This is a genomic window from Sphingobium sp. DC-2, from assembly GCF_000722555.1.
In the GTDB taxonomy this organism is placed as follows: domain Bacteria; phylum Pseudomonadota; class Alphaproteobacteria; order Sphingomonadales; family Sphingomonadaceae; genus Sphingobium; species Sphingobium quisquiliarum.
Genome location: NZ_JNAC01000122.1, coordinates 54,281 through 111,951 on the forward strand (window position 1 = coordinate 54,281; position 57,671 = coordinate 111,951).

Annotated in this window: 50 protein-coding genes and 1 pseudogene (2 of these 51 running past the window's edge); 33 read left to right on the forward strand and 18 right to left on the reverse strand. The window is 64.9% G+C overall.

Annotated features, from left to right (window positions below; translation table 11 throughout):
* A pseudogene (locus tag ET21_RS0121370) lies at window positions 1-398 on the forward strand (IS5 family transposase); its annotated part reaches 91 nt to the left of the window's first position; the annotation flags it as partial.
* 15 nt (window positions 399-413) lie between these two features.
* Here ET21_RS0121370 and ET21_RS27895 read toward each other — a convergent pair.
* The 3 genes from ET21_RS27895 to ET21_RS0121385 are packed head-to-tail and all read right to left on the reverse strand — an operon-like array spanning window position 414 to window position 3,344.
* The gene (locus ET21_RS27895) at window positions 414-578 is read right to left on the reverse strand and encodes a hypothetical protein (protein ID WP_156029322.1); all 165 of its coding nucleotides are present in this window, start codon (window positions 576-578) and stop codon (window positions 414-416) included.
* Window positions 578-1,774: a Fic family protein gene (locus ET21_RS0121380; protein WP_156029323.1), complete on the reverse strand. Its 1,197-nt coding sequence runs from the start codon at window positions 1,772-1,774 to the stop codon at window positions 578-580. The genes ET21_RS27895 and ET21_RS0121380 overlap by 1 nt, the downstream gene beginning before the upstream one ends.
* A 13-nt stretch (window positions 1,775-1,787) precedes the next feature.
* The gene (locus ET21_RS0121385) at window positions 1,788-3,344 is read right to left on the reverse strand and encodes a class I SAM-dependent DNA methyltransferase (RefSeq protein WP_030541279.1); all 1,557 of its coding nucleotides are present in this window, start codon (window positions 3,342-3,344) and stop codon (window positions 1,788-1,790) included.
* Window positions 3,345-3,532: 188 nt separating this feature from the next.
* Between ET21_RS0121385 and ET21_RS0121390 the strand changes: the two genes are divergently transcribed.
* From ET21_RS0121390 to ET21_RS26140, 6 genes are all read left to right on the forward strand, one after another.
* Window positions 3,533-3,865 carry a HigA family addiction module antitoxin gene (locus ET21_RS0121390; RefSeq protein ID WP_030541280.1) on the forward strand — a complete coding sequence of 111 codons (333 nt, stop codon included), beginning with the start codon at window positions 3,533-3,535 and terminating at the stop codon, window positions 3,863-3,865.
* Window positions 3,866-4,551: 686 nt separating this feature from the next.
* The gene (locus tag ET21_RS0121400) at window positions 4,552-4,839 is read left to right on the forward strand and encodes a hypothetical protein (RefSeq protein WP_030541282.1); all 288 of its coding nucleotides are present in this window, start codon (window positions 4,552-4,554) and stop codon (window positions 4,837-4,839) included.
* Window positions 4,829-7,135, forward strand: a complete 2,307-nt coding sequence (locus tag ET21_RS0121405; RefSeq protein WP_030541283.1) for a type IV secretion system DNA-binding domain-containing protein — start codon at window positions 4,829-4,831, stop codon at window positions 7,133-7,135. The genes ET21_RS0121400 and ET21_RS0121405 overlap by 11 nt, the downstream gene beginning before the upstream one ends.
* A 3-nt stretch (window positions 7,136-7,138) precedes the next feature.
* Complete coding sequence (gene mobF, locus ET21_RS0121410) at window positions 7,139-10,186, forward strand: MobF family relaxase (protein WP_030541284.1); 3,048 nt, start codon at window positions 7,139-7,141, stop codon at window positions 10,184-10,186.
* 31 nt (window positions 10,187-10,217) lie between these two features.
* Entirely contained in the window at window positions 10,218-10,433 is a 216-nt protein-coding gene (locus tag ET21_RS0121415) for a hypothetical protein (protein ID WP_226998467.1), read from the forward strand.
* A 7-nt stretch (window positions 10,434-10,440) separates the two neighbouring features.
* The gene (locus ET21_RS26140) at window positions 10,441-11,268 is read left to right on the forward strand and encodes a hypothetical protein (protein ID WP_193378986.1); all 828 of its coding nucleotides are present in this window, start codon (window positions 10,441-10,443) and stop codon (window positions 11,266-11,268) included.
* A gap of 19 nt (window positions 11,269-11,287) precedes the next feature.
* On the opposite strand, the gene ET21_RS0121425 is transcribed toward ET21_RS26140, so the two are convergent.
* From ET21_RS0121425 to ET21_RS0121435, 3 genes are all read right to left on the reverse strand, one after another.
* Window positions 11,288-11,581: a hypothetical protein gene (locus ET21_RS0121425; RefSeq protein ID WP_223308181.1), complete on the reverse strand. Its 294-nt coding sequence runs from the start codon at window positions 11,579-11,581 to the stop codon at window positions 11,288-11,290.
* A gap of 74 nt (window positions 11,582-11,655) precedes the next feature.
* Complete coding sequence (locus tag ET21_RS0121430) at window positions 11,656-11,889, reverse strand: hypothetical protein (protein ID WP_030541288.1); 234 nt, start codon at window positions 11,887-11,889, stop codon at window positions 11,656-11,658.
* A gap of 203 nt (window positions 11,890-12,092) precedes the next feature.
* A complete protein-coding gene (locus tag ET21_RS0121435; RefSeq protein WP_030541289.1) occupies window positions 12,093-12,611 on the reverse strand; it encodes an SOS response-associated peptidase family protein in 519 nt (172 codons plus the stop codon).
* 52 nt (window positions 12,612-12,663) lie between these two features.
* On the opposite strand from ET21_RS0121435, the gene ET21_RS0121440 reads away from it, so the two are divergent.
* The 10 genes from ET21_RS0121440 (at window position 12,664) to zwf (ending at window position 28,604) form a co-directional block, all read left to right on the forward strand.
* Window positions 12,664-13,275 (forward strand): SOS response-associated peptidase, encoded by a 612-nt coding sequence (locus ET21_RS0121440; RefSeq protein ID WP_030541290.1) that lies wholly within the window; start codon window positions 12,664-12,666, stop codon window positions 13,273-13,275.
* A 2-nt stretch (window positions 13,276-13,277) separates the two neighbouring features.
* Window positions 13,278-13,703: a DUF1810 domain-containing protein gene (locus ET21_RS0121445; protein ID WP_030541291.1), complete on the forward strand. Its 426-nt coding sequence runs from the start codon at window positions 13,278-13,280 to the stop codon at window positions 13,701-13,703.
* A 66-nt stretch (window positions 13,704-13,769) separates the two neighbouring features.
* On the forward strand, window positions 13,770-14,546 hold the full coding sequence (locus ET21_RS26145) for an ImuA family protein (RefSeq protein WP_030541292.1): 777 nt from the start codon (window positions 13,770-13,772) through the stop codon (window positions 14,544-14,546).
* Between the two features lie 211 nt (window positions 14,547-14,757).
* A complete protein-coding gene (locus ET21_RS26150) occupies window positions 14,758-16,305 on the forward strand; it encodes a DUF6504 family protein (protein ID WP_051768293.1) in 1,548 nt (515 codons plus the stop codon).
* Window positions 16,305-19,565: an error-prone DNA polymerase gene (locus ET21_RS0121460; protein WP_030541294.1), complete on the forward strand. Its 3,261-nt coding sequence runs from the start codon at window positions 16,305-16,307 to the stop codon at window positions 19,563-19,565. Before ET21_RS26150 ends, ET21_RS0121460 begins: the two co-directional genes overlap by 1 nt.
* A 671-nt stretch (window positions 19,566-20,236) precedes the next feature.
* Window positions 20,237-21,169 (forward strand): YfdX family protein, encoded by a 933-nt coding sequence (locus tag ET21_RS26155; RefSeq protein WP_051768283.1) that lies wholly within the window; start codon window positions 20,237-20,239, stop codon window positions 21,167-21,169.
* A gap of 95 nt (window positions 21,170-21,264) precedes the next feature.
* The gene (gene tkt / locus ET21_RS0121470; RefSeq protein WP_030541296.1) at window positions 21,265-23,337 is read left to right on the forward strand and encodes a transketolase; all 2,073 of its coding nucleotides are present in this window, start codon (window positions 21,265-21,267) and stop codon (window positions 23,335-23,337) included.
* Between the two features lie 2 nt (window positions 23,338-23,339).
* The gene (locus ET21_RS0121475) at window positions 23,340-26,144 is read left to right on the forward strand and encodes a bifunctional transaldolase/phosoglucose isomerase (protein ID WP_030541297.1); all 2,805 of its coding nucleotides are present in this window, start codon (window positions 23,340-23,342) and stop codon (window positions 26,142-26,144) included.
* Between the two features lie 16 nt (window positions 26,145-26,160).
* A complete protein-coding gene (gene gnd, locus ET21_RS0121480) occupies window positions 26,161-27,147 on the forward strand; it encodes a phosphogluconate dehydrogenase (NAD(+)-dependent, decarboxylating) (protein ID WP_030541298.1) in 987 nt (328 codons plus the stop codon).
* Window positions 27,148-27,158: 11 nt separating this feature from the next.
* Window positions 27,159-28,604 (forward strand): glucose-6-phosphate dehydrogenase, encoded by a 1,446-nt coding sequence (gene zwf, locus ET21_RS0121485; protein ID WP_202807153.1) that lies wholly within the window; start codon window positions 27,159-27,161, stop codon window positions 28,602-28,604.
* Window positions 28,605-28,763: 159 nt separating this feature from the next.
* Here the strand turns inward: zwf and gpmA are convergent, their stop codons facing one another.
* From gpmA to ET21_RS0121510, 5 genes are all read right to left on the reverse strand, one after another.
* Complete coding sequence (gene gpmA / locus ET21_RS0121490) at window positions 28,764-29,450, reverse strand: 2,3-diphosphoglycerate-dependent phosphoglycerate mutase (protein ID WP_030541300.1); 687 nt, start codon at window positions 29,448-29,450, stop codon at window positions 28,764-28,766.
* Window positions 29,451-29,520: 70 nt separating this feature from the next.
* The gene (locus ET21_RS26160; protein ID WP_051768284.1) at window positions 29,521-30,642 is read right to left on the reverse strand and encodes a putative zinc-binding metallopeptidase; all 1,122 of its coding nucleotides are present in this window, start codon (window positions 30,640-30,642) and stop codon (window positions 29,521-29,523) included.
* Between the two features lie 39 nt (window positions 30,643-30,681).
* Complete coding sequence (locus ET21_RS26765; RefSeq protein ID WP_051768285.1) at window positions 30,682-31,215, reverse strand: NADH dehydrogenase ubiquinone Fe-S protein 4; 534 nt, start codon at window positions 31,213-31,215, stop codon at window positions 30,682-30,684.
* Entirely contained in the window at window positions 31,199-31,723 is a 525-nt protein-coding gene (locus ET21_RS0121505) for an Hsp20/alpha crystallin family protein (RefSeq protein ID WP_030541303.1), read from the reverse strand. The genes ET21_RS26765 and ET21_RS0121505 overlap by 17 nt, the downstream gene beginning before the upstream one ends.
* Before the next feature lie 93 nt (window positions 31,724-31,816).
* Complete coding sequence (locus ET21_RS0121510; RefSeq protein WP_030541304.1) at window positions 31,817-32,290, reverse strand: Hsp20 family protein; 474 nt, start codon at window positions 32,288-32,290, stop codon at window positions 31,817-31,819.
* A 347-nt stretch (window positions 32,291-32,637) separates the two neighbouring features.
* Here ET21_RS0121510 and ET21_RS0121515 point away from each other — a divergent pair, with 347 nt between their 5' ends.
* Complete coding sequence (locus ET21_RS0121515) at window positions 32,638-33,369, forward strand: Bax inhibitor-1/YccA family protein (protein WP_030541305.1); 732 nt, start codon at window positions 32,638-32,640, stop codon at window positions 33,367-33,369.
* Between the two features lie 242 nt (window positions 33,370-33,611).
* On the opposite strand, the gene ET21_RS0121520 is transcribed toward ET21_RS0121515, so the two are convergent.
* Complete coding sequence (locus tag ET21_RS0121520; RefSeq protein WP_030541306.1) at window positions 33,612-33,836, reverse strand: hypothetical protein; 225 nt, start codon at window positions 33,834-33,836, stop codon at window positions 33,612-33,614.
* A 257-nt stretch (window positions 33,837-34,093) separates the two neighbouring features.
* Between ET21_RS0121520 and ET21_RS0121525 the strand changes: the two genes are divergently transcribed.
* From ET21_RS0121525 to ET21_RS28945, 8 genes are all read left to right on the forward strand, one after another.
* Entirely contained in the window at window positions 34,094-35,419 is a 1,326-nt protein-coding gene (locus ET21_RS0121525) for a glycoside hydrolase family 130 protein (protein WP_081856819.1), read from the forward strand.
* A gap of 193 nt (window positions 35,420-35,612) precedes the next feature.
* A complete protein-coding gene (locus ET21_RS26770; RefSeq protein ID WP_051768286.1) occupies window positions 35,613-36,278 on the forward strand; it encodes a TetR/AcrR family transcriptional regulator in 666 nt (221 codons plus the stop codon).
* A 251-nt stretch (window positions 36,279-36,529) separates the two neighbouring features.
* On the forward strand, window positions 36,530-37,627 hold the full coding sequence (locus ET21_RS0121535) for an ABC transporter permease (protein WP_030541309.1): 1,098 nt from the start codon (window positions 36,530-36,532) through the stop codon (window positions 37,625-37,627).
* A gap of 56 nt (window positions 37,628-37,683) precedes the next feature.
* The gene (locus tag ET21_RS0121540) at window positions 37,684-38,388 is read left to right on the forward strand and encodes an ABC transporter ATP-binding protein (RefSeq protein WP_237751634.1); all 705 of its coding nucleotides are present in this window, start codon (window positions 37,684-37,686) and stop codon (window positions 38,386-38,388) included.
* A complete protein-coding gene (locus ET21_RS0121545) occupies window positions 38,388-39,302 on the forward strand; it encodes an MlaD family protein (RefSeq protein WP_030541311.1) in 915 nt (304 codons plus the stop codon). The genes ET21_RS0121540 and ET21_RS0121545 overlap by 1 nt, the downstream gene beginning before the upstream one ends.
* A complete protein-coding gene (locus ET21_RS0121550) occupies window positions 39,299-39,937 on the forward strand; it encodes an ABC-type transport auxiliary lipoprotein family protein (RefSeq protein WP_030541312.1) in 639 nt (212 codons plus the stop codon). Before ET21_RS0121545 ends, ET21_RS0121550 begins: the two co-directional genes overlap by 4 nt.
* 19 nt (window positions 39,938-39,956) lie before the next feature.
* Window positions 39,957-40,559, forward strand: a complete 603-nt coding sequence (locus tag ET21_RS0121555) for a sensor histidine kinase (protein WP_051768287.1) — start codon at window positions 39,957-39,959, stop codon at window positions 40,557-40,559.
* Window positions 40,560-40,636: 77 nt separating this feature from the next.
* A complete protein-coding gene (locus ET21_RS28945; protein WP_156029324.1) occupies window positions 40,637-40,894 on the forward strand; it encodes an LEPR-XLL domain-containing protein in 258 nt (85 codons plus the stop codon).
* Window positions 40,895-41,475: 581 nt separating this feature from the next.
* Here ET21_RS28945 and ET21_RS0121560 read toward each other — a convergent pair.
* The 5 genes from ET21_RS0121560 to ET21_RS0121580 form a co-directional block, all read right to left on the reverse strand.
* A complete protein-coding gene (locus ET21_RS0121560; protein ID WP_030541314.1) occupies window positions 41,476-42,699 on the reverse strand; it encodes a phospholipase A in 1,224 nt (407 codons plus the stop codon).
* Complete coding sequence (fabI, locus tag ET21_RS0121565) at window positions 42,696-43,469, reverse strand: enoyl-ACP reductase FabI (protein ID WP_030541315.1); 774 nt, start codon at window positions 43,467-43,469, stop codon at window positions 42,696-42,698. Before fabI ends, ET21_RS0121560 begins: the two co-directional genes overlap by 4 nt.
* Window positions 43,466-44,650 carry an acetate/propionate family kinase gene (locus ET21_RS0121570; protein ID WP_030541316.1) on the reverse strand — a complete coding sequence of 395 codons (1,185 nt, stop codon included), beginning with the start codon at window positions 44,648-44,650 and terminating at the stop codon, window positions 43,466-43,468. The genes fabI and ET21_RS0121570 overlap by 4 nt, the downstream gene beginning before the upstream one ends.
* Entirely contained in the window at window positions 44,647-46,056 is a 1,410-nt protein-coding gene (locus ET21_RS0121575; RefSeq protein ID WP_030541317.1) for a bifunctional enoyl-CoA hydratase/phosphate acetyltransferase, read from the reverse strand. Before ET21_RS0121575 ends, ET21_RS0121570 begins: the two co-directional genes overlap by 4 nt.
* Window positions 46,057-46,667: 611 nt before the next feature.
* Complete coding sequence (locus tag ET21_RS0121580) at window positions 46,668-47,372, reverse strand: TetR/AcrR family transcriptional regulator (RefSeq protein WP_081856821.1); 705 nt, start codon at window positions 47,370-47,372, stop codon at window positions 46,668-46,670.
* A gap of 122 nt (window positions 47,373-47,494) precedes the next feature.
* Here ET21_RS0121580 and ET21_RS0121585 point away from each other — a divergent pair, with 122 nt between their 5' ends.
* The 7 genes from ET21_RS0121585 to ET21_RS0121615 all read left to right on the forward strand — a co-directional run bounded on the left by ET21_RS0121585 (window position 47,495) and on the right by ET21_RS0121615 (window position 57,249).
* Window positions 47,495-48,952, forward strand: coding sequence for an efflux transporter outer membrane subunit (locus ET21_RS0121585; RefSeq protein WP_081856822.1), 1,458 nt, complete (start codon window positions 47,495-47,497; stop codon window positions 48,950-48,952).
* Window positions 48,949-50,022: an HlyD family secretion protein gene (locus ET21_RS0121590; RefSeq protein ID WP_030541320.1), complete on the forward strand. Its 1,074-nt coding sequence runs from the start codon at window positions 48,949-48,951 to the stop codon at window positions 50,020-50,022. Before ET21_RS0121585 ends, ET21_RS0121590 begins: the two co-directional genes overlap by 4 nt.
* A gap of 8 nt (window positions 50,023-50,030) precedes the next feature.
* Complete coding sequence (gene rbbA / locus ET21_RS0121595) at window positions 50,031-52,793, forward strand: ribosome-associated ATPase/putative transporter RbbA (protein WP_051768294.1); 2,763 nt, start codon at window positions 50,031-50,033, stop codon at window positions 52,791-52,793.
* A 2-nt stretch (window positions 52,794-52,795) separates the two neighbouring features.
* Window positions 52,796-53,920 (forward strand): ABC transporter permease, encoded by a 1,125-nt coding sequence (locus tag ET21_RS0121600; RefSeq protein ID WP_030541322.1) that lies wholly within the window; start codon window positions 52,796-52,798, stop codon window positions 53,918-53,920.
* A 161-nt stretch (window positions 53,921-54,081) separates the two neighbouring features.
* Window positions 54,082-54,549: a DUF308 domain-containing protein gene (locus ET21_RS0121605; protein ID WP_081856826.1), complete on the forward strand. Its 468-nt coding sequence runs from the start codon at window positions 54,082-54,084 to the stop codon at window positions 54,547-54,549.
* 30 nt (window positions 54,550-54,579) lie between these two features.
* Complete coding sequence (locus ET21_RS0121610; RefSeq protein WP_030541324.1) at window positions 54,580-56,172, forward strand: phospholipase D family protein; 1,593 nt, start codon at window positions 54,580-54,582, stop codon at window positions 56,170-56,172.
* Between the two features lie 288 nt (window positions 56,173-56,460).
* Window positions 56,461-57,249, forward strand: a complete 789-nt coding sequence (locus ET21_RS0121615) for a MipA/OmpV family protein (protein ID WP_030541325.1) — start codon at window positions 56,461-56,463, stop codon at window positions 57,247-57,249.
* Between the two features lie 81 nt (window positions 57,250-57,330).
* On the opposite strand, the gene ET21_RS27320 is transcribed toward ET21_RS0121615, so the two are convergent.
* Window positions 57,331-57,671, reverse strand: a protein-coding gene (locus ET21_RS27320; protein ID WP_202807154.1) for an IS5 family transposase; it runs 441 nt beyond the window's last position. Within the gene, window positions 57,331-57,671 belong to an annotated coding region that runs on past the window's edge; the region does not span the whole gene.

Sequence of the window (57,671 nt, forward strand, 5' to 3'; positions counted from 1 at the left end):
TTGGCCGCAAGCGGCAGGCGATGGTCGATACCGACGGCCGGTTGCTCGGGCTGCAGGTCGACCCTGCCGATGTGCAGGATCGCGACGGCGCGGTGCCGCTGCTCAAGGCATCGCGTGCCCGACATCCGTTCGTCGCCAAGGCGTTCGCCGACAGCGCCTACAATGCCGACCGGGTTGCCAGCGCCACCAGCATCGATGTGCAGATCGTCCGCAAGATCGCCGACCAGACCGGCTTCGTCGTCCATCCCCGCCGCTGGGTTGTCGAGCGCACCTTCGCCTGGCTCGGCCGCAACCGCCGCCTCGCCAAGGACTTCGAGGCGACCGTCGCATCTGCAACAGCCTTCATCTACGCCGCTTCAGCCATGCTCCTCACCCGCCGACTGGCGCGGCCGAAGTGACTTTCGACACAGACTCTAAGACTTCACTTTGCCGAGCTGAAATCCTCCGCCGATTGCGAAATTCCCAGGAGTAACCAGCACGTCGCTGGTCACATAATCGACAAAATATTCTCCCTTGAAGGCAAAGCCATGCTGGACGGTGATAAGATCATCGAGGCGAACCTGAGCCCAGTTATCCATCACGCCGCCCCACCCACAAACAGCGCAACCAGTCGCTGGTTCATATAGTAGTTACTCCGCCCGAACCGCTGCTTGTCCAAGAACCCCGCCTCTGCCAACATGTCGAGATACTTGGTCGCGGTTGGTCGCGATACGCCCAGCTCCCTCTCGACGTAGTCGATCCGCGTATAGGGATGGCGGAACATGTTGTTGAGCAGGTCCTGCGAGTAGATCTTCGGATGCTCGGCGCGGATGCGTTGCTTGTACTCGGCCATCAGCACGCGCATTCCCTCGATCAGCGCCAGCGTGCCCTTCGCCGTATCGGCGACACCGCGGATCATGTACAGCAGCCATGCCTCCCATGCCTCCGCCGCGCCCTCGCTGTCGCGCACGGCTTGGAGCAGCCGGTAATATTCGCCTTTCCGCCCGGTGATCCATCGGCTGAGATACAGCACCGGCACGTCAAGCAGCCCGGAATGCGTCAGATACAGCACGTTGATGATCCGCCCCAGTCGGCCGTTGCCGTCGCTGAAGGGGTGGATGCTTTCGAACTGGTGGTGGACGATCGCCATCTTCACCAGCGGGTCAAGGTCGCTCGTCTCGTCCTCGTTGATGAACCGCTCCAGCGCCGCCATGTGCGCGCGCACGGCGCTGCCTTCCTGCGGCGGGACATAGACCATCTCGCCGGTCTGGTCGTTCTTCAGCGCGGTGCCTGGTGTGTTGCGGAACTCCTCGTCGGTTCGCTTCAACATCTGGAACATGGCGATGATCATGTTGTTGGTCAGCAGCCCGCCCAGCCGCCGCTGTTCGACAAAGCCATGGCGCAGCGCGTCGGCATAGCGCGCCACCTCCTTCGCCGCGGGGGAGGCGGGGTTCTCCGGAAAGGCATTGGCCTGGAACAGCTCATCCTGGGTGGTGACGATGTTCTCGATCTCCGAACTCGCCTTCGCCTCCTGCAAGGCAAGCGTGTCGATCAGGATGCCTTGATTGGGTATCGAGGCAGCTCGGCCCTTCAGCTCGGCGAGGTGCCGGTGCGCCTGCGCCAGTGCGCGCAGCACCGCTGGCGTCTCCTCCACGCCGGGCGGCGGCAGGTTCGGGATGGCGTAGCTAGCCTTCAGCACCGGTCGGCGGTTCCTTGAAACGACATGCAGAATTTTTTGCACATCGCGTGGGACGTGTAAAGAAAACGGCGTTTCCTTTTCACGTCGTGCATACATGCAAAGACGCTGACTATTCCGCTGGCACGATCACGCTGGCGAGCCGCTGGCGGATGACATCGGTCAGCCGGGCACTCTCGGCGAACTGTTCCTCCAACGTCGCCTGCAGCTCGCCGAAGCGCTCGGCAAAGGGAACCGCATCCGCCTCTACGGCCTCGGCACCGACATAGCGGCCAGGCGTGAGGACGTAGCCATGGCCGGCAATGGTGTCGTGACTGGCCGCGCAGGCGAAGCCGGGAACGTCGGCATAGCCGTCGCCCTCACGCCAGGCGTGATACGTGCCGGCGATCTTGGCGATGTCGGCACCGCTGAACTCGCGCCGGGTGCGGTCAATCATGTGGCCGAGCTTGCGCGCATCAATAAACAGGATCTCGCCACGACGGTCACGCAGCTTCTTGTCGCGGCCAACGCCGTTCGACTTGTCCTTCGCCAGGAACCAGACGCACACGGGGATTTGGGTCGAGTAGAAGAGTTGGCCGGGCATGGCGATCATGCAGTCGATCACGTCTCCGTCTACCATCGCCCGGCGGATGTCGCCCTCGCCATTCTGGGTCGAGGACATTGATCCGTTGGCGAGGATCACGCCGGCAGTGCCCGTGGGCGCTAGGTGATGCAGCATGTGCTGGAGCCAGGCGAAGTTGGCGTTGCCCGCCGGTGGTGCGCCGAACTGCCAGCGCGCATCCTCCTTGATCCGGTCGCCGCCCCAATCGGAGATGTTGAACGGCGGATTGGCGAGCACATAATCGGCGCGCAGGTCCGGCATTTCATCTTTGTGGAAGCTGCCCTCGCTGTTCCAGCGGATGTCGGCGTCAATGCCGCGCACCGCCAGGTTCATCATCGCCAGCCGCCACGTCGTGTGGTTCGACTCCTGGCCATAGATGGCTATGTCGCCGATCCGGCCGCCGTGGCTCTCGACGAACTTCTCGGACTGGACAAACATGCCGCCGGAGCCGCAGCACGGATCGTACACGCGCCCCTTATAAGGTTCGAGCATCTCCACCATCGTCCGGACGACGGAGCGCGGCGTGTAGAACTCGCCACCGCGCTTGCCCTCGCTGCCGGCGAACTGGCCCAGGAAATATTCGTAAACCCGGCCGAGCAGGTCGCGCGACGCATTGCCGGCGTCCTTGAAGCCGATACCGGATATCAGGTCGATCAGCTCGCCCAGCATCACGGCATTCAGCCCGGGCCGGGCATAGTCCTTCGGCAGCACGCCTTTGAGCCCTGGATTGACCTTCTCGATCTCCAGCATGGCGTCGTCGATGATCTTGCCAATGCCGGGCTGCTTGGCGCTCGCCTGCAAGTGTGACCAGCGCGCGCCTTTAGGCACCCAGAAGATGTTCTCGGCGCGATACTCATCCTCATCCTCGGCGCCTTCCGGATACTCGGCGAGCAGCTGCGTATGCTTCTCCTCAAACCCCTCGGAGATGTGCTTGAGGAAGATCAGGCCGAGCGCGACATGCTTGTAGTCCGACGGCTCCATGTTGCCGCGCAGCTTGTCCGCCGCTCTGAACAGCTCTGCCTCGAACCCGAGATCCCCGCCTGCCGTCGTCTTAGATACCCGTGCCATGCTCGTCCTGATTGATGCCTTACCGCTTGATAGCCATTGCGCACTGCAGCGGCCAGCATCAACCAGCTGGTCACCAAGCCGGAGCCTTTGCCGGTGACGCGGAACTGGCGCCTGACTCTTCCGTGTCAATGGTTATAGAATTGAGACCACTAAAGTCGACACTAAGGGCTACAAACAGGAGCTTTGCCGTGAACGCTCATACCGGTTTTCGCATGAAGAATCCTGCCCATCCGGGTGGCTTCATCAAGTACGACATTATTGAGCCGCTGGACCTGACGGTGACCGCCGCGGCCGAGGTGCTGGGGGTTACCCGCGCAGCATTGTCGGCGCTCCTCAACGAGCGGGCAAACCTGTCGCCGGAAATGGCCCTCAGGGTGGAGAAGGCGTTCGGTGTTTCAATGGACACTTTGATGCGCATGCAGAGCAGCTTCGACATCGCCCAGACGAGGCGGCGGGAAGGCGAAATCAAGGTGACCCCGTTCCAGGGTAAGCCGCGGGATCAGGGCGTCTCTGCAACGTGATTTGAACAGGAAGCCACCGCGATTTGCTCGTCTGCTTCAGCCCACCGCGGGGACGCATAGCGCAGCGTCGCCGGTGACGAAATCAGACGTCAGGAATGCCGCAGCATTCGCCCTCGCGGCTCATGTTTGAAGGCAGTACCTGCTGGCGCGACCGGTCGCGCCATCCGTACCGCGCGCCCAGCTTGAACTCCCTCATCTGCAATCCGCGAAGGTTAGCCTCGTCCGGGGCAGTCCGACTTAGGCGCAGCGCGGCACCTCCCGTGCCGTTGATGGCTATTTGGTCCCCAAACCGGAACATTCACGGAACTCAGCTCGGTTTGGGCTTAGCAGTCTCACGGCCGACGGCCTCGCCGCACCGACCGGAAGCTAATATAATCAGCAGGTTAGCGCCTCTGCAGCGGCCACGGCAAATCAGCCGATCAGTCCCTAATTGACAAGCACACCCTACGCACCTGGCGGTGCAAGTTTCCTGGGTATGTCAATGGCTTACGAGCAAACTGGTGAGTGCCACGCCGTGGGACAGTTCGGCGCTTAGGGCCGATCCCAGCTATTCCAATGGCTTAGGCGTCCCACGCGGTCACACGCAGTCCGTGCGACGGCAATACCCTTTGCACCGAGTGCGGCGATCGACTATAAGGCCCGTCGCCTCTTTCGATCCCCACCAGCCTCTCTGCTAGGAGGCTGGTTTGTCCACTACCAGGCATTGCACGGTTCGGCTGAACCGCCAGCAGCACGATCGCATCCTCGCGCTCGCTACCGAGCAGAATTGCAATCCGTCGGAGGTGATCCGGGCGGCCGTTGATGCCTATCTCGGCACGGCCACGCTCCTTACGTCAAGCCATCGCCGGCTCGCGCGCATCAGCGAGTTCATGCAGCTCGCGCTCGACGTCATCATCAGCGAGCAATATCCCGAGTTCCGCGACCGGATCATCGCCAACGCCGACAAGCGCCTGGAGCAATACCATGGCGCGTAACGACATCCGCACCGACGGCCGGCCGATCCCGCTCACCCACCATTCCGCACGCGGAAAAGTCCAACGCAACTCGGGCAATTTCACCCGCGGCAGCCAGCTCCTGACCCACGAGCTGCTGATGTGGTTCGCCGGCGCAAAACTTCCCTTCGTCGTCTGGTTCTTTGTGTTCCTCGCGGCCTGGTTCGTGATCATGTCGCTCAAACTGGACGAGCACGGCTTCCAACTCGTCTGCATGAAGCTCTACGCCATGCTCTGGGACTGGGTCGGCTTCGACCCGACGAAGCGCGTCAACGTCAGGCTTCCGAGCGGCGAACTCCACCGCACGATCATGGCCGTGGTCCCGTTGATGCCCGAGGTCCAGCGGGCCTGGAGCATCGCCATGCGCGGCCTTCTCGGCGCACTGCTTTTCTCGGTGTTCCTCACCATTCCCCTGTCGATCTGGTTCGTCGATCTCTCGCGTCGCCGTGGCAAGACGATCCTGCAGGAGCGGCACGAGCGCGGCGCTATGCTGGTCGATCGCGAGGTCCTCGTTGCCGAGGTCTCGCAGCATAACGCGGCCGCCTTCGCGACGGACGTGCGCAAATGCTTCCCGGGCCAGTCGCCCAAGCAGGTGCTCGCGCTTCCCTTCACGGCGCGCAAGCGTGCCGGAATCCACCATCCCTACACGCTCGCCGGCATCCCCTTTCCGCACCGGATGGAGCAGTCGCACACCATGCTGATCGGTACGACCGGCTCGGGCAAGACCACCGAGCTCCGGAGCCTCGTCCGGCAGATGCGCGAGCGTCAGGACAGCGCCGTGATCTTCGACCTGACCGGTGCCTATGTGGAGGCCTTCTACGACCCGGCGCGTGACACGATCCTCAATCCGATGGACCGTCGCTGCCCTGCATGGTCGATCTTCTCGGACTGCCGCACGCACAGCGAGTTCACCGCCGCCGCCGCCGCTCTCATCCCTGCCGATGGCGGCTCGTCCGAGCCGTTCTGGGCGCTCGCAGCGCGGACCCTGTTCATCGAGATGTGCATCCGCCTGGTCGAGCGGGGCCAGACGACCAACCTGGCGCTCTCCGAGAACCTGATGACCGCCGATCTGAAGCGGGTCCATCGCTTCCTCCAGAACACGATCGCCGACCCGCTGACCGCGCCCGAAGCGGCGCGCATGGCGGAGTCGATCCGCGCCGTCTTCAACACCAATGCGCAGGTCCTGCGCTTCCTTCCCGACACGGGCGAGCCGTTCTCGATCCGGGACTGGATCACCGGCGAGAAGCAGCCCGGGTCGATCCTCTTCATCACCTCTAACTACGTCGATCTGCCGATGAACCGGGCGCTGCTGACGCTTTGGATGGACCTCGCGATCAACCGCCTCATGACAATGCCGCGCACGCGCGAGTTGCGGACCTGGTTCATGTTCGACGAGCTCGGCGCGCTGCACAAGCTGCCGGCAATCGAGAACGGCCTCCAGACCGCGCGCGCGTTCGGCGGCGCCATGATCCTCGGCATCCACAGCTTCGAGAAACTGATCGAGGTTTATGGCGAGCAAGGCGCCCGCAACCTCGCCTCGCTTGCGCGTTCCAAGCTGATCCTTGCGACGGCCGATCTCGACACCGCCGAGCAGTGCGCGCGTTACATCGGCAATCGCGAAGTGCGGCAGATGGATGAAGCCTATAGCTATGGCTACAACAACACCCGCGACGCCTCGACACTGACTCCCAGGAAACAGGTCGAGCCGCTCGTGATCGCGGACGACATCACGAACCTGCCGTCGATGCACGGCTTCGTGAAGTTCCCCGACGGCTTCCCCGCCGCGCGCATCCAACTCCTCTGGAAGGATTATCCGCAGGTCGCCGAGGGCTTCCTGCCGCGACCCGACCTTCAGCCGGTCCGGTCAAGGCGCGGAGAGGAGGTGTTCGACGATGGCGCGGAGGGCGACGCGGGCGGGCGGGATGGCGCCGGCCAGGTCGTGGAAGAGGCCGTCGAGCCGGTCAACATCGCCAAGGAAATGGCCGCGCGGATCCTTTCCGCGGAGGCAACGGAGGAGCACAACCAAGTGAGCCGCCCGCCAGCCGAGCGCACCGAGGATCGCGGCGAGGAGCAAGCTCCGCGCGCGCACGCCGCCGATCGGGCGCAGGCGGTCCGCAATGCGCCCGATCAGGCGCAGGCGCCAACGGAAGGCCGTGACGATCGCCGCGAGAGTCGCGCGGCCCGAACGGCGCCCACGCCCGAGGATCAGACGCTCGCCGAATTGCGGCAGGACTTCTCCGCGAGCCGCGATCATGACGGCGCAGACATGGGGATCTGACCCATGCTCTCGGTCGCATCGGTCCGTTCCGCGTCCGGCGCTGCCAGCTACTTCGCGAAGGACGACTATTACACGGTCGAAGGCTCGTCGGAGATCAGCGCCTGGGGCGGGGAAGGTTCCGCCGCGCTCGGCCTTTCGGGCGAGGTGTCGAAGGAGGCATTCGAGGGCGTTCTCAACGGCATCTTGCCGGGCGGCGAGGCCGTCGCCCAGGTCGAGAACCGGCGGGCCGGAGTCGATCTCACCTTTTCGGCCCCGAAATCCGTTTCGGTGCTCGCCTATGTCGCCGGCGACAAGCGCATCCTCGGTCCCGACGGCGCCAACATGAAAGCCGTGACCCGCGCAATGGCCTGGGTAGAGAGCAACCTCGCCGAGGGGCGCAAGGACATCGAAGGCCGCAAGGTTCCGATGCGGAGCGGGAACCTCGTTTACGCGCTCTTCCAACACGACACGAGCCGCGCCCTCGACCCGCAGGCCCATGTCCACGCCGTCATCGCCAACCTGACCAAAATGCCCGACGGCAAGTGGCAGGCGCTCCACGCAGACAAGATCTGGTCTAATAACTCCGTGATCGGCTCGATCTACCATGCCTTCCTGCGCGAGGAGCTCGAGAAGCTCGGCTACCAGGTGGAGCTCAAGGGCAAGCACGGCACGTTCGAGATCGCCGGCGTGCCCAAGCCGGTGCTCGACGCGTTCAGTCAGCGCCGCGAGGCGATACTCGAAAAGGCGGCCGAGCTCGGCATTGTATCGGCCAAGGGGCGGGACGGCGTCACCACCAACACGCGCGATCCCAAGCTCAACGTCGAGGATCGCGAGGCGCTGCGGCAGGCATGGATCGACAAGGCGGCAGCGCTCGGTTTCGACGGCAAGTCGCTCCTCCACGCAGCCCTCGCCCGGGCGGCGCAACGCGATCCCGGCAGCGCGCTCGAGCGCGGCTACCGCGCCGTATCGGAAGCGGTGTCGACGGCATGGGACAAGCTCGGGTCGGCCTTGCGCGCGCACGATCCTCTCGTCGATCGCGGCCTTGCGCGAGTGACCACCTCGCCGGCCGAAGCACGCGCGCAACTGGCGGTCGCCTCCGCCGTCCGGATGCTGTCCGAACGCGAAGCCGCCTTCAGTGTCCACCAGCTTGGCAAGACCGCGCTCGACCTCGGGCTGAAGGGAGTGACAGTCGACCATGTCGAGCGGCGGATCGAGCAGCTTGTCGGGCGTGGCCAGCTCATCGCGGGCGAGGCGCGGATCGGCGACACGCACCCGCGGATGGTCACGACCCGGGAAGCCCTTCTGACCGAGGAACGGATCCTCGGGGCAGTCGAGGAGGGCAGGGGGCTCGCCTCGCCCATCCTCGCCGCGCAGGACGCTCCAGGGCGGCTCCAGGCGGTCGCAGACAGGGAGCTCAACGCCGGCCAGCTCGGCGCGGCCGCGCTGATCCTTTCCTCTGAGGACAGGACCGTCGCGATCCAGGGCATCGCCGGCGCCGGCAAGTCGACCATGCTGCAGGCGGTTGCGCGTGTCGCGGAAGCCGAGGGCCGCGCCGTCATGGGCCTGGCCTTCCAGAACAAGATGGTCGCCGATCTCGCGGAAGGGGCAGGGATCAGATCCCAGACGATCGCCTCGTTCATCCTCGCCAACGAGTGCCACGTTCAGGCCGGGGCCCCCGCATACGACGAAGCCCGCGCCGCGCTCGCCGGCTCGATGCTCATCGTCGACGAAACCTCGATGGTCTCGTCCGACGACATGCTCAAGCTCCACCAGATCGCCGCCGCGCTCGGCGTCGACAAGCTCGTCCTCGTGGGCGACCGCCAGCAGCTCTCTTCAATCGACGCCGGCAAGTCGTTCGCGCTCATCCAGGCGGGTGGAGGCACGATGGCGCGAATGGACGAGAATATCCGGCAGCGCACGGATCAGCTCCGCACCGTCGCGGCGCTCGCCAACCTCGGCGAAGCGTCCAAAGCGATGAAGGTGCTGGGCGAAAGCGTCGTCGAGCATCAGAGTCCGGCGCTCCATGCGGCCGAGATGTGGCTCGGCCTTTCCGCCGCCGATCGCGAGGCGACGGCCGTGTTCGCGTCGGGGCGCGCGGCGCGAGCGGTCATCAACCAGCGGATCCAGGACGGCCTCGCCACCGAAGGCAGCGTGCGAGGGGAGGGCATCCACCTCACGGTGTACGAGCGCGTCAACACCACGCGCGAGGAGCTGCGCTATGCGGCCACCTATCAGGCCGGGCAGACGCTCGAGGTCGGCCGCGGCGGCGGCCAGGACGTCGGCCTGGCCGCTGGCCGCTATGACGTCGCCAAGGTCCACCCGAACGGCAAGGTCGACCTGAAGCTCGGCAACCGCTCCATACGCTTTGATCCGCAGAAGCTGTCGCCGACCGAAAAGCGCGACCGGCTGCAGCTCAGCGAGAAAAAGGATCTCCACCTGCGTGAGGGCGACCGCATCCGCTGGACCGCCAACGACAAGGAACGCGGGCTCCACAACTCGGCGCTGGCGCGGGTGCTCGCGGTCGACCCCGGCGGCGTGACCGTCGAGACCGCCGGCAAGGAGCGGCTGACGCTCGATCTCGGCGACCCGATGCTGTCGCGGCTCGACCTTGCCTACTCGCTCAACATGCACATGGCGCAGGGCATCACGACCGACAAGGCGATCACCGTCATGTCGAGCCAGGAGCGCAATCTCTCCAACCAGCGCCTGTTCAATGTCGGAGTCACGCGCGTGCGCGATGAGCTCACGATGGTGGTCGACGACAAGGAGAAGCTCGAGCGCCAGCTCGACAACAATCCGGGCAACAAGACGTCGGCACTCGAAACCGTCGGTCGCCTCGACGTTGATCACGAACGCACACGCGGCAAGAGCAGCGGACCCCGCGAGAAGCTTCATGTCGGCCCGGTCGACCTGGCGGACCTGCCGCCGTTGCCGGGTGAGCTGCCGTCCCCGGCCCACACGCAAGGCGCCGCCGCCGCTGCCGGCGCTTCCAAGTCACCGCCCGACCTCAAGCCGGACCGTGGCGACGCTCTGCCGCCGCTGCCGGAACGGAGCCTGGGGCTCGACCTGTGAAGACCGGCCGGCCGGACGCCGGAGCTTGATGATGGAGACGACGATGAGTGGATGGGATTTCGACGAGGTGGGCAAGTTCGGCAGCGCCAAGGCCGCCGAGGATTTTGCCAAGCGCAACGATGTCGATCCGCGGGACATCCGGACGCGCGACACCCGGGACGGTGTCGAACTGGAGATCCGGCGCTCGAGCCTCGATCGGCGCGGGCTCAAGGACAGCGGCGAGGGCCGCCGAGACGGCTGGAGCTGATGAAATCATGCCGGCGCGATCCGCCACGTGGGCCGCGCCGGTGAAGGGGGAGACCTACGTCATGGGCATCGATGATCGTGACTACATGAAGGAACGCTATCGGCAGCGCCAAGGTCTTGCGCCGGGGAGGCGCTTTTGGGGCTTCGGCAAAGCTGCGCGCGAGGCTCGAGCGGAGAGGGCTCGAAAGGAACAGGCCGTACCCCTAGGGAGCGCCTCGTGGATCGACGCCAAGGGGAGGGGCGCGAACGGCGGGCTCTGGTTCGATGCGAAGAACCGGGGGTTCGACTATCAGAAGGGCCGCAAGGTGCGGTTCGGTCCCCACCCCATGCAGAAGTGGATCATTCTGCTCTCCGCCGCCTCCTTCCTTTATCCGATGTACCGGGAAGCGAGGCGCAGTGGCTGGCTCCCCGATCGGGAAGCAGCCTTGCCTTTTCCGCCCTCTGGAAGCGTCACGGTGAACGCGGCCATAGACCCGCACGATGCCACATCGCGCATGCGGGTGGTGACGGCATCGGCCAATGCTGTCGTCCAACTGTTCGACCCCGGATCCGACCACCACGTCATCTCAGTCTACGTTCATGGCGACGATGACGTCACTGTCCCGGTTCCGCCTGGCACCTATCGGATGCGTGTCATCGAGGGCGACAAATGGCATGGGCCCGTGAAGTTCTTCGGACCATCGACGACTTATGAAAGCGTCGTGAAGCTCATGACATTCACCCGACGGCATTTCGGAGGGATAGACCTGCATCGACGCCCCGATGGAACGTTGAAGACCCGGGTCAAGATAGGCGACCCGCCGCCTTTGCTTGCCGCCGAGGGGAAGGGGAGGTGACCCGCCGAGCCGGCGCGGTTCAGCGCTCCCCACCGATGGCGGCATCGAGCGCCGCTTCAAGTCGATCGATCACTGCGGCCCGGCTCGCCATTTTGGGGAGTTCGCGGCGCGCAAAATCCTGGAGCCGCCGCACATCCCGCACTGGCAGGCGCAACGTCAGGATCGTCCGGTCCAGCGCGGACGGATCAATCGCATCCGCCTCTTTGCCGGCTACGAGAAAGTGCTCGAGCAGACGCTTGCGGGCGGCGAAGCTCCAGCCCAGCGCGGCAAGCTCATCCGGCGTGAGTGCGAGGAGCGCGAGCGCGACATCCATGATATCTTCGAAGGGCAGCAGGAGGCGTACGACCCGTCCGCCCCGCTCGCGCCAGCGCCTAAGCGGACCGCGCTTCACTGCAAGGTCGGCCTTGCATCCTCACCGTCCAACGATCGTAGGGCCGCCAGTATCTCGTCGACGGACACGGGCTGTCGGGCCCCTGGCGGCCGGCGGAGCGCCGGCTGGCCCTCGACCGCGACGCGATCGGATGCCCAGGACGCGAGGATGGCGCGCTTCACCTCCGGTTCGAGCGTCGGGTGCCCCGCAACCTCGAACGGATGGAGATATCGGGAAACAGGCTGCGACATGAATACCTCCTTTCGCTTCGTCGCGGCTAGCTTCAGGCTCAGCTTATCGCCGAGATTTGGAAGCGATTTGAACCAGATCAAGAGGCGAGGGCAGGGGAAAGACACGGCTGCGATCCTCTCGGCGCAGGCGCTTGTAACGCCGCTGCCTTGAACGCTGAACCGATGCCTCGGGATGGGAGCCGCGCGCAGCCGATCAACCACGCTTACAGCGCCAGCATCTCCTGGACCGGTCCCGCTCCGATCTCTTCGATGAGGAACGTCCGCGCCGCGGGCGTCTCAAGCAGATCGATCTCCGGCACGCTATGGTCGAGCCACTGCATCACCTGGCGGCGATGGATGATCGCGCCGTGCCGTTCCTGGTAGCGCGCTACCTCAGGGTTCGCGGCGACGGTCACGACACGATAGCAGAGCGGCCAATCACCCATCGGCGGCTCCCAAACCGCAGCGAGATAGAAGTGGTTGCCGCCGTCGAGCATGACGCGATAGCGCTTCCGTCCGACGGTCATATGGAACTCGCTTGCCGGAATCAGACAGCGATGGGCCGGAAACGTCCGCCCTTCCGCCCGCACGAAGCGGTAGCTGTCGCCGTCGCTGAACCGCGGGTTTGATCCCCAGGTCGCCTCGACCATCTCGATTTCGCTGGCATCGTTCGGATTTCGCCGGATGATGGCGCGGCGAGCGCCCAGCGGCGCGTCCGAATCGAAAGGTATTGGCGGTTCCATGCCAAAGAACATAATGGGAACGATAAAGCGTCGCAAGGAAGGCTGACGAACGGTGTGCAACGATTATCGCCTGGAGGTGGATATCGCCTCGATCGCCGAGGATTTCGACAATCTGAAGATCAAGATCAGTATGCCCGAAGGCACGCCGAACGTGCCGGCACGCGAGGATATCAAGATCAGCGATACCGCGCCGATTGTGCGCAGCGTCGAAGACGAGCGCGGCGCTGGCGAACTGGTCAACCGCAAGTGGAGCTGGCCAGGCCAAGGCGGCAGGCCGGTTTATAATTTCCGCTCGGAGGGCCGCGAGTTCACCAGCGGTCGCTGCCTCATATTGGCCGATGGCTTTTATGAATTCACCGATCCCCAGCCGGGCCAGAAGCGGAAAACCAAGTGGCTATTCACGATGAACGATCATGACTGGTTCTGCATAGCCGGCATCTGGCGCTCGCACCCTCAGGCCGGCGAAGCCTTCACCATGCTGACGATGGAGCCGGGCGAGGACGTGAGGCCGTATCATCATCGCCAGATCATCCCGTTGAAGCGCGATCAATGGGCGGATTGGTTGGACCCGTCGGTGCCGGCATCGGATGTGCTGACCGCGCTTCCGAAAGGCACCCTGACGGTCACGCGCGTATTCCCGCCCAGCGAGCCGGCACTGCTCTAACGATGCCCGACGCGACCTCCCTCGACCGTTTCGTCGAAGCACAGACACTGGCCTATGCCGGCGCGCTTGCCGAGATCCGTCGCGGCGCCAAGCGTTCGCATTGGATCTGGTACATCTTCCCGCAGCTCGCCGACCTCGGTCGAAGCTCAACAGCAAAGCATTTCGGCATCCGCTCGGCCGATGAAGCGGCGGCATATCTCGATCATCCGGTGCTCGGAGCGCGCTATCTCGACTGCGTGGCCGCGCTACAGGATTTGCCGACCAGTGACCCCGTAGCGGTGTTCGGCGAAGTCGACGCGATGAAGCTGCGCTCGTCGCTGACCTTGTTCGAGGCAGCCCGGCCGGCGGCATTGCTGGCGGCGGCACTCGACCGCTGGTTCGGCGGCAAGCGTGACGAGATGACGCTACGGCTGCTTGGCGGCGTCTGACTCTGCTTGACGAAGATCGGATAGAGGGGGAACATAGGGCGAACAAATGAGTCGTTAGCTTGCCCGATGTTTGCCCAACCGCCACCTCTCGATCGGCCGCGCGCCGATCAAATCGCTGCGCTTCGCGCACAGCTTGCGCACGCCCAGAGCCGGCACGGGCCGGCGCTGGCGTTCGGGCTGGCGGCGCTCGACGACCGATTAGCCGATCACGGCCTCGATGGTGCAGGCCTCCACGAGATCGCGCCGGCGCGGCCGTCGCTGAGTGACGACGCTGCCGCGACGCTGTTCGCAGCGGGTATCGCCGCCCGCTTCGCATCGCAATCCGGCTTCACCGTGCTGTGGGCGCTCTCGAAATTTGACTTGTACGCGCCCGGCCTCGAACAGGTCGGGCTCGGCCCCGATCGCATCCTCTATGCCCAAGGCCGCAAGGATGCCGAGGTGCTGGCGATGGCAGAGGACGCTCTGCGCGATGGCTCGGTCGCCTGCGTGATCGCCGAAGTCAGGGCGGCGGATCAGACCGCCACACGCCGCCTCCAGCTTGCGGCATCGGACGGCAAGACGCCGATGCTGCTCTACCGCCGACACCGCACTCGCGACCGATGCCCGCTCGATCAGCCCTCGTCGGCGATGACGCGCTGGCGGATCGGCTGTGCGTCGTCGGCGCGGCTGCCCTATCCCGGTGTCGGCCGCGCCCGCTGGTTCGTCGAGCTGGTCCGCCAGCGGAACGGCAATCCTTTTTCCCTCGAACTCGACGCATGTGATGATCAGGGTCGCCTCGCTCTACCTGCCGCAACTGCCCATAGAGCGACTGCGACGGCTGGAGCGGCCAGCCAAGCCGCCTGAGGCGCTGCCGGCTCCATCAAAGCCCATACCTCGAGCGCCGGTCGACGACGATCCCGGCGCCTGCTCGGTGCCGCGCGGCGGCGGCTGGCGGCCGGGCGCGCGATGGGCGCTCGCCAGTCACGGCGGCGCAACCTGGCCGCGCGTTGGCGCGCTGCCTGACAAGCCTAGCCAGGGCGAGAGCGGTGCACTCCCGGCGCACAAGCGGCCGACCATGCGCGAGATGGGACGACGCAGCGAGGCCGCCGACAATCCGTTCAAGGCAATGCCGCCCGACGAAGGCGCGCGCGGCGATGCGCCCGTCGCTGCCGCCCTCATCGGGACATGGGCGCGGCCGACCATCCTGGTCGAACGTGTCGGCCAGCGCGATGTCGTCACCGCCGCCTGTCCGCAAGCGCTGGACCTCGGCTTACGCCCCGGCATGGCAGCCGCGCACGCCCGCGCGCTCGTCGCCGAGCTCGATGTGCGCGACGCTGAGCCCAAGAACGATCGCGGCGTGCTCGACCGCCTCGCGCTGCATGCGGTCGGGCACTGGACACCGACCGCCAGTGTCGCCGGAGCCGATGGCCTGTGGCTCGACCTCACGGGCACGACCCACCTGTTCGGTGGTGAGCAGCGCTTCTGCCGACGGCTGCTCCGCTTCCTGCACCGGCTCGGATTTACAGCGACCATCGCAATCGCCGGCTCGCCTGGCGCGGCGCATGCGCTCGCACGCTACGGCGGCGAACGCGTCACTATCCTCCCGCCCAGCACCGAGACCCAGGCGATTGCCGACCTGCCGCTGGCGGCGCTGCGGCTTGAGCCCGACACCCTGGCTTCTGCGGCACGCTTCGGGCTGGAGCGGGTGGCCGATCTCTATCCGATCGCGCGCGGACCACTTGCCCGGCGGCTGGGCATGAAGACCGTCGCCCGACTCGACCAAGCCCGCGGGCTGGTGGCCGAGCCGATCGTGCCGGTGATGCCGTTTGAGGTGCCGCGCGTCGAGCGCCGCTTACTCGAACCGATCGGCACGGCCGAAACGCTCACGCAGGTCATCGGTGACCTCGTCGACGATCTGGTCTGCGTGCTGCAGGCGCGGGGGCTCGGTCTGAGGGCTGCGGTTCTCACCTGCGTTGGCGTCGATGGAGTCGAACAGCGGATCGGGCTCGGCGCCGCCAAGGCGACGCGGGAGGCCAAGCATCTCAAGCGGATGCTCGCCATGCGGGTCGAGCGGATCGAACCCGATCTCGGTATCGAGGTGATGTCGCTCTCGGCACCGCGGGTCGAGGATTTGATGCCCGTGTCGCTCGGCGCTGGGCTTGCCGAGCCCCGCGTTCCCGATCTGGCGCCGCTGGTCGACCAGCTCACCGTCCGCGCTGGTGATGGAGCGCTGTTCCGCATCGGGGCGCAGGAAAGCGACGTACCCGAGCGCGCCACGCTGCGCGCCGCCGCGCTGGCGTGCCCGGCGGGCTGGCCAAAGTGGAAGCGGCCGGCGCGACTGCTGCGCCGCCCTGAGCTGCTGTCCAGCGTCGTGGCGCTGCTCCCTGATCATCCGCCGCGCCGGTTCGTCTGGCGCGGCCAGCCCTATCGCGTGGTCGCCGGCGATGGCCCCGAGCGCATCCACGGCGAATGGTGGCGAACCGAGCGCGAAATGTGGGCGGTCCGCGACTATTTCCGGGTCGAGGTTGAGGGCGGCGAACGCTTTTGGCTGTTCCGTCGCGGCGATGGCGTCGAAGGCAGCACCGGCGATCTGAGCTGGTACATGCACGGGCTGTTCGGCTGATGGCGACCTACGTCGAACTTCAGGTCACGAGCCATTTCTCGTTCCTGCGCGGCGCGTCTTCGCCGGAGGAGCTGTTCTCGGCCGCCGCGCTGCTAGGTTACAAGGCGCTGGGCCTGACCGATTGGGGCGGCGTGCCCGGCGTCGTGCGCGGCTGGCGCGGCCAGAAAGCGACCGGCGTCCGGATGATTGCCGGAGCGCGGCTCGATCTGACCGATGGCCGCGCGTTGCTGGTCTATCCGACAGATCGGGCGGCGTGGCCGCGGCTCACGCGGCTGCTTTCGGTCGGCAAGGCGCGCGGCGGCAAGGGCTGCTGCATTCTCGACTGGAGCGATGTCGTCGCGCATGCCGAGGGACTGATCGCGGTCCTTGTGCCGGACGTGCCCGACGACACCACCGCCGGGCAACTCGCCGAGCTGCACGAGACGTTCGGGCCGCGTGGCTATTTAGCCCTGTCACTGCGTCGCCGCCCCGATGATGCCCAGCGCCTGTTCGAACTGGATAAGCTGGCCCGGCGCACCGGCACGCGCAGCGTCGCGACCGGCGACGTGCTGTACCACACACCGGCGGCGCGGCCGCTGCAGGACGTGATGACCGCGATCCGTGAGAAGACCACGATCGACGCGCTCGGCTTCCGCCGCGAGCGGTTCATGGATCGTGACCTAAAGTCGCCCCAGGAAATGGAACGGCGGTTTGCCGCATTTCCCGATGCCATTCGGGCAAGCGCCGACATCGCCGCGCAATGCACATTCGACCTCGGCGAAATCCAGTATCAATATCCTTATGAGCAAGCCATGGCCGGCCGTAGCGCTCAGGAGGCGCTGACCTTTCTGACCGAGGAGGCGGCCGCCCGCGCATTTCCCGAGGGCCTGCCGCAACGTTATCGCGATCAGATTACCCATGAGCTGCGATTGATCGATCAGCTCGGTTACGCGCCCTATTTCTTGACCGTCAACTCGATCGTTGCGGAAAGCCGCCGCCGCGGCATTCTGTGCCAGGGTCGCGGGTCGGCCGCCAATAGCTGTGTCTGCTACCTGCTCGGCATCACGTCGATCGATCCGATCAAGCATGAGCTGCTGTTCGAGCGTTTCGTGTCGGGCGAGCGCAAGGAACCACCCGATATAGACGTCGATTTCGAGCACGAGCGCCGCGAAGAGATCATCCAATGGATTTATGAGACCTACGGCCGCGACCGCTCGGCGCTGACTGCCGTCGTGACCCGCTTTCGAACGCGCGGCGCGGTGGCAGAAGTCGGCAAGGCACTGGGGCTCCCTCGCGATCTTACCAAGTTGCTGACCGGCCTCGTCTGGGGCTGGTCGGTCGACGGCATCACCGACGAGCAGATCGCCAGCCTCAACCTCAACGCCGAGGACCATCGGCTGAAGCTCACCCTGCTCCTCGCCCGCCAGCTCATCGGTACGCCGCGGCACCTGTCGCAGCATCCAGGCGGCTTCGTACTCACGCAGGACCGGCTGGACGATCTCGTGCCGATTGAACCGGCGCGGATGGAGGACCGGCAGATCATCGAATGGGACAAGGACGACATCGACGAGCTGAAGTTCATGAAAGTCGACGTGCTGGGTCTCGGCATGCTGGGTTGCATGAATCGCGCCTTCAATCTGCTGCGGGACTGCAAGGGCATCGAGATTGGTATGGCCGACCTGCAGGATGACGACCCCGACGTCTATGCGATGATTCAGAAGGCGGACACGCTCGGCGTCTTCCAGATCGAGAGCCGTGCGCAAATGTCGATGCTGCCGCGGATCAAGCCCAAGGAGTTCTACGATCTCGTGATTGAGGTCGCCATCGTCCGGCCTGGCCCGATCCAGGGCGACATGGTCCATCCCTATCTTCGGCGCCGCGAGGGCAAGGAAAAGCCTGAATATCCGAAGCCCGAACTGCGCGCCGTGCTCGAGAAAACCCTGGGCGTGCCGTTGTTTCAGGAGCAGGCGATGAAGGTCGCCATCGTAGGAGCGGGCTTTACCCCGGCCGAAGCCGATCAACTACGCCGTGCGATGGCGACCTTCAAGCTGACCGGTGGCGTCAGCCACTTCTATGACAAGCTGGTCGGCGGAATGGTCGAGCGCGGCTATCCCAGGGACTTCGCCGAGCGGACATTCAAGCAGATCGAGGGGTTCGGCAGCTACGGTTTCCCCGAAAGCCACGCCGCCTCTTTCGCCAAGATCGTCTATGCGAGCTGCTGGATGAAGCACCATCATCCGGACGTCTTTTGCGCGGCGCTGCTCAACGCTCAGCCGATGGGGTTCTATGCGCCCGCGCAGATCGTCGCCGACGCGCGTAAGCATGGTGTCGAGGTCCGGCCGGTGTCCATCAACGCTAGTCATTGGGACTGCACGCTCGAGCACGGCAGCGGCGACTACGGGGCGGTGCGGCTCGGGTTCCGGCAGGTGCGCGGGCTCGCCAATGTCCATGGCGCGGCGATCGTCGGCGCGCGCGGGCCGGCGCCATTCGAGAGCGTCGAGGAGGTGTGGCGCCGGGCCGGTGTGCCCCGCGCCGCGATCGAGCGGCTCGCAGAGGCCGACGCGTTCCACTGCATCGCGCATAACCGGCGCCAGGGATTATGGAAGGTAAAGGGTCTCGGCGAGGCACCGCTACCGTTGTTCGCCGCGGCTGACGAGCGGGAAGCGAAATTCTCGCCGGAGGGCTTGGAGCCCGTGGTCGCTCTCCGACCGATGACCGACGGCCGCGAGGTGGTCGAGGACTATCGCTCAACCCAGCTTTCGTTGCGGGGGCATCCCGTCAGCTTCCTGCGCGACCAGCTCGATAGGATGAAGGTCGTGCGGTGCGCCGATCTCGCCGCTATCCGCGACGGGCGCAATGTCGAGGTCGCCGGCGTCATCCTCGTGCGCCAGCGCCCCGGCTCGGCCAAGGGCGTGCTGTTCGTGACGATCGAGGACGAGACCGGCATCGCCAACGGCATCCTGTGGCCTGACCGGTTCGACATCTACCGGCGTCCGGTGATGTCCGCATCGATGATCGCGATGCGCGGTCGGCTGCAGAAGGAGGGCGAGGTCATCCACATCATCTGCGACCGCATCACGGACCACGACGAGTTGCTGAGGTCCGTTGGCCGCATGGACTTCCGTTTTCCGGCCGGCCATGCCGACGGGGCGAAGAACGGTGGTGGCCCCGATCCGCGTGACCCGCATTTTGCGCGCGCCCGCACGCTCGCCTCGGCGCCGTTCGGAACCGCGATCGACGAAGCCGAGGTTCTGCCCATCCGCAGCCATGACTTCCACTGACAGGACCGCACCCTGCCAGGGCCGCGGTGATCATGGGCTTTGATCATCCGCAGACCGGATGTGCGGTAGCGCCGCCTCAACCGCTGTTCTGGCGCCGCTGAGATAGCTCCTCCACATCGGCTTACCCTCGAACTTGATATTCTCGGGATGCCCATCAAGACGGCAAAGGGCACGAGCCGCCGCTTCGATCGCGCGTTCAAGATCAGGCATTGAAACTCTCCTGCCACGGCGAGAGCGCGCGCTGACCACGCGGAAAAGACCCGGCCCAGGCGTCGCTCTCATCGCCTAAGCCATTTCGAACACTGTCGTGGACTCCATCCCTCTGACGGGTGCGATCGCGATCTACGCCGTGCGGCAAATCGGCCGGGTCGCCGGCTGAACCCGGGAGCTCGCAGCGCCGAAAACAAGGCGCGCGCCGGCTTCCTGACCACGGCGAGATTGCCGAAACCGGGCTGAGATATGTCAGCGCAGCTAGCAGACGGCGTCTCCATAGCAATGCTCGCGCGATGCTTTGCAAACAAGAGCAGGTGCCGAGTGACGACGATAGGCCGCAACAACTTGCCGGTTCGAAGGGGCAGCGAAGCACTGCCGTCCCGTCCGAAAGCACTTCGCCGTACTCGGCAGCACGCGTTGTGAAATCCGAACTTTAACTCACAAACGGAGGATGGACGATGCGGAAACACCTAATCATCTCGACAGCCCTCGGCGCCCTCGCCATTTCGGCGTGGTCGAGCGCCGCGGCGGCCCAGGCTTCTGCAGCCAGTCAGCAAACGCAGCCGCAGACTTCGACTCAAGCGGCTCCGCCGGGCGGAGCCCAAGCGCAGTCGAATCCCACCAATCCACCCGAGGCGCAGCGGGACAAGCTCGTCGACGAGGCGGTCGCCGCGGTGCGCGAGACGCAGAACGCGTTGACCGCAATCGACCAGAACAAGAACGACGACGCGATCGCGGCGCTGGAGCGCGCGACCGGCAAGCTCGAGATCGTCCTCGCCCGCACACCGACGCTTGCGCTCGCTCCGGTCGATGTGAGCGTCGTGACGCACGACGTGATCGGAACCCCGGCCGACGTCGAGAAAATCCGCGGAGAGGTGGGCGCCGCGATCGCCCAAGGTCGCCTGCAGCTGGCGCGCAAGCTCATCTCCGACCTGGGTTCCGAAACGGTCGTGAACATCAGCAAGCTCCCGCTCGGCACCTACCCCGCCGCACTCAAGCAGGCGGCCGCGCTGCTGCACCAGGGCAAGCCGCAGGAGGCCAAGGCGGTCCTTCAGACCGCACTGGGCACGATCGTGATCGACCAGATCGTGATCCCGCTCCCTCTCGTTCGCGCGCAGCTCGCGCTCGAGGACGCGCGCAGCCTGCTCGAGAAAAGGAAGCGGACCGATGCGGAAAGCGCCCGCATGCGCCAGCTGTTGGGAACGGCCCGCACGCAGCTCCAGCTCGGCAAGGCGCTGGGCTATGCCACTGACAGCGAGATGACCGACCTGATCGCCTCGGTCGACGATCTCGAGCGTAAGACCGCCGGCTCGCAATACGCCAAGGGGTTGCTCGATCCCTTTGGTCCCAAGTTCGACGAGGCCAGGCGGTCGAGCCAGCGCCCGCGCTAGGCAGCGCTCAGCATTCGATCGTCTCCCGCGCGGCGGGCTGGTCACCACAAGCACAAGGGGGCGTTCAACTTGGCGAACGCCCCACGGGAGGTAACATGTTGCGCCAGCCCGCCAGCGCACGCGGCGCGTTCGAGGCCCTCGATCGTCTAGCCATCAACACGATCCGTACGCTCGCCATGGATGCCGTCGAGAAGGCGCAGTCCGGCCATCCCGGCACCCCGATGGCGCTGGCGCCAGTGGGCCACACGCTGTGGGCGCAGTTCCTGCGGATCGATCCCGACGTGCCGGACTGGCCCAATCGAGACCGTTTCGTGCTCTCGGTTGGGCATGCCTCCATGCTTCTCTACGCGCTTATCCACCTCGCCGGCATCAAGGAGGTCGATGCGGAAGGCAGGGCTACTGGCCTGCCTGCGGTGAGCCTCGACGACATCAAGAACTTTCGCCAGTTGGGCTCAAGGACGCCGGGCCACCCCGAGTACCGGGTGACGACCGGCGTCGAGACCACGACTGGCCCACTCGGCCAGGGCTGCGGCAATTCCGTCGGAATGGCGGTCGCCGAACGCTGGCTCGCCCAGCACTTCAATCGCGATGGCTTCACCCTCTTTGACCATGACGTCTACGTGCTGTGTGGCGACGGCGACATGATGGAGGGCGTGTCGGGCGAGGCGGCAAGTCTCGCCGGACATCTCAAGCTTTCCAACCTCTGCTGGATTTACGATTCGAACCGTATCAGCATCGAGGGCCATACCGACCTCGCCTTCACCGAGGATGTGGGCAAGCGCTTCCAGTCCTATGGCTGGAACGTGCTCCACGTCGACGACGCCAACGATACTGAGGCGTTCGCGCAGGCAATCGAAAGCTTCAAGGCGACCGACGACCGACCCACCTTCGTCGTCGTCCACTCGATCATCGGCTGGGGCAGCCCCAAGGCGGACAGCGAGAAGGCTCACGGCGAACCGCTTGGTGCCGACGCGATCGTCGCCACCAAGAAGGCGTATGGCTGGCCGGAGGACAAGACCTTCTACGTGCCCGACGGCGTCGCCCAGCGCTTCAACGAGGCGATCGCTTCGCGCGGGCGCCCGCTGCGCGAGGAGTGGGAGGAGACCTTCGCCGGCTATCGTGAGACCTATCCCGGCATGGCGGCCGAGCTGGACGCGATGCGCAAGGGCGCGCTGCCGCCGGGCTGGGAGACGGGCCTGCCGAGCTTCGACCCGGATCCCAAGGGCGTCGCCTCGCGCGATTCCGCCGGCAAAGTGCTGAATGCGCTCGCCGGCAACGTGCCCTGGCTGGTGGGCGGATCGGCCGACCTGTCGCCGTCCACCAAGACCGACCTAAAGAAATTCGGCTCGTTCCAGGCGGACAATCCTGGCGGGCGCACGATACACTTCGGCGTGCGCGAGCATGCGATGGGCGCGATCGCCAACGGAATGGCGCTGTCCTACATCAAGCCCTTTGCCGCCACGTTCCTCGTCTTCGCCGACTATATGCGAGCGCCGGTCCGGCTTGCGGCGATCATGGAGCTGCCCGTCACCTTTGTCTTTACGCACGATTCCATCGGGGTCGGCGAGGACGGCCCGACCCACCAGCCGATCGAGCATCTGGCGACACTGCGCGCGATGCCCGGGCTCGACACCATCCGCCCGGGCGATGCGAACGAGGCGGCCGAGGCGTGGAAACTTGCCGTCCGCCAGACCCGTCGGCCGAGCGCGCTGATCCTCTCGCGCCAAGCGCTGCCGACCCTCGACCGGAGCCGCTATGCCGCCGCCGCCGGGGTCGCGAGGGGCGCGTACATCCTTGCCGGCGCCGATGATCCGGAGCTCATCCTGATCGGCACCGGGAGCGAGCTGAGCCTTGTGGTCAGCGCCTATGAGAAGCTGGCAGCGGAGGGCGTACGGGCACGCGTCGTGTCGATGCCGAGCTGGTCCCGCTTCGAGGAGCAGGACGACGCCTACAAGGAGTCGGTCCTAACCCCCGGCATAGAGGCGCGCCTGGCGGTGGAGCAGGGCGGCGCGATCGGGTGGGACCGCTATGTCGGTGCTCGCGGTCGAACAATCACGATGTCGACGTTCGGGGCGTCTGCCCCGCTTGCCAAACTCCAGGAGAAGTTCGGCTTCACCGTCGACCATGTGGTCGAGGCAGCGCGCTCGATGATCTTGCAGGAGGCGTGACGATGGCGAGCCGGGTCAGGAAGCTGCACGATTTTGGCCAGGCGCCCTGGTTGGACTTTGTCGACCGCCGCTTCCTCAAGGAAGGTGGGCTGCAAAGGCTCGTCGAGGAAGACGGCGTCACCGGCGTGACCTCCAATCCATCCATCTTCGAGAAGGCGATCGCGCATGGCGATGCCTACGACGCGCAACTCCTGGCTCTTCTCCAGAGCCGGCCCGGCACGAGCATCACCCAAGCCTATGAGGCGCTCGCGGTTCAGGACATCCAAGACGCGGCCGACACGCTGCAGCCGGTCTATGACCGGCTGAACGGGAGGGACGGCTACGTCAGTCTCGAGGTCTCCCCCTATCTCGCTGAGAGCACTGAGGAGACGGTCGCGGAAGCACAGCGGCTGTGGCGACAGATCGACCGTCCCAACCTGATGATCAAAGTGCCCGGTATCCAGGCGGGTGTCCCTGCCATCCGCCAGCTGATCGAAGATGGCATTAACATCAACGTGACGCTGCTGTTCGGCCAGCAGAGCTATGCCGCGGTTGCGATGGCCTTCGTGGAGGGGTTGGAAGCACGGCTCGCCCAAGGCCAGCCGATCGACCGTATCGCAAGCGTGGCGAGCTTCTTCGTCAGTCGGATCGATGCCGCGATCGACAGGAAAATTGCCGAACGCCTGAAAAGCGCTGACGCGGAGGCCGAGGCGCTGAGGGGACTGCGCGGACAGGTCGCCATCGCCAACGCCAAGCTCGCCTATCAATGGTATCTCGGCTTCGTAGCTTCGGAACGCTGGCAGGCGCTCGCGGAGCGCGGGGCGATGCCGCAGAGGCTCCTCTGGGCCTCCACCGGCACCAAGGATCCGAGCTACCCCGACACCCTTTACGTAGACAACCTGATCGGGCCGGAAACCGTCAACACGTTGCCGCCCAAGACGATGGACGCCTTCCGTGATCATGGTACGCTCGCGCCGTCCCTGACCGCCGAAGTGGAAAGCGCGCGTCGGACTCTCCGCGAGGTAGACCGTCTCGGGCTCGACTTGCCGGCCGTCGCGGACGAGCTCGTGCGAGACGGCGTGAAGCAGTTCGCCGACGCAGCCGATGCGCTCCTTGGTGCCGTTGCTGCAAAGCGCTCCGCCATTGTCGGAGACGGGCTGAACAGCATGCATGAGGCACTGCCGCCGGAGCTCGACGAGGCGGTAGAGGCGCGGCTCGAGCGTATGCGTCAGGAAAGCTGGTCCAGACGGCTATGGGCAGGCGATGCCACGCTATGGACCGGCGGCGAGGAAGCCAAGTGGCTCGGGTGGCTTGCCGCAGGCAAGGGCGAGCAGATCGACCCCGAGGCATTGAAGGCTCTCGGCGCTCAGGCAGCCCAGTATCGGTCCGCGGTGCTCCTCGGCATGGGCGGGTCGAGCCTCGGCCCGGAGGTCTTGGCCGAGATCGTGGGGCCACGGAGCGGCAGCCCGATGATGCATGTGCTCGATTCCACCGATCCGAAGCAAATCGCCGCAGTGGCGGCGGCGATCGACCCCGAGCACACGCTGTTCATCGTTGCCTCCAAGTCGGGCTCGACGATGGAGCCGGAACTGCTGCGCGCCTATTTCTGGAATCTGGCGGGCCAGGACGGCAGTCGCTTCATCGCCATTACCGACCCGGGATCGCGCCTGGCAAAGATCGCGCACGATCATGGCTACGCGGGCGTCTTCCTGGGCGATCCAGCGATTGGCGGCCGCTATTCGGTTCTGAGCGTCTTCGGAATGGTGCCCGCAGCCGTGATGGGCATGGACGTGGCCGAGTTCCTCGCCAGGGTTGCGCCGATGGTGCAGAGCTGCGCGCCCGACGCGCCGCCCGCCTTCAATCCTGGCGTGCGGCTCGGTGCGATCCTGGGGGAAGCGGCGAACCGCGGGCGCGACAAGGTGACGGTGCTGACCTCGCCCGCGCTTCGGGCATTCGGAGCGTGGCTCGAACAGCTGTTGGCCGAGTCCACCGGAAAGCAGGGCAGGGGCATCGTTCCCGTCGACCTGGAACCGCCGGTACCGCCGGCGCACTATGGATCAGACCGCCTCTTCGTGCTGCTGTCGCTCACGGGCGACGATGACACCAGGCTCGACGCCCATGCCGATGCGCTCGTTACCTCAGGCCAACCGGTCGTGCGGATCGCGCTCTCGTCAAAGGAAATGATCGGGCAGGAGTTCTTTCGTTGGGAGATCGCTACCGCGGTCGCCGGCGCGGTGATCGGGATCGACCCTTTCGATCAGCCCGACGTCGAGGATGCCAAGATCAGGACGCGGGTGCTGATCGACGCCTACGAAGCCACCGGGAGCCTGGCGCCCGAGACACCATTTTTCGAGGATGGCAGGGTGGCTTTCTTCGGGCCCGCCGACCGAGGCCATTACGGCGACAACGCGGTCCAGATCCTGCGCACCCATTTAGCGCGTCCCGGCCCCGGCGATTATGTAGGGTTCCTTCTCTACGTCGAACGCAACCCGGCGAACGAGGCTCTCGTTGCATGCATGCGCGAACGGGTCGTGAAGGCGCGACACGTCGCCACCGTCGCGGGCTTCGGGCCGCGTTTCCTCCACTCGACTGGTCAGGCGTACAAGGGAGGGCCGCGCTCGGGAGTGTTTCTCGAGATCACCCGCACGCCCGATACCGACGTCCCGATCCCAGGACGCAAAGCCAGCTTCGGCACGGTCCAGCTCGCCCAAGCGCGAGGCGATCTCGACGTGCTCGCCAGCCGGGGCCAGCGCGTCCTGCGGGTCCACCTCCAAAGCGCCAGTCTGAGCGACCTTGAAGAATTGCTCGACGAAGCACTCCGGAATTGAGCGGGAGCCTGGAAATATGCGGATCGGAATGATCGGCCTCGGCCGCATGGGAGGCAACATCGCCCGTCGGCTTCAACGCTCCGGACATCAGCCAGTGGTCTTCGACCGCAATCCCGACGCGGTGGCGGAACTCGAGCTTGAAGGATTCGAGCCGGCTGGCTCGCTTGAGGAAATCAAGAAGAAGCTGGGCGCGGAGGCAGTCTTCTGGGTCATGCTGCCCGCGGGCGAGCCGACCGAGAATACGATCCAGATCCTCCGCACGATCGCCGAACCTGGCGACGTCGTCATCGATGGCGGCAACAGTTTCTACAAGGACGATATCCGCCGGGCGAAGCTGCTGGCCGACAAGGGCATCCACTATATCGATGTCGGCACCTCGGGAGGCGTGTGGGGCCTCGAGCGCGGCTATTGCATGATGATCGGCGGACCGAAGGAGGCCGTCGACCATCTCGATCCAATTTTCGACGCGCTCGCGCCGGGCATCGGTACCATTCCGCGGACGCCGAACCGGATGGAGCATGAGGGAGAGGATGCGCGCGCGGAGAAGGGCTATATCCACGCCGGACCTGCCGGCGCCGGTCACTTCGTCAAGATGGTGCACAACGGCATCGAATACGGCCTGATGCAGGCATATGCCGAAGGCTTCGACATCTTGAAGTCGAAGCAGTCCAGCAAGCTCCCCGAGGAAGAGCGCTACGTTCTCAATCTCACCGACATCGCCGAGGTGTGGCGGCGAGGGTCTGTCATATCCTCCTGGCTTCTGGACCTCACCGCCGCGGCGCTCGCCAAGGATCAGATGCTCTCGCAGTTCTCGGGGCGGGTTGCGGATTCGGGCGAGGGGCGCTGGACCGTCGAGGCGGCCATGGAAGAGGCGGTTCCCGCTGTGGTCCTTACGGCTGCGCTGTTCGCCCGATATCGGAGCCGGGTCGAGCACACATTCGCCGACCAGGTGCTTTCGGCGATGCGCTTCGGGTTCGGCGGGCATGTCGAGATACCGCAGTGAATGGAGTGACCGTGCCGGGGCGCCCGGCGACGATCGTCATCTTCGGCGCGACAGGAGACCTCACCCGCAGGCTGCTGGTTCCGGCGCTGGCCAACCTCTGCTTCGACGGACTCTTGAGCGAAGAGCTCAACGTCATCGGCATAGCCCTTCGGGATGGCGATGATGAAAGTCTGCGCGTGAGCCTCGATGAGTTCGCGCCGCAGACACAGTGCTGGCAACGATTGCGCCAGCGGACCAGCTACCTCCCCGGCGACTTCACGCTTGAGACTGTCTACGACAGGCTCAAGCAGCGGCTGGGCGAAGGCGACGCCGCATTCTATCTGGCCACGCCGCCGCAGTTCTTCGGGGTCATCGTGGACAGGCTCGCCGACGCCGGCCTCACCGAGGAACATGACGGCGGCTTTCGGCGGGTGGTGATCGAGAAGCCCTTCGGTCACGACCTCGAGTCCGCACGGGCTCTCAACCAGCGGATCTTGTCGCGGGTAAACGAGAGCCAAGTTTACCGGATCGATCATTTCCTGGGGAAGGAAACCGTCCAGAACATCCTGGTCGCCCGGTTCGGCAACGCCTGGCTGGAGGCGGTATGGAACCACCGGTATGTCGACCACATCCAGATTTCAGCCGCCGAAGCGATCGGCATCGGCACCCGCGGGGCGTTCTACGACACAACCGGTGCGCTCCGGGACATGGTTCCCAACCACCTGATGCAGCTTTTGTCGATGATCGCCATGGAGCCGCCAAACAGCTTCGACGCCGAGGTCATCCGCGACGAAAAGGCAAAGCTGCTTCGGGCCGTCCGTCGCATTACCCCGGATGAGGCGCGGAGCGACGCGGTGCGGGGCATGTACGCAGCCGGCCAGGTCAACGGCCAGATGATCCCCGCCTATCGCGAGACGCCGCACGTGGACCCGAACACCGCCACCGAAACTTATGTGGCGCTCAAGCTCATGGTCGACACCTGGCGCTGGACAGGCGTGCCCTTCTATCTGCGCACGGGAAAGGCGCTCGCCGCACGGGACACCGAAATCGTGGTGACCTTCAACCCGGTGCCCTATGCGACGTTTCGGGAGACTCCGGTCGCTCATCTCCCGGCCAATCAGCTCGTGTTCCAGATCCAGCCGCACGAAGGGATCGACCTTGGTTTCCTGGTCAAACGGCCGGGTCCGCAAGTGGAGGCGGTCCCCGTAGCGCTCGACTTTGCTTATGCAGAGAAGTTCGCCGTCGCGCACCGGACAGGGTACGAAACCCTCCTGTATGACATGATGATGGGCGATCAGACGCTATTCCAGCGTGCCGACCAGATCGAGGCGGGATGGGCCGTTGTGCAGCCGATCCTGGACGCCTGGGCTCGTGGCGAGGGAGTGCTGGAGGAATATACGCCAGGCACTTCCGGACCTCGCGCCGCCGACGCACTGATCGCCCGCGATGGCCGGCAATGGCACGCATTGGGTCGATAAATGGAACCGAACGAACTCCGGTCAGAAAGGGAGGCAGGACAAGGCCGGCACCTTTTTCCGCGAAGGTTCGGATCGCCCCAAGCCGCGCTGACGCTGGATCGGCTACCGCGCTGGACTCCACGCGACAGGCGGGCTCCGAGTGGCATTTCAGTAGTCGCCCTACCGCTCGTACAGATAATAGCGGTCTGTTGCCGTAAGATCGTGCGCGAGCTCATACACGATCGGCTCACCAGTCGGGATCTCGATCGTGGGGATCTCATCGTCGGGGATGCCAGACAGATGCTTCACCAGCGCGCGCAGCGAATTGCCGTGCGCCGAGATCACGACTCTTCTGCCGGCCTTGAGCTCCGGCGCGATCCTTGCCTCCCAATAGGGCAGCACGCGCCCTATCGTCTCCTTCAGGCTCTCGGCGTTCGGAATTGCGATGCCGGCGTAGCGGCGATCGCCGGTGACATCATAGGGTCCCCCTGGCTGCTGCGGCGGCGGCGGGATGTCAAACGATCGGCGCCAGATCTTCACTTGCTCCGCTCCGTGCCTGGCTGCGGTCGCTGCCTTGTCGAGGCCGGTGAGCCCGCCATAATGGCGCTCGTTCAGACGCCAGTCCTTTTCGACGGGCAACCACAACCGCCCCATCGCCTCGAGCGCCAGGTTGAGCGTCTTGATCGCACGCGTCTGGAGGCTCGTGAAGCAGAGGTCGAAGTCCAGCCCCTTTGCCGCCATCAGCTCGCCGGCCGCTTTCGCCTCAATCTCGCCCTGCCGCGTCAGGTCCACGTCCCACCAGCCCGTGAAGCGGTTCTCAAGGTTCCAGACCGACTGGCCGTGGCGGATCAGCACGAGCGTGGGCAAGGGGTTCTCCAACGGACATTGCGAGCTGAACGGACGTCTCTCCGCTCCGCGATCCGGCGTCCCGCAGGTTTCACACGCCGTGCCCGAGGCTTGCGATCATCGCGGCCAGCTCAGACCCTTCCGGGATTTCCTCGCGGCCCGCGGCCCGCACAATCAGACGGTTCACGAAATCGAGCTTGAGCATGATGCCGGGACTGAGACGAAAGGGATAGAGATCCGGTTGCCCCATTGCCCGGTTTACCGCGTTGAGCGCGAAAGATATTGGTATCCACCGTTCAACGAGCGTCGCCGTTGCGACACGATACGCATCGATGTCCGGGCGCGGTGCGCGATTGCCTTCCAGCCCCACACCGAACTCCGCCATCGCTCCGAGCGTGTCGACGATGTGCAGGTAATGAGCGAACGTCTCGGCAAAATCTTCCCAGGGATGCGCAGTTGCATACGCGCTGACATGCTCATCAGCCCAGCCGAGTGCCGGACGGCCGGCATAGTAGCGCTGGACCGCTGCAGCATAATCGATGCGCTCGTCACCGAACAGTGCGCGGAAGGGATCGTGCATGTCGGTGCCGGCGACGAGCCGGTACCAATAATAGTGGCCGATCTCGTGTCGAAAATGACCTAGAAGGGTGCGGTAGGGCTCGCCCATTTGCTGGCGTATGCGCTCCCGCGCCGCGTCGTCCGCTTCGATCACGTTTAGCGTGATGACACCGCCGGCATGGCCGGTGAGAAGTTGAGGGACATAGCCGTTTTCGGCGGCGGCATCGTACAAGAAATCGAAGGCGAGCCCGTCGCTGCGCTCGGCCTTGGTCTCGAGGGGCAGGCCGAGCTTGATCGCACCGCGGATCATGCGCCGCTTGGCCTCTTCGATCCGCCGCCAGCGTTGAAGGACACCGCGCACCGCGAGATCGGGGATCATGCGATTGTGCCGGCAGGCGCGGCACATTGATCCGGTCGGACCGAGCACTTCAGCGCCCTTCTCATCTGCCAGCCAGTTGCACGCGCCGTAACGAACATTGGCGCAAGGCTTTGCCGCGGCGGGTGATCCCTCTGCATCGCGCCACTCGCGCGACCTAGGATCGAGATGACGAAAGGCGTCTATGCGCCAGTCATAGCCAACTGGGTGTGCGCAGCTCGGGCAGGCGCTTTCCTCCAGGTGAAGCTGGTGCCGGCAGTTCGGGCAGGGGAAGGCCAAGCGTCAGATCCCTGTTAGCTGCGCGACGGCAGGCCACGTTCAGGTGTCCGCATGGGACGTCTCGATCGGCTCCGCCGTCGCGTTGCCGCAGCACACGGGATGAGGACCCGCGGGCATGCAGCAGGTAGGCACGCCGACCGGGATGAAAACCATTTCCTCCCGTGGCTGAGGTCCCGACCCTCGCGGTGTGTCCCGGCTCTCGTAGGAGAGGCCGTACCGCCGGCAATAGGCCTCGGCGGCTTCACGCGAAGGGAAGCCGAGCTCCAGATGGGCGAGGGGGTCGCTTCCTCCCGTCCAGCCGGTGAGCGGATCGACAAACGGGCGCGACCGCGGGCGGAAACGGAGCCGCCATCGACCCTCACGGGCGCGGCCGCCGGAGCGACCGGCGAGCGGATCGGGTTCGATGATGGCGAATGCGTCCGCCGGCAGCGCGCTTGCGTAGCGTCGCCACGCCGTATCAAACGGCGAAGACACCTCGGTCGCGACGTTATCGTTAGCGAACTCCGCAAGGCGCGGTGTCGGCGCGGGCGGCGTCGCAATGAACGGTGGAAGAGAATCAGCTCTGGTTGCCATTTTTCCGACTCCGAAGCGGGGGGGCGCGGCGGCTCTCGATCGCCTCCGCGGACTTGGGCAGGACGATCGTCAGCACGCCCTTGTTGAACGTCGCTCTTGCCCGGTCCTGCTCAACGCCGCGCGGCAGCCCGATATGGCGCTCGAAGCGACCATAGCTCCGCTCCGAATAGCCACGCTCCTTGTCCTCGGTTTCGGAACGCTTCTCGCCGCTGATCGACAAGACATTGTCGTCGACGCTGATGTCGACGTCCTTCTCATCCATCCCGGGCAGTTCGGCGGTGACGCGGATCTCCTTGTCGGTCTCCGAAAGCTCGATCGTCGGCCACTCGAGGCTGCGACCCCAGCCGCTCGTAGCCGGTACGCCGAAGCCCCGGAAGACGTCGTCGAACAGGCGGTTCACGTCGCGGTGCAGGGACACAAGCGGGTGCTGCTGGTCGGACCTGTCGTCGCTCCGTTCTGGAGCGCGGCTCTCCTGCCGGCCCCAAGGAATGAGATCACGAATTGCCATGATGATTATCCTCCTTTCCTGGCAGGCGTTGGACATGGTCCGTCGGCCGCGCCGCCGAAGCGGCGCGCCGACGGAGCCACATCTATCGCGCGATCAGGCCGCTGCGCTGTTCTCGCCCTTGGGCGCTTCAAGCCGATCGCTGTCGCCGGTCCCGCCGGCGATCTCGATCTTGCGCGGTTTCATGGCCTCGGGGACGACGCGCTTCAGCGCGATCGACAGAAGGCCATTCTCGAACCGGGCGTCGCCGGCCTCGATGAAATCCGCCAGCTGGAAGCGCCGCTCGAACGAGCGGGCAGCGATGCCGCGGTGCAGATACTCGCCCTTCCCGTCATCCTCGGCGCGCTTGCCGGTGACGCTGAGCAGATTCTGCTGAGCGACGATCTCGATGTCCTCCGGGCGGAAGCCGGCCACCGCAAGCGTGATGCGGTAACTGTCCTCGCCTTCCTTGACGATATCGAAGGGAGGGTAGCCATCGTCGTCGCGGGCACCTGCCTCGAGCAGGTTGAACAGACGGTCGAAGCCGACCGTCGATCGCCGATACGGCGCAAAGTCGAAGTTGGTTCTCATCTCCAAATCCTCCTGTGAGCAATCTGGGCATGAGAAGCGTCGGAAACGGAGAGCCGACGCCCTCTATGTCCACCGGACCCGAACGGCGTCCGGCAATCGAAAAACTAGGAACGGCTCAAGAGGTTTCAAGTGGAAATTCGCGAATTCAGCGAAGCACTTCGCAAGCATCTCCGCCCTTGAAACGGGTGCGGGCGAATACAACATTAAGCCCGCGGACCGGGCCCCTCTGTCGACGGCGTTACGCCATCGTCATGTCGGACCGCATCGAGTGCGCTCGGTGCAGGATCGCGGGCTCCCACGTGGAGCCGGCCGAGTGCCTCATTGACATTGGAGCAATGGAGTGAGGCATGAACAGAATTTTCGAACCGAATACCTATCGGCCTTTCCCGTCGGCCCGGGCCACAACCACGGCCGTCTATGATGAAGGCCTACGCCGGCACATGCTCGGCGTCTATCGCAACATGGCGCTCGGCCTCGGCATTACGGCGCTGGTGGCATTCCTCGTCGCCAGCGTGCCGGCGCTGTACCAGCCAATCTTCGGCACGCCGCTTAAGTGGGTCGCGATCTTCGCGCCGCTGGCATTTGTCATGTTCTTCTCGTTCAGGGTCGAGCGCATGACGACAGGACAGGCGCGAACGGCGTTCTTCGCCTTTGCTGCGGTCATGGGCGTGTCGATGGCCAGTATCTTCCTGGTGTTCACGGGCACCAGCATTGCCCTGGCCTTCTTCAGCGCCGCGGCCGTGTTCGCCGCCATGAGCCTGTGGGGCTATACGACCAACGTCGACCTGTCGCGCTGGTCCACCTTCCTGATGGTTGGCCTGATCGGCGTCGTGATCGCGAGCATCGTCAACCTGTTCGTCGGCTCCTCGACGCTGCAGCTCGTTTTCTCGATTGTCGGCGTGCTCGTGTTCACCGGCCTGACGGCCTGGGACACGCAGCGCCTGAAGAGCGAATATCTGGCTTATGCCGGGTCGGAGCGAGCCGAAAAGCTGGCCGTGATGGGCGCGCTTTCGCTTTACCTGAACCTGGTGAACCTGTTCCAGCTGCTGCTCAGCCTATTCGGGCAGCGGGAGGAATGATAGGCTAAGACGAATCCATACAACCTTGCGCAGCGCCGACGTTCTGCCGCTTGGCGCTGCAATGTACAATCAGTGCTGGTGTCGATGGGCGTAAGTAGCTCGTGCAGGCGTCCCGACGTTGGTGCGTCTCGTCCGGGTTGCCGGAGACCATATCGACCGAAGTTAATTTTCTAGGGCTCGCATGGCGTCCATTACGACCGGATCCGCGAGGCCCTGCATTTCGACAAGCCGCCCGCTTTCCCTCACCAGACCGTGCCTACGCAAGCGCCGGCAAGCTGCTCGCTGGTATGGAGGCCAAGTTTGTCGAAATAGCCGTTCACGACGGCGGAGGTCTGCGTAGCCTTCGTGATGATCAGGCGGGCCTTTGCTCGCTGCGGGCAATACTCTGCATTGATCGAGTAGGAGCCAAGCCCCGCCGGCTCGCGCTCGCGTCCTCGGGCCATAGCGATGCAGTTGGCCAGCGGCATTGCGCCAAGCTGGCACGGCTTGAACAGGACGTTGTCCGGGTATCGGTAGCGTAGTTGCGTTAGCCCTAAAGCTTCTTAATGTGCGGGTTTGAGTGCTCGGCCAAGCCGAACCCGAGGTGAATATTGCGCCCCCCAGAGCCATGCGATCAGAGACGGTACCCACCGCGGCTTCGACCAGAGGAGCGGAAAGGAGCTTTCACGGGTGTCGCCTACTGGCTGGCGCCCCCCCCACGCCTGTGTCTGCTGGAGAAAGGGCGATGAAGCAAGCGAACACGGACGATGCGGCGTTCCGCAAGGTCGGAGCGGAAGCCGCCAGCAGCGTTTTCACCCGGTACGCTTTGCGGCTGCAACCGGATCCATCGCGGACCGTGCTGCGCCCCTTTCTGCCGGGCTATCCGCCCCCGTTCGAAGAACTGATGTCGCGTCCGAAACGCATTTTCGAGCGGATAGCTGCCCTCGATGAAATCGGGTCCCGTACGCTCCATCGTCAGGTGGTGGCGACAATGCGTGAGCGTCATCGCGACGTCGATGCCTTCTTTGCTGCTCAATTCGACGCAGCCCGATCTCAGTTCAACCTTCCAGCGCTCGATACGGAGCGAGCGGAACTGGTCGGTGCGTTCCTCAGCCAGGAGTATGCCTTCGAATCCGCGGCGCTGTTCAACCCGAGCGTCGTCCTGCATCCCGACCAGTCCGGGGTGAAGGCCGGAGCAGTGAGGTTGATCTTCTCGCTTCGCGGTATCGGCGAGGGCCATGTCTCGTCCGCTACCTTTCGCGTGGGCACCTGGTGCCCGGGTGGCGATCTCTCCATCGAGCCGCCGGTAGGGCATGGCATTGCACCGCGGATCGAGAGTGAGGACGGAGATGTCGTTCGCTTCTCCTGGCCTGATCTCACGGACGCTTCCGAGCCGGTGCTATTTCCTGTTACGGCCAGCCAGCGTCAGGGGATCGAGGACTTACGCCTCACACGGTTCCTCGAGGAGGATGGCACGGTCGAATACTACGCCACCTACACAGCCTTCAGTGGATCGAACGCGCGTTCGGAGATGCTGCGCGCCGCCACCTTCTCCTGTTTCGAGTTGCGGCCATTGAGTGGGATGTTTGCTCTCAACAAGGGCATGGCTCTGTTTCCGAGGCGGGTCGACGGGCGTTATATGATGCTGGCTCGGGCGGACAACGAGAGCATCTGGCTGTTGCGTTCTGACCATCTTTACCGCTGGGATGAAGGGCAGCGTGTCGTGTATCCACGATTCGAATGGGAGTTCGTTCAAATGGGCAATTGTGGCCCGCCGATCGAACTGGACGAGGGATGGCTGGTCTTGACGCATGGGGTCGGACCGGTACGTAGCTATTCCATCGGCGCCGTGCTGCTGGACAAGAAGGATCCCGCCCGCGTGCTCGCGCGGACACCAAAGCCGTTGCTGACGCCAAGCCCGCAGGAACGCGGCGGCTACGTTCCCAACGTGGTCTACAGTTGCGGCAGCTTGGTCCACGACGGCATGCTGCTGCTACCATATGCGGTTGCGGACCAATATACCGCCTTTGCGAGCGCGCCGATCTCCGATATCTTGTCCAATCTTCGATGATGGGAGCGCGCAACTGCGGATTGTAGGTTCGCGGACTGCCCCTTCCGTCGTCTTTGTACGATGGCCATCGACCCCCCCCCCACCGCCGAGGGAGCCAGCTTCGGCCGATCCGTTTCGGGTCGGGTGCACCAGAATCTCGTGCCTCCTTGTTCTATTCTTGCCCTCTTTGCCGGAACGATGGCACCGAAGTGGTATGGAACCAGCAAACCGCCGCAAGCAGGCTCGCCGACTGCCGCCGCGCAGCCGCAAGGGTGGACGGCCGACGCAGGAAGTCGCCGCACAGCTACTGGAGCATATTCTCGACGTCGCGCTGCAGGAGTTTATCCGCTACGGCCCAGATGGCACGAGCATGGAACGGGTGGCGGCGGCGGCGAATGTGTCGAAGCGCACACTCTACGGGCGCTTCGCGTCCAAGGACAACCTCGTTCTAGCAGCCGCCGACCGAGGCATGGCGAGACTGGCCCGACCGATCCTGAATACCGTACCGAAGGGATCGGTTCGGGAGCGGATACTTCACGTGACGCGGCAGATCCTGGACGTTTCTCTCACCGAATCTGTGCTCGGGCTGGAGACGCTGGCCGACTGGATCATCGATCGCGGACGGCATAAGGACGCCGATCCAGCTCTTTTAGGAATCGATGCTGGAATGAAGATTCTCGAATCGATCCTGACCGAGGAGGTGGAAGAGCTGGAGGAACGTGCCTTCCTGGCAAAGCATCTCTACTACGCACTCGTCACGATCCCGCGAATGCGGATCCTGCGACTGGGCGATCTTGCCGACACGCCGATCAGCAAGGACGAGTATGCGCGGCGGACACTGTCCCTGCTGTCGCGCGGCATAGCTGCCCTCGCGGACTGAGGGCTGTCGCGATCAGGCCTCACTCGCAACAGGGCTTGCCTCACCCACGCAACGTTCGTAAATGTAGACTCCTGAGTACCGTAAGGGCGGGGCTTTGCTGGCGTGGGATGCGGAGGACCACTTCTGGTCACATCATCAGAAAACGGAGCCGCGGCATCCGCTACCCATAACTCCGACCTTAGAGCGGTTCGGCCGTCGCATAATGCGGACGACCGCGTAGCAGGGCGATATTCCGTCCCGCCGGCTCGTGTATGAGCATTGCCGACTACAAAATCAGCAATGAGACAGCGCGGCTCAGCGGAGATTGGACCACCGCCACTCTCGGCGTCATTCCGTGCCGAATAGAGCAAGAGCATTGTCTGGCTTCGCGGCTTGATCTTTCCGGTCTCGGCCGGATCGACACCGCGGGTGCATATGCGGCGCTTCGACTCCTGACGCGCGATGCGCGTGTCCATTTCGATGGGGGAAGCCGCGATGATTTTCTACGCCTCGCAGCACTGATAGGCGATGCCGAACCTGGGCGGGATCCCCTGAGGCGACGCCCGCGATCCATGCGCTGGGTGTTCGATGCGATCGGCTTTGGCGTCGCGCAAGCTGCGAGCGAACTTTGGAAAGGGCAGATATTCGTTGGCCGCATGACCGTGGCTCTCGTTCGTGTCGCGATCCATCCCGGTCGCCTGCGCCTGGTGCCCGTCCTTGCGACGTTGGAGCACGCCGGCCTCGGCGCCATACCGATCGTCCTTTTCCTCAACTTCTTCGTGGGTGCTGTTCTGGCGCTGGTCTGTTCGACCATGCTGCAGATGCTCAGCGCCAATGCCTATGTCGTCGAACTCGTCGGTATCGGCGTGCTGCGCGAGTTCGGAGCTTTGTTCGCCGCCATCGTATTCGCCGGACGCTCGGCGTCGGCCTTTGCGGCGCAGATCGGCGCAATGCGGATGAATCAGGAAGTCGATGCAATGCAGGTGATGGGCATCGAGCGCTACGAGGCGCTCGTCGTGCCGCGCATATTGGCGGCGGTGATCGCGCTACCCATACTCACCTTCGTCGGCGATCTCGGGGGGCTGGCCGGCGGTATGCTGGTCGCATGGCCGTTGATGGGGATCGACCCCGACTTCTTTCTTGAGCGGCTCGTCGACATGGTCGGCACTAAGCATTTCTGGCTCGGCATGGCCAAGGCGCCCTATTTCGCGCTTGTCGTTGCCGCAACCGGATGTCGGCACGGCCTCGATGTAGGCGGTGACGTCGAAAGCCTCGGCGCTCGTGTCACGACCGCTGTGGTGCAATCGATCTTCCTCATCATCATGTTCGACGCGATCTTCGCGCTCCTCTATTGGCAGCTCGGCCTGTGAGCGAGGATGGGCCCGCCATTCGCGTCAGCGGCCTCCGCACGGCTTTCGGCGACAAGGTGATCCACGACGGCGTGGATCTGGAGGTGAGACGCGGCGAGATTCTGGGACTGATCGGCGGGTCGGGGAGCGGCAAATCGGTACTGCTCCACACCATTCTTGGCCTCAATCGACCGGCGGCCGGCCGGATCGAACTGCTCGGCCGTGACCTGGCAGAGGCCGGGCACAGCGGGATTGCCCAGCGCATCGGCATGCTTTTCCAGAATGGCGCGTTGTTTTCGTCGCTGACGGTTCAGGAGAATGTGGAAACGCCTTTCCTGGAGCATCTGGAGTTACCCTATCCGTTCGTGCGTGATCTGGCTGCGCTCAAGATCAGGCTTGCGGGGCTGAACGACGATGCCGGCCCGAAACGGCCTTCGGCGCTCTCGGGGGGCATGCGGCGGCGCGCAGGATTGGCCCGCGCGATCGCGCTCGATCCGGAGATCCTGTTTCTGGACGAACCCACCGCGGGGCTCGATCCGATTTCTGCCGCGGCTTTCGATGAGCTGATTCTCAAGCTGCACGAGGCGCTGGGTCTGACCGTTCTGATGATCACCCATGATCTTGACGCCCTCTATGCGGTGACAGACCGGGTTGCGGTGCTGGCCGATCAGAAGGTCGTGGCCGTCGCCCCCGTCGCCGAACTCGAGCGTTCCGAGCATCCCTGGATCAAAGAATATCTCGGCGGACCGCGGGGACGCGCGGCACGGAAAGGCGTTCATTGATGGAGCGTCATGCGAACTATTTCCTGATCGGCATCCTCACGACCCTGCTGGTGATTGGCGGGCTGGTGTTCGTCGTCTGGCTGGGTGGATCGGGCGTCAGCCGCGAGACCGACGATTACCAGGTGCTGTTCCAAGGACCCGTTCGTGGCCTCGGCGAGGGCGGCGACGTCCAGTTCAACGGAATAAAGGTAGGCGAGATCAAGCGCGTCCGCCTGGCGCCTGGAGACAGCAGCAAGATCCTGGTCGACATTCGCGTCGGCCACGACACTCCGGTCCGCGACGATTCGCTTGCCAGCACCGAGCTTCAGGGCATTTCCGGCGTCAACGCGCTGCAAATCAGTGCCGGCACGCCAACACGTCCGCTGCTTAAGACGGTATCGAAGGACGATCCTCCGCTGATCAGGAGCAAGCCGCGGGCATCGGCTTCGATCATGGATGGCGGGGGGCAGGTGCTCGAGCGGATCAACAATCTGCTCTCGGACAGGAACATCGACAATATCACCGCCGTCATTGCCGATTTACGTGCGACATCCGGCAAGCTCGCCCAGAATCGCCATACATTCGATCGCGCAGCCTCTGCGGTCGCCAAGCTCGATCGTTCGATGGACGATGTGCAGGTCGCCGTCGCGAACATCCGCGGAATCGTAAACGGCGATGGCCGTCGCACTTTCGCCAACGCCGCCGATGCCATGGAAGAGCTGAAGGTGACGATTGCCGAAGCGCGCGGCGCGGTTGCCGATATCTCGAATTCAGCCGGCAAGGTCGGCAGCGATACGCTTCCCGCGGCCGGCGCCGCGATGCACTCGCTGGAGGATGCAGCGGATGAACTCAAGGAGGTGATCCGCCAGATCAGACAGGATCCGCGCGCCACGCTCACGCGCGGGAGCGGCAAGGAAAGGAAAGTTGAGCCATGACAGCACGCCGTCTTCATTGGCTCCTGCTTCCAGCGCTCGCACTCGTCCTGTCCGGCTGCGTGGGCGGCTTGCTCGGCGGAGGCAAGCCTGATCGGCTATATCGGTTCGGCGCATCTCAAACCGCCCTCGAAGCGCCTGGACCAGTCGCGGGACCCCTATATCGCGTTCGTCTTCCCACACCGACCTTCCCGGCGGAGGTGGCAGACCAGCGCATTCTCACGGTGGAACAGGCTCAGGCGTCCTATATCAAGGGCGCTCGCTGGGTGAGCGCGGCGCCGATGCTGTATGGCGCTGCACTGGCAGCGGCGCTGCGCAGGCAAGAAGCCGGGATCGAAATCGTCGATAAGCGCCGCCCTGATGCCGATCATCTGCTGTATGTACGGATCCAGCGTTTCGAGGCGCGCTACGACAAGGGTGCGAAGGAGCCTCCTGTGATTCAAGTCGAGGGGGAAGCATCGCTCTTCGATAAAGATGGGAAACAGGTCGCCGCCTGGCTTCTGGCGGATCAGGAACCGGCTGTCGAAAATCGGATGGGCGCGATTGTTGCTGCTTTCGATCGCGCGGTCGCGCGCCAATCGGCGGTGTTGGCAAGGTGGGCGGTCACTGCGCTGAAGTGCTCAGAACGTTGCGGTTGAGCCCGGAGCGTATAGGGGCATGGTCGACGTTGACACGCGGATGCGAGAGCTTGAACATCGGTTCAGGAACATTCTCACTATCGCTCGATCCCTCGTGAGCCAGAGCTTGCGGTCCGCCAAGTCACTCGATGAAGCCAGGGCAACGATCGACCAACGGTTGGAGGCGCTTGGCGGCGCAACCGAGCAGCTTCTTCGCCACGATTGGAAAGCTGCACCGCTAAGGGAGGTGGCGCAGAATGCACTCGCTCATTTCACTCTCTACAAGGACAAGGTGAGGTTCGATGGCCCGCTAGTGGCAGTCGGCCCGCATGCTGCAATGACGCTGACACTCGCGTTCCACGAGTTGATGACCAACGCGATCAAATATGGGGCGCTGTCTAGCATGGCCGGTGCGATCGATCTGACCTGGAAGGAGATCGGCTCGGACGACCGTGCCGAGGTGTGGCTCCGCTGGCTTGAACACGGCGGTCCCCCCGTCGTGAAACCCGAGCGAGAGGGCTTCGGAACCCGGCTAACATGTACGGCAACCGGCCGCAGCTTGCAGGGTGCGGCCCAGTTAGACTTTGAGCCGTCGGGGGTCGTGTGGACCCTGCGCGCGCCACTCGCTGCCATTCATCTCTAGAAAGGGCGGAGGTCAGTAGCGGAGCGGGCTCGCGAAGTTGTTGGGTTAAACCGGCTCCACAGCTAGGCAACGGGTAAGTGTATCGGGACAATTATCGTCCGCGGGCACAAAACCTGTGCGACGAAATCACAGCATCGGCATGGCGTGAGCCCGGGCTGGAGACTTTAGAGCCTAGGATGCTTCTTTCGCAGGTGTCCTGGTCGTGCAAGCGCGCCGGGCGCACAGTGCCTCGCATCGCCGATCACTTCAACCAGCGCATTCGTGTCCGCCTCAACTGTCCTCTGAGTACCGGCTTTCGCTCCCGTGTGCCCAAGACCGTGTTGCCGGTGCTCTAAGCCAAATGAGCGTTCACCCACTGGCTGCTCGCATTCGTCTCATAACCGATCATCGCCAAGTTCCTAGCGCTTGGGGCGGCGAGATCCCTTGAACGTCGGGGAACATGGGAACAACGGAACAACAGGCTGTGGTCGGGGAACGTTGAAACAGCTGTCCCAGCTCTGACTCGCGCGCATCCATCAACTGGCAGGGCGCCGAAGAGGGACGGGTGTACGGGAGCCACTTTTCGTTGCCTTAGGCGCAGCGTTTCGCACCCACCACGGCGAGCATTTCCAGCTAGGTCCAAGTTGGGGCAGCCCTTAGGGGCGGTAGTGTAGCCAAACTGACCGTGAGCGTGATCGCAAGTCCGGCTAAGCGACTCTGTAAGGCTGCGGGGAGGGTGAGGCTGCTGACCTGTTGAAAGTTTGCCTTCTTGATCGTTTTGCTTCGCTTCCGCTCCAATGCCACATCAAGGCTGGGTTCCGAAGTCTAGTCCAGAACCGGTGTCGTTCGCAGGATCGAGCGAGTAGCACGATGCCAACGAGATCACGAGCGCAGCGCCAGTTTGCGATAGGAAGTTCCCCTCCGTACGAGCGGCACTTCACCGGACCAGGGCTACTCCGATACGGAAACGCGTCATTCGGCGATTGTAATCAAGCAGGTTCTCACCGTAGCCGATGAAGCTCTGGCCGAACAGGTATACCGCCGGCAAGCCTTCATATATCCGTGGTAGCGGGTAGGAGAGATCGGCGCTCAGAGCGCCCTTGCCGCTGCCGAAGTTGAACCGGGTCGAGGTCGACAGGCGGAGCCCGTCATCCTCCCCGATCTCCACGGAAAGGCCGGTGTTTCCCCGATAACGCCGGATGTCGGGATTGTCCGACAGGTCGCCTACGAAAGCTGAGAGGCGGGGCGCGACCACCAGACGATAAGCTCCGCCGAGCGGGATCGCCGCCGCCGGCGCCACATAGATCGCGTTGAGGCTGCGCGACGCTTCCCCGTCACGACCGTTGGATTCGTGGGCAATGCCTGCTTGCAGGCTGAGGGACGTGCCGTTCGCCAGTGTCGCCGAGGGGGTGAGATAGAAGAGCTCCGGCTGAAAGTCGATGTTGCGAAACGGAGATGACTCCGCGCCTAGATCCCAGAACATTCGCTGAGTGTAGCCGAAATGCAGACCCTCCTGCGCGTCGCCCGGCGACGATGCACTCGTCACGCCCAACAGCCGGTACTTGAAACTGATCTGAAGGCGTGCCTCGCTGTTGGTACCTGGCCCATAGACGGCATAGATGGGTTGGTAGGCGCCGAGGTTGCGGAGGAACGGATTGCCGGCCGAGCGATCGGCGGGTGCCGACGCGGCGAGAGGCCGGGGAATGTCGCGCTCCGCAGGCATAGATTCGGGCGCGGTCTCGCCGGCGGACGGCAGCGGTGGAGTCCGATCTGCAAGCACGACCTGCTGAACCGTCAAGGCCGGCACGGACAATGTGCTGCCGTCTAGCGACGACGTTATGGCACCGCGCAACCGGTAGCGGGCACGTGCGAAGCCGCCGCCCGGCACCGTGGTATTGGCCGGCGTTGCCGCGTCGCGTTCCAGCCATACGCTGTGCTCCGTAACCCGATCGCTCAGCCGAGCCGCGACCCGATCGGTCAGATGAATCGTCGCCGGGTTTGCTCCATCGTTGAGCAGGCGCAGGTCGACGACCACCGATCCGTCCGCCTCACGCCGGCCCGCGTCGACGATGACGATCTCGACCGGCTCGGCTGCGGTTGCCGCACTGACGGACCGGGCGGCAAGGCCTGTGAGCAGCGCCAGGGAGATCACGGCGTTCATGCGAGAAGATGCTGCCCGCTGTCGACCGGGATGACTGTGCCGGTGATCCGCCGAGCCGCATCGCTCACCAGAAAGGCGGCCAGAGCCCCAACATCCGCGATGTCGACCAGTTCGCGGGTTGGCACCAGAGATGCGGCTCGTTCGAGCAACTCGTCGAAGCGGTCGATGCCGCTGGCCGCACGTGTGGCGATCGGGCCCGGCGAAATAGCATGCACACGGATGTTCCTGGGGCCGAGTTCCGCAGCGATATAGCGGGTAGCACTTTCAAGTGCCGCCTTCACCGGCCCCATCAGGTTATAATGCGCCACCACCCGCTCGGAGCCGTAGAAGGTGACGCATAGCAGGCAGCCGCCATCGTTCATCAGCGGCTCAGCCAGCTTCGCCATGCGCAAAAAGCTGTGACAGGAGACGTCCATCGCGAGGGCGAAGCCCTCAGCCGAGCAGTCGACGACGCGGCCATGCAACTCCTCGCGCGGGGCGAAGGCGATGGAGTGGAGCAGGAAATCGAGCCCGCCCCACTCGGTTCGCACGCGATCGAACAGCGCTTCGGTTTGTCCAGGGACCCGCACATCGCACGGCGCCGTCCATTCGACGCCAAGGCGATCCGCGACGGGCTCCACCCACCTTTCCGCCTTGTCGTTGAGGTAAGTGGCGGCCAGCCGTGCACCGCAATGAGCAAAGGCTTCGGCGCAGCCTGCGGCAATGCTATTCTGGTTCGCGATGCCGACGATCAGGCCGCGCTTTCCTTCCAGGTCCACGAGGGGCCTCACGCGGCTTCTCCGATCAGGGAGAGGGTATGGAGGGCGATCATCAGTTCCTCGTCGGTTGGAACGATGCGAACGGTGACGGCGCTCGACGGAAGGCTGATGCGCGGGGCATCGGATGCGTTTGCGATCTCGTCGATCTCAGTACCGAGCCATGCCAGGCGCTGGCATATGCGGCTGCGGACCTCGGCGTGGTTCTCGCCGATGCCGGCGGTGAAGACGAAGCCATCGATGCCGCCGAGCGATGAGGCAAGCGCGCCGGCTTCACGCGCGACCCGCCAGGCGAACAGGTCGATGGCCTCTTCCGCCTCGGGCGAGCCATCAGCAGACAGCGTGCGCATGTCGCTCGAGATGCCGGACACGCCGAGCAGGCCCGAACGGTGATATAGCAGGTCTTCGACAGCGGCTGCGTCCATGTCCATCTGCATCAGCAGGTGGAGGACGACGCCCGGATCCAGGTTACCGCAACGCGTACCCATCATAAGCCCGTCGAGGGCAGTGAAGCCCATGGTCGTATCGACACTCTTGCCGCCGTGCATCGCGCACAGGCTTGCGCCGTTACCTAGGTGCGCGACGATCGTCCGACCGCTCGCAAGCACGGGATCCACCTCCGCCAGGCGCCGCGCGACATACTCGTAGGACAGACCATGGAAGCCGTAGCGGCGAATGCCCTGATCGTGCAACGCCCGGGGGATGGCGAAACGCGTCGCCAGCGTGGGCATGTCGTGGTGGAAGGCGGTATCGAAGCACGCGACCTGCTTCAGCTTGGGGGCGAGCCGCCAGAGGGCGCGGATTGCGGCAAGGTTGTGCGGCTGGTGCAGCGGCGCGAGCGGACACAGCCGGTCGAGTGCGTCGAGCAGTGTCTCGTCCACCAGATGCGGCGCGGCAAACGCGATGCCGCCATGAACGACCCGGTGGCCGACCGCGCTCACCTGTGATGCGTCGGGGTGGACGTCGCCGTTGAACAAATCCTCAAGAAGGTCGTCATGGGTCAGATCCCGGCCGTCGGGCCATTCGCGCTCATGGAGTAGCTCGCCTCCCGCATCATGTGCCACTAGCCGGGGTGCGATGCCGATCTTCTCGATCTTGCCGCGGGACAGCAGCGCGGGCTCCGCTACGCCGTCGGCAGTGTACAGCGCGAACTTGATGCTGGACGAACCCGCGTTCAGGCTTGCGACGGCGGTCATGCCGTGTGGCTTTGGCGAAGGCCCGGAGCTGCCTTGGTTCCGGCCCGCGCCAGCAGCACGGCCACGGCGCAGGAGGCGAGCCGCGTGCGCAGGCTGTCGGAGCGGCTGGTGAGGATGATCGGCACCCGCGCGCCCAGCACCACGCCGGCCCCGTCAGCGCTTCCCAGGAAGGTCAGTTGCTTGGCCAGCATGTTGCCCGCCTCAATGTTGGGCACGACCAATATCTCGGCCTTGCCCGCGACCGGGGACACGATGCCCTTTTCCGCAGCGGCGCCGGCATCGATGGCATTGTCGAAGGCGAGGGGGCCGTCGAGGACACCGCCGGTGATCTGGCCGCGATCCGCCATCTTGCACAGCGCCGCCGCATCGAGGGTTGAGGGCATGTCTGGATTGACCGTCTCGACTGCTGCCAGGATTGCAACCTTTGGTTCTTCCATGCCGATGACATGGCCAAGGTCGATGGCGTTGCGGATGATGTCCGCCTTCTCCTGAAGCGTCGGCGCGATGTTGATCGCGGCGTCGGTAATGATGAGCGGCGTGGGGTGGCCGGGCACGTCCATGATGTAGGCATGGCTGATCCGTCGTTCGGTCCGGAGCCCTGATCCCTTGGTGACGACCGCGCCCATCAATTCATCGGTGTGAAGAGACCCCTTCATCAGCAGCCGGGCTTCCCCCGCATGGACAAGCGCCACCGACTTCGCAGCGGCGTCGTGGCTGTGATCGGAGGGGACCAGGCGATAGGGGGCGATGTCCTTGCCCGCCGCCTCGGCGGCGTTGCGGATGCGCTGTACCGGCCCGACGAGGATCGGCACGATCAGCCCGGCCTCGGCGGCCTCGATCGCGGCGATCAGCGCCGCTTCGCTGCACGGATGGGCGACTGCCGTCGGCACCGGATCGCCACCGGACGTGGCGTCGATCAGGCGGCGATAATTGTCGTGATCCTTGATGCGGACCTCGGGAAGCGGCGATCGAGGACGACGCACCTTCTCGCGCGGTGCCTTCACCTCGGCACGGCCGGTGATGACCTCCTCGCCAGCCTGATTGACGCAGCGGCAGTCGAGCACGACCACTCCGTGCTCGGGCCGCTTCTCGACGACTTCGACCGTGGCGGTGATCGTGTCGCCGATCCCGACGGGGCGAGTGAAGCGCAGCGACTGGCTGAGGTAGATGGCGCCGGGCCCCGGCAACTCGGTGCCGAGTACGGCCGAGATCAGCCCGCCGCCCCACATCCCATGCGCGATGACCCGTTGGAAGATGTCGTTCGCGGCATATTCCTCGTCCAGGTGCGCTGGGTTCACGTCGCCGGAAACGAGCGCGAACAACTTGATGTCGTCCTCGCTGAGCGTGCGCGTCACGCTCGCTGTGTCTCCCGGCTGGAGCTCGTCGAACGTTCGGTTCTCGATCATTTCGACCACAAGATCACCTTTCGAGGACGTGAAGGCCAGGCGGAGATCGCCCGCAGCCGGGAACCGTTGTCCCCTGCATCTCCTGCGCAGCGATCCGCGACCGTTCGCGGTCTCGCCAACGTGGCTGCCCAGCCACTCTCCCCAACCGAGGGACGGCACCCTCACCGGCGGCGGCGGGCTCCAGCCCGTCCTTCGAACTGAAGAGCTTGCAAGGCCGCTCATGCGTCTCTTTTCCGGGCAACTGCGCCTCAACATCACGCCTGTCGGACAGATGGATTGACAGCACTTCAGGTGGACAGGCCGGTTCCGCTGGATCAGGCCGGGCATGAAGCCGGTTGGCGCTGACCGGGCGCTTGCTGGCGGCGGTTGCCATGGCATTACCCCTGCCGCCGGCAGGGTATCGCCGAGGCAACAGCCCGTCGCCCCCGGTTCAGGGTTGAAGCGGGACCACTTGTTCGCTCTTCCAGCGGTGTCGTCACGATGATCCTCCGCGGCACAGCACAGTGCCACCGCCATGAATATGCGAGTTACGGTACTTTGCAGTCTACATACATAGGCCTCAGCATCGCTTGCAAGCCCGATTGCGAATGCGCGTGAAAGTCGACCGACTGTCACTCGGCTAGAAAGGGTATGCCGTGCGAGAGCAGGGAGAGGGTGCGCTCCGCGTACCTGCCCTTGCATTCGGGCGTGTCGGAGAGATCGCCCAGCCGCAGGATCCGCATCCGCGGAATCGTGACGAGCGCATCATAGACATGCCGTGCCATGAACGCGCGTTCTTCCGGATCCTCGACCACCTCCGTCAGGATCGCCTCCAGCATCTTTACGCCCGCGTCATATCCGAGCGGCGAGGCATCGGCGTCCTTGTGCAGCCCGTTGTCCACAATCCATTCGATCAGCGTCTCAAGCCCGAGCACATACTCGGTCAGCGACACGTCCAGAATACAGCGCGTCACGTACAGAATCTTCTTGCGAACCGATCCCTGTGGTTCCCCATCGGCTATCGGTTTGGCGAGCTTGGCGAGACCATGATTTGTAGTCGCGAGCACGAGACCGTTTTTGGATTTGAAGCGTCCGTATAACGTTCGCTTCGAGACCTTCGCCGCAACCGCCACCCGCTCCATGCTGACGCCGTCGACACCGAACGCGACGAACTCGGCGAAAGCCGTTTCCAGGATATGCTCGCCAAGATGAGCTGCGACATCTTGCGTCGGTCGCCCCCCTTGGGGCTGCGCGGAAGGAGGATGCCGCGCTTGACTGGTGTGGTCGAAGTCATCTGCCGGTGCGTGCCACCTGCGTCGTGGAACGAACAGGAAAATCGATCACCGGCAGGAAGAACGAAACCCTACCGTTTACATATTGCACATGCGAAGGTAGGTGAAAGAGGTCGAAGACGCCACGGTCGTTGGTGCCAGGGCGCGAATGTAACAGGGAAGGCACGATGGCTGCGGACAGGCGGTTTGCAAGCGCAGCGGGCGGACCGCGCTGCTGCCTGGTCCTTGCAGGAGTGGGCGCGCTCTCCCTCACGGCCTGTAGTTTTGCCCCGCGGTATGAGCGGCCGGAGATGCCAGTGCCGGCCCAGTTCGTCCCCGAGGTTTCCGATGCCGCGACCATCGCCGCGCTCGGCTGGCGCGAGTTCTTCCGCGAGCCCGAGCTCCAAAAGCTGATCGACGAAGCGCTTGTCCACAACCGGGACGTGCACATCGCGGCCGCTCGCGTAGCGGAGGCACGGGCGAGCTGGCGGATCGAAGGCGCGGCGCTCTACCCGCAACTCGACGCGGTGGGCACGGGAACGCGCGGCCGCTCGATCTTCAACCTGCCGGGCGTCGGCACCCAGACCATCGACCTGCGGCAGTGGAGCGCCCAGCTCAACGCCGGCTGGGAGGTCGATTTCTGGGGGCGCCTGCGCAACTTACGCGATGCGGCGCGCGAACAGTATCTGGCGAGCGAGGAAGCGCGCCGCGCGGTGGCCACCGATCTCGTCGCGCAGGTCGCCAACGGCTATCTGCTGGAACGCGAATATGAGGAGCGGGCCGCGCTCGCCCGCCGGACGATCGAGACCCGGCGCGAGGCGCTGCGTATCGCGCGCCGGCGTTTCGAGGTGGGATCTGGCTCCAAGCTGGACATGAGCCAGGCGCAGCTGCTGCTCGGACAGTCGGAGACGGCGCTGCATACCATCGAGCAGGATCGGGGGGTCAACCGCAACGCGCTGGCGCTGCTTGTCGGGCGGCCGGTCGAGATCGGACCGGGGACGCTGCGGTTGGCGGAACAGGGGCCGGCGATGACGCTGCCGCCGGGACTGCCGTCGAACCTCCTCATCCACCGTCCGGATATCGTTGCGGCCGAATACCGGCTGCGGGCGGCGAATGCCAATATTGGTGCCGCGCGCGCGGCCTTCCTGCCCAACATCAACCTGTCCGGCGCCTATGGCACGGCCAGCGATGCGCTGGACAAGCTGTTTGCCGACGGCACGGAGGCGTGGACCTTCACGCCTACCATTACCCTGCCGCTGTTCAACGCTGGCAGGCTTGCTGCTAACCTCGACGTGGCGGAAGCGCGGCGTGATATCGCCGTCGCCGAGTATGAGCAGACAATCCAGCGCGCATTTCGCGACGTGTCGGACGCGCTCGTCCGGCGGCGCCAGATCGGCTTGCAGATCGAAAGCACCCGCTCGATGCTGGAAGCGCTTGCCGAGCGTGCGCGCCTGGCCGAGTTGCGGGTGCAGAATGGCCGCGCGGCATCGATCGAGGTTCTCGACGCGCAGCGCGACCTGTTCGACACCGAGCAGGCACTGATCCAGCTGCGCCGCGCCGAGTTGGCGAGCGTGGTCGCACTCTATTCCGCCCTGGGCGGCGGCTTTCCCGCCAGCACGATCTATCGCGAGGACCCGGCACGATGAAGATGCCCGACAGGAAATGGCTCGTCCGCGGCGGGGTCGTGCTTGCCGCGGTCGCGGTTGCCCTCCTTCTCTGGACGTTGCTCAAGCCGTCCGATCTGCCGGAGGGCATCGAGGGCGGGAATGGAAGGATCGAGGCGACGGAGATTGACGTCTCGGCAAAGACTCCCGGCCGCATCCGGGACATCCTGGTGGAGGAAGGCTCGTTCGTGAAAGCGGGGCAGGTCGTCGCGCGCATTGACACCGATGTGCTGGAAGCGCAGCGCTCTGAAGCGGTCGCGCAACTCGCCCAGGCCACCGCCTCAGTCGAGACGGCCCAGACCCAGGTCGCGCAGCGCCAGAGCGAACGCGCCGCCGCGCTCGCAGCAGTGCGCCAGCGCGAGGCCGAACTGAACGCAGCCCGGCGGCGGTTCCGTCGCTCAGAGACGCTTGCCCGCGAAGGCGCCACGCCCGCGCAGGAGCGCGACGACGATCAGGCGCAGGTGGAAGGTGCGACGGCTGCGGTTGAGGCCGCGCGCGCCCAACTTGCTGCTGTGGATGCCACCATCGCCACCGCGCGCAGCCAGGTCGTCGGCGCTCGCTCCAACGTCGATGCCGCCCGCGCGACGATCGAGCGGATCGAGGCCGACATCCGCGACAGCGCATTGCGCGCGCCGCGCGGTGGCCGCGTCCAGTTCCGCGTGGCGCAGCCCGGCGAGGTTGTCGCCGGCGGCGGACGGGTGCTCAACCTGATCGACCTGTCGGACGTCTATATGACCTTCTTCCTGCCGACGACCGCGGCGGGCCGGGTAGCGCTCGGCTCGGAGGTACGGATCGTGCTCGATGCGATGCCTGACGTGGTCATCCCCGCCAAGGTCTCGTTCGTCGCCGACGTGGCGCAGTTCACGCCCAAGACGGTGGAAACGGAGAGCGAGCGCGAGAAGCTGATGTTCCGCGTGCGTGCGCGGATCGACCCCGCGCTCCTCCAGCGCAATCTGCGCCAGGTGAAGACCGGGCTTCCCGGCATGGCCTATGTCCGCACCGATCCGAGCGTGCCATGGCCCGAGGATCTGACGCGGCCGCGGCAGCGCTGAGCGCTCCGGTGGCCGAGGACAGCGAAACGGGACAGGCTCGCCGCGACGATGTCGTCGCGCGGCTTGCCGGCGTCGGCCTGAGCTATGGCAAGACCCGCGCGCTCGACGGGATCGACCTCGACATTCCCGCCGGGCGCATGGTCGCGCTGATCGGTCCGGACGGCGTCGGCAAGTCGAGTCTCTTCTCGCTGATCGCCGGCGCGCGCGCGGTGCAGGAGGGCAGGGTGGAGGTGCTGGGAGGCGACATGGCGGAGCGGCAGCACCGAGAAACCGCCGGGCCGCGCATCGCCTACATGCCGCAGGGCCTCGGCAAGAACCTCTATCCCACGCTGTCGATCGACGAGAACCTCGCTTTCTTCGGCAGGCTGTTCGGCCAGGATGCCGAAGAGCGCGAACGGCGCATCGCCGATCTGACCGAAAGCACGGGGCTCGCTCCCTTCCGCGACCGGCCCGCCGGCAAGCTTTCCGGCGGCATGAAGCAGAAGCTGGGCCTGTGCTGCGCGCTGATCCACGATCCCGACTTCCTCCTTCTCGATGAGCCGACGACTGGCGTCGATCCGCTCTCGCGCGCGCAGTTCTGGGACTTGATCGACCGTATCCGCGCCGATCGCCCGCACATGAGCGTGCTGGTCGCCACCGCCTACATGGAGGAGGCGGCGCGCTTTGACTGGCTGGTGGCGATGGATGCCGGCAAGGTACTCGCCACCGGAACGCCCGACGAGCTTTACGAGCGCACGGGCAAGGACAATCTGGAGGAAGCGTTCATCGCCCTCCTGCCGGAAGAGCTGCGGCGCGGACACGAGCCGGTTACGATCCCGGAGCGCGCCGATGCCGAGGGCGAGGTGGCGATCGAGGCCAAGGGCCTCACCATGCGCTTCGGCGACTTCACGGCCGTCGACCATGTCGATTTCCGGATCGAGCGCGGCGAGATCTTCGGCTTCCTCGGCTCCAACGGCTGCGGCAAGTCGACGACGATGAAGATGCTGACCGGGCTGCTCAAGGCCAGCGAAGGTGAGGCTTGGCTGTTCGGCCAGGCGGTCGAGGACGACGACATGGCGACGCGGCACCGCGTCGGCTATATGAGCCAGGCATTCTCGCTCTATTCCGAACTGACCGTCCGGCAGAACCTGGAACTGCACGCGAAGCTGTTCAGCGTGCCCGAAGACGAGGCGCCCGCCCGAATCGACGAGATGGCAGAGCGCTTCGGCCTCACCGGCATCATGGACGCGTTGCCCGACGCGCTGCCGCTCGGCCAGCGCCAGCGGCTCAGCCTTGCCGTGGCCATGGTCCACAAGCCCGAGATGCTGATCCTCGACGAGCCGACATCGGGCGTCGATCCGATCGCGCGCGACCAGTTCTGGCAGATGATGATCGACCTGTCGCGAAACGACCGGGTGACGATCTTCGTCTCCACCCATTTCATGAACGAGGCGGAACGCTGCGATCGCATCTCGCTGATGCATGCCGGCAAGGTGCTGGTCAGCGACACGCCGCGCGCGATCGCCGAGAATAAGGGCGACGGCAGCCTGGAACAGGCGTTCATCGCCTACCTGCGCGAAGCATCGGGCGAAGACGAAAACGCCACTGATGCGTCCTCTCCGCAGGCGCCGGAAGGCGAGGAAGCGCAGGAGGACACCTCGGGCTTCTTCAGCATCCGCCGCATGATGGCGTATGCCCGGCTCGAGGCGCTGCAACTGCGGCGCGATCCGATCCGGGCGACGCTGGCACTGGTCGGCAGCGTGCTGCTCATGTTCATCATGGGCTTCGGCATCAGCATGGACGCGGAGGATCTGCCCTTCGCCGTGCTCGACCGCGACGGGACCACCGTCAGCGAGAATTACGTTCTGAACCTGTCGGGGTCGCGTTACTTCATCGAGCGGCCACCGATCACCGACTACGGCCAGCTCGACAGGCGCATGCGCGAGGGCGAGCTCAGCTTCGCGATCGAGCTCCCGCCCGGGTTCGGCCGCGACGTGCGGCGCGGCAGGCCGGTGAAGATCGGCGTCTGGCTGGATGGCGCGATGCCGCAGCGGGCGGAAACCGTGCGCGGCTATGTGCAGGCGATGCATGCGCAGTGGATGACCGAGATGGCCGCGGCCGAGATGGGCCAGCAACAGACCGCGGGTCTCGTCGATATCGAGCTGCGCTACCGCTACAATCCGGATGTCGAGAGCCTGGTGGCGATCGTGCCGGCGGTGATCCCGATCCTGTTGCTGATGTTCCCGGCGATCCTGACCGCGCTTAGCGTCGTTCGGGAAAAGGAGCTGGGCTCGATCATCAACTTCTACGTCTCGCCGATCGGGCGGTTCGAGTTCCTGCTCGGCAAGCAGCTTCCCTATGCGGCGCTGGCGATGGTCAACTACGTGCTGCTCGTCGTCATGGCGGTCACGATCTTCGCGGTGCCCCTGACGGGCAACATCCTGGTGATGACGATCGCCGCACTTTTCTATGTGCTGTTCTCGACCGGCATGGGCCTGTTCATCTCCACCTTCATGAAGAGCCAAGTCGCCGCGCTGTTCGCTACCGCCATGGGGACCATCCTGCCGGCCGTGCAGTTCGCTGGCCTGACCAACCCCGTCTCCTCGCTTGAGGGCATGGGCGCGGTGATCGGGGAGGTGTTCCCGGCGGCGCACTTCGTCACCATCTGCCGGGGCGTCTTCTCGAAGGGCCTGGGCTTCGCCGATCTCGGCCAGCCGTTGCTGATCCTGATCGCCGCCTACCCGGTCATCATGGCGTTGTGCGCCCTGCTGCTGAAGAAGCAGGAGACCTGACGATGCGCGCTGCCGCCAACGTCCTCTGGCTCGGCATCAAGGAGCTGCGCAGCCTGCTGCGCGATCCGATCATGCTGGTGCTGATCGTCTATTCCTGCACGCTGGGCGTCTACACCGGCGCCTCGTCCCAGCCGGAGACGCTCTCCAAGGCGCCGATTGCGATCGTCGACGAGGACCAGTCGCCGCTGTCGGCGCGTATCGCGGGCGCCTTCTACGAGCCCTATTTCCTGCCGCCCCAGCAGATCGGCCTCAACGAAGTGGACGAGGGGCTGGACGAAGGGCGGTTCACCTTTGCGCTGAACATCCCGCTGAATTTCCAGCGCGACGTGCTGGCCGGCCGCGCGCCCGCCATCCAGCTCAACGTCGACGCGACCCGCATGAGCCAGGCCTTCAGCGGCGGGGGCTATGTGCAGCAGATCGTCCAGACGGAGGTGGCCGAATTCGTCGCCGGCAATCGCGACACGCCCGAGCAACCCGTGGAAGTGGAGGTGCGCGCGCGCTTCAATCCGACGCTCTCACCGGCGTGGTTCGGCTCGATCATGCAACTGGTCAACAACCTCACCATGCTTGCGATCATCTTGGCTGGGGCGGCGCTGATCCGGGAGCGCGAGCATGGAACCATCGAGCATCTGCTGGTGATGCCGGTGACCCCATTCGAGATCATGGCCAGCAAGATCTGGGCAATGGGGCTTGTGGTGCTCGCCGGGTGCGCATTCGCGCTCACGGTGGTCGTGCAGGGCGTTCTGCGGGTTCCGATCGAGGGATCGGTGCTGCTGTTCCTGGCCGGCGCGGCGCTGCACCTGTTCGCGGCGACATCGCTTGGCATTTTCCTCGCCACCATGGCGCGGTCCATGCCGCAGTTCGGGCTGCTTTTGATGCTGGTGCTGCTGCCCCTCCAGATGCTGTCGGGCGGCACGACCCCGCGCGAGAGCATGCCCGAGTTCGTGCAGAACATCATGCTGGTCGCGCCGACCACGCACTTCATCGCGATGGCGCAGGCCATTCTCTATCGCGGCGCGGGCTTCGGCGTCGTGTGGCCGCAATTCCTCGCACTGGTGATCATCGGCGGAGCCTTTTTCGTCATCGCCCTTACTCGGTTCCGCAAGACGATAAGCGCGATGGCCTGAGCGGGTTCAGCCGCCGCCGGAAGCCGGGCACGAAACGGCTTGTTGGAGGAAAGCAGACATGAACGATCCGGACATCGCCTCCTCGCCGAACCAAGCCGCGGCCGCCACTCCGGCGCAGGATAGAGGTTGGGCCTGGGGGGCTCGCTTATGCCGTCCTGGTGATGCTGATCGGGCTGGCCGCGCTTCTGAACCCGCTCGCCGCGGGTCTCGCGACCAGCTTGCTGCTGGACTGGGGGCTTCTTGCCCATGGCGTGGTGGCGATCGTGGGGGGAGGCGGGCCGAGGAGCCGTCAATGGATAGAGGTGCTGCGCGGCCTCGTCGCGTTCCTCTTTGGCATCCTCGTGCTGTTCGACCCGTTGGCGGGCGCCATGTCGCTCGCTTGGGCGCTGAGCTTCTGGCTGGTCGTGTGTGCTATGGTCCAGATTATCGATGCGGTGCGCAGCGCCCAGGATCGCACTTGGAAACTGCTGATGGCTGCGGTCGACCTGCTGCTTGGCAGCTTCTTGCTGTTCAGCGGACCATCGGAGGCGCTCGCCTTCCTAGCGCTGGCAGTCGGCATAAGCTTCCTGTTCCGCGGCACCTACCTGATCGCTATGGCGCTCGCCTGGCGCGAGCGGCCTCGGACCTGAGGCCATCCTGAGTCGCGGCTCGGCAAGCGGATGACTTGGGTGCAGTATCTCGGCGTCGGGCTGCTTCTGCTATGCGTCGCGGTGATCTCGCTCCGGCTGCTCTACCCGCTGCCGCCGCTCGATCCCCGCAGTTCGTCGCGTCACCTCTCGGATACGGAAGACACGCCGCTCGGAGCCGGTGTCGCCGCCCTGCGCAGAGGGCATCCGCGCCTCTCGGGCGTGCACATCCTCACCGAAGGGCGCGAGGCCTTCGCCGCGCGCGTCTTGCTGGCGCGTGCCGCTACCCGCACGCTCGACGTGCAATATTACATTTGGCACCCGGATCTATCCGGCACGCTGATGCTGGAGGCGATGCTGGCTGCGGCGGAACGGGGCGTGCGCGTACGCATGCTGCTGGACGACAATGGCGTTGCCGGGCTCGATGGGGACCTGGCAGCCCTTGCCCGCCACCCGAATGTCGAGATCCGGCTGTTCAATCCGTTCGTGATCCGCCGTCCCAAGGCGCTCGGCTACCTGGCCGATTTCGGCCGGCTCAACCGCCGCATGCACAACAAGAGCTTCACGGCCGACAACCAGGCGACCATCATTGGCGGCCGCAACATCGGCGACGAATATTTCGCCGCACGCGACCAGGGCCTGTTCTCCGACCTCGACGTGCTGGCGGTCGGCCCGGTGGTGGACGAGGTTTCGCAGGACTTTGACCGATACTGGGCCAGTGACTCGGCCTATCCCGCCGAGCGCATTCTGGCGGCGATCCCCACCGCCGAGCCGGATGCGATCCACCGGCGTGCTTCCCTGCTGGAGCGCGATCCGGCCGCGCGCGCCTATCTGGAGGCGGTCCGAGCACTTCCGTTCGTCGAACAGATTCTTGCCGGTTCGCTGCCGTTCGAATGGTCAGCGATCCGCATGGTCAGCGACGACCCCGCCAAGGGCCTCGGCCGGGCGGGCGACGACAAGCTGCTGGTCCACGTGCTTCAGGATGCGGTCGGTACGCCGACGCGGGAACTGCGCCTTGTGTCGGGCTATTTCGTGCCGACAGCGGCCGGGGTGGACGTCTTTGGCGGACTCGCTCGCGAAGGACGCGATGTCGCGATCTTCACCAATGCTTTCGAAGCCACCGACGTGTGGATCGTGCATGCAGGCTACGCGCATCGCCGCCGTGCGCTGCTGGAGCAGGGCGTGCGCCTGTTCGAAATGCGGGGTGAACGCGCAAGCGAAGGGCGGCGCAAGCTGATCACCACCGGCTCCGGCAGCGGATCGAGGGGGAAGGACGGCCCGGTGCTGCGTTCCGCCGGGTCCACGTTGCATTCCAAGACCTTTGCGGTCGACCGCACCCGCTTGTTCATCGGCTCGTTCAACTTCGATCCCCGGTCGATGCATCTGAATACCGAACTCGGCTTCCTGATCGACAGCCCCACGATGGCGGCAGCCGTCGCGAGAGCATTCGACGACGCCATTCCCATGCGAGCCTATGAGGTCGTGATCGGCGAGGATGGCCACTTGCGCTGGATCGAACGCGGAGATGTTGGCCGGATCGTGCACGAAGTCGAACCGGGCACGACCCGCTGGCAGCGCGGGGGGCTATGGCTTCTCTCCAAGCTCCCCATCGAATGGTTACTTTAGATGCTCACCAGCCTCGCCGCGAGCGCCGGTACGAGTACCGATCTCCAGAGGTCGGGCCCGGCTTCGCGACACACGTTCGTGTGGCGGCACTGGCGGTTCGTCCGCGAGAGTTATCCAGCAATGTGCCGCCACCATCGGCGCCGGAATGCCGGGGCGCTCTGCACCGCGCTCGCCGGAGACCTTTATCGCTCAGAGCGGCGCGTCCTCCGGCAACGACAATCATCGCCGACAGTCGACGCACAGGAGTGCGCGGCATCATGAGTCCCCACCAATGATGGAAAGCCTAAAATGACCCGATACCTTCAGGCCGCCGTTGCGCTCGCCATGACCCTCGCGCCATCGGTTGCGGGTGCACAGGATATTGCCGACCCGGCACGCGAACAGGTCCGACAAAGCGCTGATCGATTCATCGTCGGTGTCGGCGTTGCCGCTACGCCCGCGCGTCAAGGCGGGGACGATTACCGTGTTCTACCGATTCCCATGATCGACATCGTATCAGGTCCGTTCTTCGTCAATCTGCGTAACGGCGTAGGGGTCAAGGTCATCGACACGCCTGGTTTCGCAATCGGCGGAAGCGTGACGATCATGCCGGGCTACCGCCGCCAGGACGTGCCGGAAGGCATCGACCGCTACCGGGTCGGAGCCGGCGGACGCCTGTTCGCCACCGTGAACGCCGGCGGGGCGCTGTTGTCCGTGGGCGGCACCCAGGGCTTTGCGGGCAGCACGAAAGGCACCATTGCCGACGTCAGCGTGTCCTATCCCGTGGTCGCGTCGGAACGCCTGGTCGTGATCCCGGCGCTCGTCGCCACATGGGCGAACAAGAAGCACAACGACCGCTATTTCGGCATCAGCAGCAGGGAGTCCGTGGCTTCGGGGTTGCCCGAATACCGGCTCGGTAGCGGGTTCAAGGACGTGTCGATCGGGATAACTGCCAACTACCGGCTTACGGACCGTATCAACCTGTCAGCTTCTGGCGGCGTCACGAGGCTGGTTGGAGATGCGAAGGACAGTCCGCTGGTCGAGAAAAAGACGCAACCGACCGGCTTCCTTGCACTGAGTTATCTGATCGGGCGGTGAGGGAGACATGCTTGCAGAGAAGACTGGAGCCGCTGTGTGTTGTGATGGCCGATTGAGTAGCCTGCTAGCATGGGCCCATGCCTAGGCGGCGTGGACAAATTTGAGCCAGTATCTGGCGGTTGCAAGATGGACCATGCCGAGGAAGCTGCTGGCTAGTTGGTCGTAGCGGGTAGCGACAGCGCGGTTGATCTTGAGGTGGCCGAACATGCGCTCGATGCGGTTGCGCTGCTTGTAGAGGACCCGGTCATACTCGATCTTCACCCGGCGGTTTGAGCGGCCGGGGATGACCGGCTCGATGTTCCGCTTCGCAAGGTCGGCACGGATCGCATCGGCATCGTAGCCCTTGTCAGCGAGCAGGGCATCGGGCGTGCGCTCCGGCAGGACGATGAGGGCGTCATATGCCTTGCAATCTGCCGCCTCGC

Coding starts and splice junctions, on each gene's coding strand:
- ET21_RS27895 (WP_156029322.1), bottom strand. CDS start 578: ATGGATAACTGGGCTCAGGTTCGCCTCGATGATCTTATCACCGTCCAG.
- ET21_RS0121380 (WP_156029323.1), bottom strand. CDS start 1,774: ATGTATGCACGACGTGAAAAGGAAACGCCGTTTTCTTTACACGTCCCA.
- ET21_RS0121385 (WP_030541279.1), bottom strand. CDS start 3,344: ATGGCACGGGTATCTAAGACGACGGCAGGCGGGGATCTCGGGTTCGAG.
- ET21_RS0121405 (WP_030541283.1), top strand. CDS start 4,829: ATGGCGCGTAACGACATCCGCACCGACGGCCGGCCGATCCCGCTCACC.
- mobF (WP_030541284.1), top strand. CDS start 7,139: ATGCTCTCGGTCGCATCGGTCCGTTCCGCGTCCGGCGCTGCCAGCTAC.
- ET21_RS0121415 (WP_226998467.1), top strand. CDS start 10,218: ATGGAGACGACGATGAGTGGATGGGATTTCGACGAGGTGGGCAAGTTC.
- ET21_RS26140 (WP_193378986.1), top strand. CDS start 10,441: ATGCCGGCGCGATCCGCCACGTGGGCCGCGCCGGTGAAGGGGGAGACC.
- ET21_RS0121425 (WP_223308181.1), bottom strand. CDS start 11,581: ATGGATGTCGCGCTCGCGCTCCTCGCACTCACGCCGGATGAGCTTGCC.
- ET21_RS0121430 (WP_030541288.1), bottom strand. CDS start 11,889: ATGTCGCAGCCTGTTTCCCGATATCTCCATCCGTTCGAGGTTGCGGGG.
- ET21_RS0121435 (WP_030541289.1), bottom strand. CDS start 12,611: ATGGAACCGCCAATACCTTTCGATTCGGACGCGCCGCTGGGCGCTCGC.
- ET21_RS0121445 (WP_030541291.1), top strand. CDS start 13,278: ATGCCCGACGCGACCTCCCTCGACCGTTTCGTCGAAGCACAGACACTG.
- ET21_RS26145 (WP_030541292.1), top strand. CDS start 13,770: ATGTTTGCCCAACCGCCACCTCTCGATCGGCCGCGCGCCGATCAAATC.
- ET21_RS26150 (WP_051768293.1), top strand. CDS start 14,758: ATGCGCGAGATGGGACGACGCAGCGAGGCCGCCGACAATCCGTTCAAG.
- ET21_RS0121460 (WP_030541294.1), top strand. CDS start 16,305: ATGGCGACCTACGTCGAACTTCAGGTCACGAGCCATTTCTCGTTCCTG.
- ET21_RS26155 (WP_051768283.1), top strand. CDS start 20,237: ATGCGGAAACACCTAATCATCTCGACAGCCCTCGGCGCCCTCGCCATT.
- tkt (WP_030541296.1), top strand. CDS start 21,265: ATGTTGCGCCAGCCCGCCAGCGCACGCGGCGCGTTCGAGGCCCTCGAT.
- ET21_RS0121475 (WP_030541297.1), top strand. CDS start 23,340: ATGGCGAGCCGGGTCAGGAAGCTGCACGATTTTGGCCAGGCGCCCTGG.
- gnd (WP_030541298.1), top strand. CDS start 26,161: ATGCGGATCGGAATGATCGGCCTCGGCCGCATGGGAGGCAACATCGCC.
- ET21_RS26765 (WP_051768285.1), bottom strand. CDS start 31,215: ATGGCAACCAGAGCTGATTCTCTTCCACCGTTCATTGCGACGCCGCCC.
- ET21_RS0121505 (WP_030541303.1), bottom strand. CDS start 31,723: ATGGCAATTCGTGATCTCATTCCTTGGGGCCGGCAGGAGAGCCGCGCT.
- ET21_RS0121510 (WP_030541304.1), bottom strand. CDS start 32,290: ATGAGAACCAACTTCGACTTTGCGCCGTATCGGCGATCGACGGTCGGC.
- ET21_RS0121515 (WP_030541305.1), top strand. CDS start 32,638: ATGAACAGAATTTTCGAACCGAATACCTATCGGCCTTTCCCGTCGGCC.
- ET21_RS0121520 (WP_030541306.1), bottom strand. CDS start 33,836: ATGCCGCTGGCCAACTGCATCGCTATGGCCCGAGGACGCGAGCGCGAG.
- ET21_RS0121525 (WP_081856819.1), top strand. CDS start 34,094: ATGAAGCAAGCGAACACGGACGATGCGGCGTTCCGCAAGGTCGGAGCG.
- ET21_RS26770 (WP_051768286.1), top strand. CDS start 35,613: ATGGAACCAGCAAACCGCCGCAAGCAGGCTCGCCGACTGCCGCCGCGC.
- ET21_RS0121535 (WP_030541309.1), top strand. CDS start 36,530: ATGAGCATTGCCGACTACAAAATCAGCAATGAGACAGCGCGGCTCAGC.
- ET21_RS0121545 (WP_030541311.1), top strand. CDS start 38,388: ATGGAGCGTCATGCGAACTATTTCCTGATCGGCATCCTCACGACCCTG.
- ET21_RS0121550 (WP_030541312.1), top strand. CDS start 39,299: ATGACAGCACGCCGTCTTCATTGGCTCCTGCTTCCAGCGCTCGCACTC.
- ET21_RS0121555 (WP_051768287.1), top strand. CDS start 39,957: ATGGTCGACGTTGACACGCGGATGCGAGAGCTTGAACATCGGTTCAGG.
- ET21_RS0121560 (WP_030541314.1), bottom strand. CDS start 42,699: ATGAACGCCGTGATCTCCCTGGCGCTGCTCACAGGCCTTGCCGCCCGG.
- ET21_RS0121570 (WP_030541316.1), bottom strand. CDS start 44,650: ATGACCGCCGTCGCAAGCCTGAACGCGGGTTCGTCCAGCATCAAGTTC.
- ET21_RS0121575 (WP_030541317.1), bottom strand. CDS start 46,056: ATGATCGAGAACCGAACGTTCGACGAGCTCCAGCCGGGAGACACAGCG.
- ET21_RS0121585 (WP_081856822.1), top strand. CDS start 47,495: ATGGCTGCGGACAGGCGGTTTGCAAGCGCAGCGGGCGGACCGCGCTGC.
- ET21_RS0121590 (WP_030541320.1), top strand. CDS start 48,949: ATGAAGATGCCCGACAGGAAATGGCTCGTCCGCGGCGGGGTCGTGCTT.
- ET21_RS0121600 (WP_030541322.1), top strand. CDS start 52,796: ATGCGCGCTGCCGCCAACGTCCTCTGGCTCGGCATCAAGGAGCTGCGC.
- ET21_RS0121605 (WP_081856826.1), top strand. CDS start 54,082: ATGCTGATCGGGCTGGCCGCGCTTCTGAACCCGCTCGCCGCGGGTCTC.
- ET21_RS0121610 (WP_030541324.1), top strand. CDS start 54,580: ATGACTTGGGTGCAGTATCTCGGCGTCGGGCTGCTTCTGCTATGCGTC.
- ET21_RS0121615 (WP_030541325.1), top strand. CDS start 56,461: ATGACCCGATACCTTCAGGCCGCCGTTGCGCTCGCCATGACCCTCGCG.